Origin of the sequence: Ideonella sp., from assembly GCF_036277275.1 — a bacterium.
Lineage (GTDB): Bacteria > Pseudomonadota > Gammaproteobacteria > Burkholderiales > Burkholderiaceae_C > Ideonella.
Genome location: NZ_DASUNH010000129.1, coordinates 55846 through 113516, shown reverse-complemented (window position 1 = coordinate 113516; position 57671 = coordinate 55846). Strand labels below are relative to the sequence as shown.

50 protein-coding genes (2 of these 50 only partly in view) are annotated in these 57671 nt (G+C 66.3%); 5 read left to right on the top strand and 45 right to left on the bottom strand.

Annotated elements, in window-relative coordinates; all coding sequences use genetic code 11:
- The 36 genes from fcl to VFY73_RS22075 all read right to left on the bottom strand — a co-directional run.
- Positions 1-873, bottom strand: partial view of a GDP-L-fucose synthase gene (gene fcl, locus VFY73_RS22250; protein WP_329722881.1) — the 5' portion only. Its footprint begins 111 nt before the window's first position; the window shows 873 of its 984 coding nt (coding positions 1-873); its start codon is at positions 871-873; its stop codon lies off the left edge, out of view.
- Positions 870-2003: a GDP-mannose 4,6-dehydratase gene (gmd, locus tag VFY73_RS22245; RefSeq protein WP_329722879.1), complete on the bottom strand. Its 1134-nt coding sequence runs from the start codon at positions 2001-2003 to the stop codon at positions 870-872. Before gmd ends, fcl begins: the two co-directional genes overlap by 4 nt.
- A 103-nt stretch (positions 2004-2106) precedes the next feature.
- Entirely contained in the window at positions 2107-2292 is a 186-nt protein-coding gene (locus VFY73_RS22240) for a hypothetical protein (RefSeq protein ID WP_329722877.1), read from the bottom strand.
- 195 nt (positions 2293-2487) lie between these two features.
- Positions 2488-3237, bottom strand: a complete 750-nt coding sequence (locus VFY73_RS22235; protein WP_329722875.1) for an FkbM family methyltransferase — start codon at positions 3235-3237, stop codon at positions 2488-2490.
- 46 nt (positions 3238-3283) lie between these two features.
- On the bottom strand, positions 3284-4561 hold the full coding sequence (locus VFY73_RS22230; protein ID WP_329722873.1) for a hypothetical protein: 1278 nt from the start codon (positions 4559-4561) through the stop codon (positions 3284-3286).
- 12 nt (positions 4562-4573) lie between these two features.
- Complete coding sequence (locus VFY73_RS22225) at positions 4574-5755, bottom strand: hypothetical protein (protein ID WP_329722871.1); 1182 nt, start codon at positions 5753-5755, stop codon at positions 4574-4576.
- A 44-nt stretch (positions 5756-5799) separates the two neighbouring features.
- A complete protein-coding gene (locus VFY73_RS22220; RefSeq protein WP_329722869.1) occupies positions 5800-6711 on the bottom strand; it encodes a sulfotransferase in 912 nt (303 codons plus the stop codon).
- An 82-nt stretch (positions 6712-6793) separates the two neighbouring features.
- Positions 6794-8131: a hypothetical protein gene (locus VFY73_RS22215; RefSeq protein WP_329722867.1), complete on the bottom strand. Its 1338-nt coding sequence runs from the start codon at positions 8129-8131 to the stop codon at positions 6794-6796.
- Between the two features lie 20 nt (positions 8132-8151).
- A complete protein-coding gene (locus VFY73_RS22210; protein ID WP_329722865.1) occupies positions 8152-10464 on the bottom strand; it encodes a hypothetical protein in 2313 nt (770 codons plus the stop codon).
- A 229-nt stretch (positions 10465-10693) separates the two neighbouring features.
- Positions 10694-12457 carry a putative glycoside hydrolase gene (locus VFY73_RS22205; RefSeq protein WP_329722863.1) on the bottom strand — a complete coding sequence of 588 codons (1764 nt, stop codon included), beginning with the start codon at positions 12455-12457 and terminating at the stop codon, positions 10694-10696.
- Positions 12450-16826 carry a glycosyltransferase gene (locus VFY73_RS22200; protein WP_329722861.1) on the bottom strand — a complete coding sequence of 1459 codons (4377 nt, stop codon included), beginning with the start codon at positions 16824-16826 and terminating at the stop codon, positions 12450-12452. The genes VFY73_RS22205 and VFY73_RS22200 overlap by 8 nt, the downstream gene beginning before the upstream one ends.
- 98 nt (positions 16827-16924) lie before the next feature.
- A complete protein-coding gene (locus tag VFY73_RS22195; protein WP_329722859.1) occupies positions 16925-17854 on the bottom strand; it encodes an NAD-dependent epimerase/dehydratase family protein in 930 nt (309 codons plus the stop codon).
- A 1-nt stretch (position 17855) separates the two neighbouring features.
- Positions 17856-19049, bottom strand: coding sequence for an NAD-dependent epimerase/dehydratase family protein (locus VFY73_RS22190; protein ID WP_329722857.1), 1194 nt, complete (start codon positions 19047-19049; stop codon positions 17856-17858).
- A 498-nt stretch (positions 19050-19547) separates the two neighbouring features.
- Positions 19548-21017, bottom strand: coding sequence for a glycosyltransferase family 1 protein (locus VFY73_RS22185; RefSeq protein WP_329722855.1), 1470 nt, complete (start codon positions 21015-21017; stop codon positions 19548-19550).
- A gap of 1 nt (position 21018) precedes the next feature.
- Positions 21019-21702 (bottom strand): ABC transporter ATP-binding protein, encoded by a 684-nt coding sequence (locus VFY73_RS22180; protein ID WP_329722854.1) that lies wholly within the window; start codon positions 21700-21702, stop codon positions 21019-21021.
- Positions 21699-22511, bottom strand: a complete 813-nt coding sequence (locus VFY73_RS22175; protein ID WP_329722852.1) for an ABC transporter permease — start codon at positions 22509-22511, stop codon at positions 21699-21701. Before VFY73_RS22175 ends, VFY73_RS22180 begins: the two co-directional genes overlap by 4 nt.
- A complete protein-coding gene (locus VFY73_RS22170) occupies positions 22501-23640 on the bottom strand; it encodes a hypothetical protein (RefSeq protein ID WP_329722850.1) in 1140 nt (379 codons plus the stop codon). The genes VFY73_RS22175 and VFY73_RS22170 overlap by 11 nt, the downstream gene beginning before the upstream one ends.
- 13 nt (positions 23641-23653) lie before the next feature.
- On the bottom strand, positions 23654-24778 hold the full coding sequence (locus tag VFY73_RS22165; RefSeq protein WP_329722848.1) for a glycosyltransferase: 1125 nt from the start codon (positions 24776-24778) through the stop codon (positions 23654-23656).
- Complete coding sequence (locus VFY73_RS22160) at positions 24775-25161, bottom strand: hypothetical protein (protein ID WP_329722846.1); 387 nt, start codon at positions 25159-25161, stop codon at positions 24775-24777. The genes VFY73_RS22165 and VFY73_RS22160 overlap by 4 nt, the downstream gene beginning before the upstream one ends.
- A gap of 70 nt (positions 25162-25231) precedes the next feature.
- Positions 25232-26080 (bottom strand): glycosyltransferase family 1 protein, encoded by an 849-nt coding sequence (locus VFY73_RS22155; protein ID WP_329722844.1) that lies wholly within the window; start codon positions 26078-26080, stop codon positions 25232-25234.
- 254 nt (positions 26081-26334) lie between these two features.
- Positions 26335-28242: a nucleoside-diphosphate sugar epimerase/dehydratase gene (locus VFY73_RS22150; protein WP_329722842.1), complete on the bottom strand. Its 1908-nt coding sequence runs from the start codon at positions 28240-28242 to the stop codon at positions 26335-26337.
- Complete coding sequence (locus tag VFY73_RS22145) at positions 28239-28835, bottom strand: sugar transferase (protein WP_329722840.1); 597 nt, start codon at positions 28833-28835, stop codon at positions 28239-28241. Before VFY73_RS22145 ends, VFY73_RS22150 begins: the two co-directional genes overlap by 4 nt.
- Positions 28836-28841: 6 nt before the next feature.
- Positions 28842-30002, bottom strand: a complete 1161-nt coding sequence (locus VFY73_RS22140; RefSeq protein ID WP_329722839.1) for a DegT/DnrJ/EryC1/StrS family aminotransferase — start codon at positions 30000-30002, stop codon at positions 28842-28844.
- A complete protein-coding gene (locus tag VFY73_RS22135; RefSeq protein WP_329722837.1) occupies positions 29999-30718 on the bottom strand; it encodes a class I SAM-dependent methyltransferase in 720 nt (239 codons plus the stop codon). The genes VFY73_RS22140 and VFY73_RS22135 overlap by 4 nt, the downstream gene beginning before the upstream one ends.
- An 18-nt stretch (positions 30719-30736) precedes the next feature.
- Positions 30737-31567, bottom strand: a complete 831-nt coding sequence (locus VFY73_RS22130) for a glycosyltransferase family A protein (protein ID WP_329722835.1) — start codon at positions 31565-31567, stop codon at positions 30737-30739.
- 13 nt (positions 31568-31580) lie between these two features.
- Positions 31581-32477, bottom strand: coding sequence for an acyltransferase (locus tag VFY73_RS22125; RefSeq protein WP_329722833.1), 897 nt, complete (start codon positions 32475-32477; stop codon positions 31581-31583).
- A gap of 80 nt (positions 32478-32557) precedes the next feature.
- A complete protein-coding gene (locus tag VFY73_RS22120; RefSeq protein ID WP_329722831.1) occupies positions 32558-33757 on the bottom strand; it encodes a hypothetical protein in 1200 nt (399 codons plus the stop codon).
- A gap of 92 nt (positions 33758-33849) precedes the next feature.
- Positions 33850-34785: a hypothetical protein gene (locus VFY73_RS22115; protein WP_329722829.1), complete on the bottom strand. Its 936-nt coding sequence runs from the start codon at positions 34783-34785 to the stop codon at positions 33850-33852.
- Between the two features lie 16 nt (positions 34786-34801).
- On the bottom strand, positions 34802-36376 hold the full coding sequence (locus tag VFY73_RS22110) for a hypothetical protein (protein WP_329722827.1): 1575 nt from the start codon (positions 36374-36376) through the stop codon (positions 34802-34804).
- Complete coding sequence (gene pseI, locus VFY73_RS22105) at positions 36373-37428, bottom strand: pseudaminic acid synthase (RefSeq protein WP_329722825.1); 1056 nt, start codon at positions 37426-37428, stop codon at positions 36373-36375. The genes VFY73_RS22110 and pseI overlap by 4 nt, the downstream gene beginning before the upstream one ends.
- Positions 37429-37433: 5 nt before the next feature.
- On the bottom strand, positions 37434-37955 hold the full coding sequence (gene pseH / locus VFY73_RS22100; protein WP_329722823.1) for a UDP-4-amino-4,6-dideoxy-N-acetyl-beta-L-altrosamine N-acetyltransferase: 522 nt from the start codon (positions 37953-37955) through the stop codon (positions 37434-37436).
- Entirely contained in the window at positions 37948-39051 is a 1104-nt protein-coding gene (gene pseG, locus VFY73_RS22095; RefSeq protein ID WP_329722820.1) for a UDP-2,4-diacetamido-2,4,6-trideoxy-beta-L-altropyranose hydrolase, read from the bottom strand. The genes pseH and pseG overlap by 8 nt, the downstream gene beginning before the upstream one ends.
- On the bottom strand, positions 39048-39740 hold the full coding sequence (gene pseF / locus VFY73_RS22090) for a pseudaminic acid cytidylyltransferase (RefSeq protein WP_329722818.1): 693 nt from the start codon (positions 39738-39740) through the stop codon (positions 39048-39050). Before pseF ends, pseG begins: the two co-directional genes overlap by 4 nt.
- Positions 39737-40891 (bottom strand): UDP-4-amino-4,6-dideoxy-N-acetyl-beta-L-altrosamine transaminase, encoded by a 1155-nt coding sequence (pseC, locus tag VFY73_RS22085; protein ID WP_329722816.1) that lies wholly within the window; start codon positions 40889-40891, stop codon positions 39737-39739. Before pseC ends, pseF begins: the two co-directional genes overlap by 4 nt.
- Entirely contained in the window at positions 40891-41889 is a 999-nt protein-coding gene (gene pseB, locus VFY73_RS22080; RefSeq protein WP_329722814.1) for a UDP-N-acetylglucosamine 4,6-dehydratase (inverting), read from the bottom strand. Before pseB ends, pseC begins: the two co-directional genes overlap by 1 nt.
- 30 nt (positions 41890-41919) lie before the next feature.
- A complete protein-coding gene (locus VFY73_RS22075) occupies positions 41920-42867 on the bottom strand; it encodes a UDP-glucuronic acid decarboxylase family protein (RefSeq protein WP_329722812.1) in 948 nt (315 codons plus the stop codon).
- A gap of 90 nt (positions 42868-42957) precedes the next feature.
- On the opposite strand from VFY73_RS22075, the gene lysS reads away from it, so the two are divergent.
- The gene (gene lysS / locus VFY73_RS22070; protein ID WP_329722810.1) at positions 42958-44463 is read left to right on the top strand and encodes a lysine--tRNA ligase; all 1506 of its coding nucleotides are present in this window, start codon (positions 42958-42960) and stop codon (positions 44461-44463) included.
- A gap of 62 nt (positions 44464-44525) precedes the next feature.
- Positions 44526-45101, top strand: coding sequence for a pyridoxamine 5'-phosphate oxidase family protein (locus tag VFY73_RS22065; RefSeq protein WP_329722808.1), 576 nt, complete (start codon positions 44526-44528; stop codon positions 45099-45101).
- A 107-nt stretch (positions 45102-45208) separates the two neighbouring features.
- Here VFY73_RS22065 and VFY73_RS22060 read toward each other — a convergent pair whose 3' ends face one another.
- From VFY73_RS22060 to VFY73_RS22035, 6 genes are all read right to left on the bottom strand, one after another.
- Positions 45209-46000 (bottom strand): enoyl-CoA hydratase, encoded by a 792-nt coding sequence (locus tag VFY73_RS22060; RefSeq protein ID WP_329722806.1) that lies wholly within the window; start codon positions 45998-46000, stop codon positions 45209-45211.
- 24 nt (positions 46001-46024) lie between these two features.
- Entirely contained in the window at positions 46025-47206 is a 1182-nt protein-coding gene (locus VFY73_RS22055) for a DUF3108 domain-containing protein (RefSeq protein ID WP_329722804.1), read from the bottom strand.
- A 29-nt stretch (positions 47207-47235) separates the two neighbouring features.
- The gene (locus tag VFY73_RS22050; protein ID WP_329722802.1) at positions 47236-48975 is read right to left on the bottom strand and encodes a M61 family metallopeptidase; all 1740 of its coding nucleotides are present in this window, start codon (positions 48973-48975) and stop codon (positions 47236-47238) included.
- Positions 48975-49442 (bottom strand): DUF3429 domain-containing protein, encoded by a 468-nt coding sequence (locus tag VFY73_RS22045; protein ID WP_329722800.1) that lies wholly within the window; start codon positions 49440-49442, stop codon positions 48975-48977. Before VFY73_RS22045 ends, VFY73_RS22050 begins: the two co-directional genes overlap by 1 nt.
- 55 nt (positions 49443-49497) lie before the next feature.
- Complete coding sequence (locus VFY73_RS22040) at positions 49498-50259, bottom strand: DsbC family protein (protein ID WP_329722798.1); 762 nt, start codon at positions 50257-50259, stop codon at positions 49498-49500.
- A 61-nt stretch (positions 50260-50320) separates the two neighbouring features.
- Positions 50321-51430, bottom strand: a complete 1110-nt coding sequence (locus tag VFY73_RS22035) for an FAD-dependent monooxygenase (RefSeq protein WP_329722796.1) — start codon at positions 51428-51430, stop codon at positions 50321-50323.
- A gap of 108 nt (positions 51431-51538) precedes the next feature.
- Between VFY73_RS22035 and ychF the strand changes: the two genes are divergently transcribed.
- Together ychF and fumC are read left to right on the top strand one after the other, a co-directional pair.
- Positions 51539-52633, top strand: coding sequence for a redox-regulated ATPase YchF (ychF, locus tag VFY73_RS22030; protein ID WP_329722794.1), 1095 nt, complete (start codon positions 51539-51541; stop codon positions 52631-52633).
- 33 nt (positions 52634-52666) lie between these two features.
- Complete coding sequence (fumC, locus tag VFY73_RS22025) at positions 52667-54055, top strand: class II fumarate hydratase (protein WP_329722792.1); 1389 nt, start codon at positions 52667-52669, stop codon at positions 54053-54055.
- Here fumC and VFY73_RS22020 read toward each other — a convergent pair.
- Positions 54052-55359 carry a hypothetical protein gene (locus VFY73_RS22020; RefSeq protein WP_329722790.1) on the bottom strand — a complete coding sequence of 436 codons (1308 nt, stop codon included), beginning with the start codon at positions 55357-55359 and terminating at the stop codon, positions 54052-54054. The two genes, fumC and VFY73_RS22020, sit on opposite strands and share 4 nt — an antisense overlap.
- Before the next feature lie 457 nt (positions 55360-55816).
- Here VFY73_RS22020 and rpoH point away from each other — a divergent pair, with 457 nt between their 5' ends.
- Positions 55817-56740 (top strand): RNA polymerase sigma factor RpoH, encoded by a 924-nt coding sequence (rpoH, locus tag VFY73_RS22015; RefSeq protein ID WP_329722788.1) that lies wholly within the window; start codon positions 55817-55819, stop codon positions 56738-56740.
- Positions 56741-56821: 81 nt separating this feature from the next.
- Here rpoH and VFY73_RS22010 read toward each other — a convergent pair whose 3' ends face one another.
- Both VFY73_RS22010 and cyoE read right to left on the bottom strand, forming a co-directional pair.
- Entirely contained in the window at positions 56822-57436 is a 615-nt protein-coding gene (locus VFY73_RS22010; RefSeq protein ID WP_329722786.1) for an SCO family protein, read from the bottom strand.
- A gap of 13 nt (positions 57437-57449) precedes the next feature.
- On the bottom strand, positions 57450-57671 hold the 3' portion of the coding sequence (gene cyoE, locus VFY73_RS22005) for a heme o synthase (RefSeq protein WP_329722784.1). It continues 699 nt past the right edge of the window; 222 of the gene's 921 nt are visible here — the last part of the coding sequence; its start codon lies off the right edge, out of view; the stop codon is at positions 57450-57452.

Below are 57671 nucleotides of genomic sequence, written 5' to 3'. Positions count from 1 at the left end.
CATCAGCTTGCGCGGGGTGCCGTCGGGCTTGCTGGCATCGAAGCTGAGCCGGCCCTGGAAGCCGCTCACGCGCGCGCAGGTCTCGGCCAGTTCACGGATGCTGCAATCGACGCCGGTGCCGACGTTGATATGCGAGAGCATCGGCTGGGTGTGCCGGCGGTAGACTTCGTCGTCGAGTTCCATCACATGCACGCTGGCCGCCGCCATGTCGTCGACATGCAGGAACTCGCGCAGCGGCTGTCCGCTGCCCCAGATCACCACCTCGTCGGCGCCGCTTTCGACCGCCGCGTGAAAGCGGCGCAGCAGCGCGGGAATCACATGGGAGTTCTCGGGGTGGAAATTGTCGTTCGGGCCGTACAGGTTGGTCGGCATCACGCTGCGGTAGTCGTGCCCGTACTGGCGGTTGTAGCTTTCGCAGAGCTTGATGCCGGCGATCTTGGCGATCGCATACGGTTCGTTGGTGCTTTCGAGCACGCCGGTGAGCAGCGCGTCCTCGCGCATGGGCTGTGGCGCCTGGCGCGGGTAGATGCACGAAGATCCGAGGAACAGCAGGCGGCGGATGCCGGCGCAATGCGCGGCATGGACCACGTTGCACTCGATCATCAGGTTCTCGTAGATGAACTCCGCCGGATAGGTGTTGTTCGCGTGGATGCCGCCGACCTTGGCCGCCGCCAGCACCACGTGCCCGATGCCGCGCGCCGCGAAGAACTCACGCACCTGAGCCTGCGAGCCAAGATCGAGCTCGCTGCGGGCGGCCGTCACGACCTGCGTGTAGCCCAAGGCCTGCAAGCGCCGAACGATGGCTGAGCCGACCATGCCCCGATGACCGGCGACGAACACCGGCGTGCTGCGATCGATGGTGGCCGTCGTCATTTGGCGCCCGCCTCGCGCGCCACGGCGACATCGTGTCCATGCGAGCGCAACAACGCCATGCGCTGCGCGGCGCGAAGGTCCTCGGCCACCATCTCGGCGCACATCTGCCGCGCGCCGATCTCCGGCGTCCACCCGAGCTTAAGCTTTGCGCGCGATGGATCGCCCAGCAGCGTTTCGACCTCGGCCGGGCGGAAGTAGCGCGGATCGATGGCGACGATCGTGTCACCGGGCTTGAGGGCCGGTGCCTTGTCGCCTTGCACGGCTTCGACGACGCCACGCTCGTCCACGCCGTGCCCGTCGAATCGAAGCGTCACCCCGAGGTCGGCCGCGGCCCAGGTGATGAACTCGCGCACAGAATGCTGCACCCCCGTCGCGATGACGAAATCCTCGGCATGATCCTGCTGCAGCATCAGCCACTGCATGCGCACGTAGTCCTTCGCGTGGCCCCAGTCGCGCAGCGCGTCGATGTTGCCCATGTAGAGGCAGCGCTCAAGGCCCTGGGCGATGTTGGCCAGCCCACGAGTGACCTTGCGCGTCACGAAGGTCTCGCCGCGGCGCGGGCTCTCGTGGTTGAACAGGATGCCGTTGCAGGCATACATGCCGTACGCCTCCCGGTAGTTGACCGTGATCCAGTACGCGTAGAGCTTGGCCACCGCATATGGGCTGCGCGGGTGGAACGGCGTGGTTTCGCGCTGCGGGATCTCCTGCACGAGACCGTACAGCTCGCTGGTGCTGGCCTGGTAGAAGCGGGTCCGGTCCTGCAGGCCAAGCAGGCGGATCGCCTCGAGCAGGCGCAAGGTGCCCATGGCATCCACGTCGGCGGTGTACTCCGGCGCTTCAAAGCTCACGGCCACGTGCGATTGCGCACCGAGGTTGTATACCTCATCCGGACGCACCTGCTGCAGGATGCGGGTTAGGTTGGAACTGTCGGTCAGGTCGCCGTAGTGCAGCACGAAGCGCTGGTGCTCAACATGCGGGTCTTCGTAGATGTGGTCGACCCGCTGGGTATTGAACAGCGACGCCCGGCGCTTGATGCCGTGAACTTCGTAACCTTTTGCGAGCAGGAACTCGGCCAGGTAGCTTCCGTCCTGGCCGGTGACGCCGGTGATGAGCGCGGTCTTTCTGGTCATGGCAAGAGTCTACCCGCACCCTAATGCGGAAGCGCCGACGTGACTCGCAGCGCGCCGGAATTCCCATTGATGACCCACCGTACGACGGGTGCAGACGGCGCAGTCACCGCCCTGCCATGCTCAGCGCCCGGGAGGCGGAACCGAATTGCAGCCGTCCGACTTGCTGTCGAGGCGCATCCGTCTCGGCCGACTCGGTGAGCATGATGCCGGCATACCCGACGCTGATGATCCCGTTTCGAGCGATGGTCAACGACTCGAAGCCGCTCGCGCGAATGCCGTTCATGTCCATCCCGAAACGCCGTTGATTCGCCAACTGGCCAATGGCGTCGAAGCGACTGTCCTATTTCTTCGCCCCGGTCACCGGCGCCGAGCCGATCACGAAGACGCAGCCCTTAAGGTCTCCGAGGGTGGCGGAGGGGGGTGCCGGCTGCGCGCCGGCGTGAGTGCGGCGAGACACCACGCCAAAGCGCCGCGCAGAGGGCGCTCAATCCCCCTCGCGCTGCCTGGCTTCCTGCATCTTCTCGTAGTAGGCACGTGCACGGTTCAACGTTTCCTTGCCGCTCATGTAGAGATTGCGCTCGCTGATCGGCGAGCACAGGCTCGCGAAGCACAGGTCGATCGAGTGCAGGCGATCGTCACCCGGCCGACGCAGGGGCTCGACCATGTCGTAGAGGATAAAGCCGTTGGAGAAATAGAACTCCAGGTAGTCCTTCAGCTCCGGACCGCCGCCCCACGGCCCGTACATCGGCGTCTCGGTGATGACGAGGTCGACTCTCTTCAGGGTCTCGACGGCGCCCTTCGCCACGTCGAGGTCGAACCCCTGCGCGTCGGTCTTCAGCAGGACGGGTTGCGGCAACGCCAGACCCTTGGTGAACGAGTCGAGCGTAATCATGTCGATCTCGTGCTTGGTGTCCTCCGGCACCGTGGATCCTTCGAAGCAGACTGTGGCGATCTGGTGCAGGCCTTGATCTCGCGGCACATAGAAGGTCACCTTCTTGGACTGCGAACCAAGCGCGACGCGCACGTGCTCGCCCCGAATCTTCTCGAGAATCTGCGCGATCGCCGGCCCGAACGACTCGACCGGCTCGAACAGATAGAACATCGCATCCGGGAATGCCGAATACAGCCAGGGCGTGCCGTTGGCGACGCCAACATCGAACACGACCTTCGGATAGAAACCCAGCTTCTTCAGGTTCTTCAGCAAGCCATCCTGATTGACGAACGAGACTCTCATGCAAACAACTCCATGGCGGGCTCTGGGCGGTCGCGCGTGACTGCCCTCAAGGTGCGGCGAGCATCGGCGCACCTATGCGGCCGACCAGTGTGCTCGGGAAGAATGGCGAGCGATTACGGGGCTCGCTGCGCGCGAGAATGCGCGCAGCGTATGCGCCGACATCGTTGACCAGGCGGTACTTGCGGCCCTGCACTTCTGCCCGTGCACGGTATTCGCCCATTCTCTCAACCATCCCCGCGAGCTGGTCGACGGCTTCGTCCAGGTGCTCGACCACGCAGCCACCACCTTCGGTGACGAGGCTCGCGCAGAATGTGCCGGCGAAGGTCAACAGGCATTTGTCCGCCGCCACCGCCTCGACGGCAACGCCGGACCCGCGGATGCGGTAGTTCTTGCGGTCGTAGAGCAGCGCGACGATGTCGCATTCGAGCAGATTCGACCGGTACTCTTCTTCGCCGAGCACATCCGGAATCAGCCGCACGTAACTCGATGGCAGTGCCTGCAGCCGCTCGATCGCCTGCCGGATCGCGGGTAGATAGCCGATGATCTGCGGGCTGCACTGCACGACGAAACGTAAGCGGCCCGATCGGCCGAGCGATTCGTACAGGCGCTCTGCGAGCGTCGGCAGGTGCAGGAATCCCTTCTCCTCGCGCGCTGCGCCGAGATAAAGGACCGTGACCGGACGCGTGGCATCGGGTGCCGCTGAAGACTTCGACATCCAAGGCGCCGGCAGCGGCATGGGCCGCATATTGAAGCCATAGGTCGCCGTGTAGTGGCGCGCGAGCTGAGGCGTCTCCGCCCAGAAGAACAGCTTGCGGTCGACGCTGGCAAGGGCACGGAACGAGCGCAGCGCTTCGAGCACGGCGGGCCCTGGATCCTTCCCTGGCATGGTGTCGTGGTCGTAGGGAGTGCACACGTGGACGAACGGACCTTCCGAGGCCTGATCACGCTGCGCATGCAACTGCAGTGCGCGGAAGACGTCGCCGAACCCCGTGTGAAAGTACACATGATCGCGCGCGCTCAAGCCCGCGGCCGCCACGCCGTCGTCGAGTTCGGCGAGCAGGCGCCTGTGGAGGTCCGGCGGAAGGCACCCCTTGGTCTCCGCGCGATAGCGGTCGTACATCGTCGCGGAGAAGACCTTGTGGACAGTGACGCCGTCTGGCGGCTCGGCATTGAAATCCCGGTGCACGAGCCACGTCACGGGAATGCCACGCGCCTGCGCGCCGTGGGTGAGTTGAAGCGTCAGCGCGAAATGGTGCCCTCGGCCATCGGCGAGCGAAGGGTCGGCGAATGCCAGGTGCGGCGCATGGGGGTTCAAGGTCGTCATGGCGAAACGCCGCTAAAAATAGCGCCATACCTCATCGGTGGTGATGAGGTTGTACGGTGGCATGCGGTAGCGCGCGCTGTCGGCGAAATGCGTCGAGTCCTTGCTCATGCCGCAGTTGTAGATGGTGCGCTTGCGCGTCGGCTTGTGCACCTGGCCGTTCATCGCGGTCAGCAGGCACAGCGTTTCGTCCCACGCGAAAAAGCGCTCAAGCGTGTGGGTCGGCTGGCGCGGCGGCGTGACATCGATGCGAGCCCGGATTTCCGCCGTCAGCGCAAGACTGACGAACTGCTGGTAGCGTTCCTCGGTCATCGAGTAGCAGTCGATGAGCTGGCGCAACGCAGGAGCCAGTTTCTCGGTCGTCGTCGCCCAGCCCCATCCCTGGAAACGGGGGCAGGTCGCCCCTTCGCTGTCCGTGAGGAAGTGATGGCCGTAGACCGAGAAGATGCTGGGATCGGACCGCACCGCCTCGATCTCGGCCCTGAACTGCTCTACGGCGTCGCTCGTGGGGAAACAGTCGTCCTCCAGCACGAGGATGTCGCGATAGCGGCCGCACATCTCGGACAACGCAAGGATCAGCAGCTTGCGGAATGCGAACTGCCCGTTCTGCCGGTGGATGCGCTTGACTGGATAGCCTTGCACGAGTTCGAAAGTCTTGGTCACCTTCTGCTTCAGCACCGGATTGCCCTGGTGGCCATCCAGCCAGACCTCGGTGTACTGCAATGCGTCCTGTCGCTTCAGGCTTTCAAGCACGGCCTTCAACTCTTCGAGCCGCGTATGGCCGAACACCGCGATGCCGAACGGCTCGAGCTCGGGGAGCGCGCTCGGCGCCGCCATATCGACAAGGCACAGGGGATCGATGGACGGTAGCGAGACGAGGCGTTTCGACAATTCGTTCTTCTCGGTCTCCAGCCGCTCCACCCGTCGCTGAAGATCCGCGATCTCCGCCGTCTGCGCCTCGGATGAGCGCCCGTCCGCAATCGGCTGTGGCTCCGGCTCGTCGACCACCGATTGCGGATCCACGTACGAGCGCACGCTCTTCAGGTGCCGGTGCCGCTTCGCCAGCATCGCCGCATCCAGCGAGCTGCCCGCCAGCGATGCCTGCCCTTCCGCCAGCAGGCGACGCGCGGCAATGACGTCATTTGCCGCGTACGCCTCGATGGCCTGCTTGCACTGCGACCAGAATCGATCTGACATCTCGGTACGTTTTCCTTGTTGGCTTTCTACGCTGTCCGCCGCCTTCAGCTCAGCGGGTAATCCAAGCGCTTGCAGAGCGCCTGCATGTGTTCAGAGCGCGCGGCCTCGCTCATCAGGGCATCAGCCTCCGGCTGCCGAGAGCGCGCTTCGATGACGCTGCCGCTGCGCCCGCTGTCGCCACTGAGCTCGATGGCGTCGAAAAGGTCGACGAAACTCTCTCGCATCGGCAGATTCAGCACGCCGCAAATGCGGGTGAGTTCACGCGCGGGGTCCTGTACGAAGTCCTCGTAGCGGACGATCGGCACGTCACCATGGTGATCAAGGAACATCTGATAGCGGCGGGCATACTCGTCCACAGTGTCGGGCTGGAAGTGCACCCAGCGGTTGCGACGAAGCGACGCAAAGCTGTCCACCGGATGGCGAACGGTCAGCAACGACAGCGACGGCAGCTCCGGCGGCAGCAACTCACGCAGCGCAGGTCGGCCCTCGATCTTCTCGCCGACACAGAAGTGGCCATGGGCATGGTCGCGCAGCAACAGATACTGCCCGCGAGACACGGTGGCTTCATAGAGCGTCTGCAACGAACTGCGAAACAACTTCACGACCAGCTCATCGTCGCCGCCGCGCGAGCTGTGGCGCAGCAGGCCGATCATGTCGGTCGGCATGAACTTGGCACGCGAAGGACCATGCGCCAGCGGGCTCAACGGGTCGACTTCCGAGAGCAACTGCACATTGGGCAGCGCCGCAATGCACTTGCACATGAGCGTGCCGCCACTGCAGGCAAGATGGTGGACGAGCCGCACCGGCTGCATCTGACGCTGCTTGACCGTATGGCACAGCTCAAGACATTGCTGCAGTAGCGAGGGCGCTGGCAGGACCGGCTCGGCGGCCGCGGGCTCCGGCGACGCACTGGCGCCCAGGAGGTCGACGGCATCGCGCAAGGTGCGCGCCAGCATGCCGGCTGCCACGGCGTGCCGATGCGGCAGCTCGTCGCACCGGTTGGTGAGCGCGGGCGGAGATGGGGCTTGGTTCATCAGCTCAGCGCGCACTCTCTACGGGCGCCGGCACCCTTTCCTGGGCCCTCGGCCTCGTCGCGGGCATCGACTCCTGCCCGGCGGCGAGCGCCAGCTCCTCGTAGTAGCGATTGGCCACGATGAGCCTGTCGGTCAGCTTGGCCAGCAGCTCCTGGGTGCCCCGCTGATCACGCATCAACGCGGAATAGCGTTCCTGCAGCTCGTGCAGATCGCTCTCCCGCAAAGCTTCCGCACGGACCGCGGCGCTCAGCGCCCGCTGGCTGCTGAGCAACTCGCCCTCCAGCACTTGCAGGCGTTGCCGGCTATCGACCAGCGCCGTCCGTGCTTCATCGCGCTCGCGCACAGCCGCCTGCAAATGCTGCTCATCGACCAGCACAGCAGCCATCGCTTCATCGCGCTCGCGCTGAACCTCCCGCAAATGCTGCTCATCGATCAGCGCAGCCATCGCTTCATCACGCTCGCGCTGAGCCGCCTGCAAATGCTGCTCATCGACCAGCGCAGCCATCGCTTCATCGCGCTCGCGCTGAGCCGCCCGCAGCGTCTCGATCGCGGCGGCGCGATCCTCTGCCAGATTCTCCGCGGCAGCCAGTGCCTCCCGCGCGGCGCTCAACGCGGCGTCACGCTCTTGCAGCGCGAGATTGGCCCGCCGCTGCTCCTCCTCGAGCCGGAGAACGCTGGCTCGCAGACGCCTCACTTGCGCGCCGTGGACATCGAATCGCCACGCCGAGACCGGCCACAGCGGATCGGCATCATGGTTGTCTCCCAGCGCCTCGAAGCTGCGCTCGCGCAAGCGCGCCGCCGCGAATGCCGCGGGCATCACGCCCTCACCCACCAACGGTGCGCAGCCTTTGAGCACGACGACTTCGAAGCGCTCCAGCAATGCGTGCGGCAGCGCCTGCAGCAGGACGGCTTCCTGGCCTGGCACGTCCATCACGAGCACATGGCTGTGCTCGTCGTCGAGTTCACCCACGGCCTGCGCCAGCCAGCGATCGAACGCGACGGCCTTCAGCGGCTGCGCGCCGAGCAGGCGCAAGCGTGGATAGAAGCGCACCAGATCGCTACGATCGACCGGCCCGTTCATGCTGGCAAGCGTGTAGCGATACCAGTGCAAGCTCATGTCGCGGCGCGCGACCACGTCACCGAACACTTCGACGACCGCCTCTGCCGCGGCATGCTCGCGCAACGCCGCCGCGGAATCCGGATCGCCTTCAAGGAGAAGCAGGCGCGCGGGATTCAGTGACCGGTAGTCTTCGATGACCGCGCCGGTGCCGGCGCCCACGTGGACGACGGTGCCAGTGGGATGGCGCAACCCGCGCCCAATGCTGTCGAGGAAAGCCTTCATCGGAGTGGCGAGGCGGACGGTCAGGCGGCACGCCGCAGCACGCGGCGCACCAGATGCCGCAGGCGAACCGAGCGCGCACGGCGATGGGCCTCATCGCGCAGCTCCTTTGCCGAGGCAGCGAGGCGCTTGGCGTCCCAGCCGGGAGGCAGCAGCCCGGCGCCGATCGCGGCGGCGCAGGCCGGCAGGGCGTCGAGCAATCCCAACAAAATGCCTTGCTCCTGGGCACTGAAGGCCGCCCACGCGGCACGCTTCGATGCCGTGTCGAGTCCGGTGCCGACTGGAACGATCAGCTCGCTGGACACATGGCCGTTCTTCTGGAGCGGCCAATGCGCAAGTGGGGGTCTTCGCCCGCCACCGGCCGTCAGTAGCCAACGCAATGCCGGTTGCCCCTCCCGAGGGCCTCCCAGCAGCCAACGCAAATGCACGGTGCCCAGGGCCTGGCTGCCGAAGAGTGCATCGTCGACCTGCACGTCGATGGCGAGCCGGCCGTTCACTTCGGGCGCGGAACACATCGCAGCCGTGTCGTAGCGCAGGCGCGGTGGCAGATCGGCCAGCAGCAAACGCAACCTGGTCGCCACAGAACGCCAACGCGGGGCGGTCGCGAAAGGCTTGTTGCCAAGCTCGACTTCCAGCATCTGCACGATGCCGGTCACTGCAATCCAATCGGCGCTGCCCAACAACTGCAGCGTCTGTGCGCCGGCGGCGTCCTGCGGGATCAGCACCATGTAGTTGCGTCCTCGCTCCTGTCCACCGGTCTGCCAACCCGAGATCGGCGTTCGCCCGTCCTCCTCGAACAGCACGAGTCCGGGCAGGCCTCCATGTTCGACCAATCGCACCGTCATCTGTGCCTTCGTGCGTCCAGGCCACTGCGCGCGACGCACCAGAACGTCGACGTGGCAGTGCGGGGGCTGATCGTGCACCGTGCCGAATTCGACAGAACGATACGAGAACGACGACACGCTGCCGCCCCTGCGGATCTTCTCAAGCTCCGCATGATGGCTGCGTAGTTGCACCTGCAATTGCTCCACCTGCGTCTGGAGCAGCGCGCCTTCGGCAGCGCGAGCCTGCGCCTGCGCCTCGGCCTTGGTCAGTTTCTGCTGAACGGCGACCAGCTCCCCTGCCGCTTTGGTCTTCGCAGCGACCAGCTCTCCTGCCGCTTTGGCCTTCGCAGCGACCAGCTCCTCTACCGTTTTGGTCTTCGCAGCGACCTCGCGTTGCAGGGTCTCTTCGCGATGGCGCGCCTGCTTGGCCCGCTCCTCGTGCCTTGCCAGCTCGTTGCGCAGATGCGATTCGCGACCCTGAACGCGCGCGAGCTGCGCCGAGCGCTCGCGGTCGGTCACGGTTTGCGACTCGATGGCTTCCTCGGCCGCGTGCAATTGCAGCAACAACGCGCAGGCATTGGCCCGCTCGCGCTCGTGCGCTTGCCGCCCTTCGCGATACAGGCGGACGACATCTTCGCGCCACGCAACGGACGGCCGCTGGACCGAAACGTCGTCTTGAGACAGCGGCACGCAGGTGGCAAGCAATTCCTCGTAGAGACCGAGGACCCCCAGCCGGCCGGCGACAAGCGCCGATGCAAGTGAGACCGCCATCGGATCATCGCCGGGCATGACGGGCACTTCGCCCAGCGCCATGCCGAAGTGTTCCTGCAGGGGACCGCTCAACGCTTGCGGCCACGCCTCCACTTCGTCGCTCGCGACCATCAGCACGCGCTGAGGATGCCGATGGGCATGGCGAAGCAGCCGCTGCGCGCCGGCACACCACAAATCGAGCGCCTGCTCAACGCCACCCGGGCCGCCGCCGGCAATCCAGCGCGCCAGCGCGCGCACCGGCGTATCCACGAAGACCAGGTACCGTGAATGGGGGAAACACTTGTTGAGAGCTTCGAGCGCCCAGCACAACCGCACATCCACACCGCCGCGCGGCGCATCACCGAAGGCCGCCTTCCAGCGCTGATCGTCGGCCGCCAGCACGCCCCACTGCGTTGCGTCGATGCCCAGGACACGATCGAGCCAGGCGCTCAAGCCGTTGTCCAGCAGGTTCCGACCGCGATCATCGCCGATCAATACGGCGCGCGCGAGTGACTCCCAAGACGCGTGCGGCGTACCGAGCATGAACATCGCCGTCGCAGTCCGTTCGGTACGCGGCGCGGCGAGCGCAGAAGGAGCGATTATCGACATCGGCGCGGCAGGAATGGATAAACGATAAGCATAGCGCACAACGGTTCGACGGCTTGCCATGACCGGCATGGATAACCCCGTGCGACTACGGGCCTCCTTGTAGGCTCCGATATTGGCGCCGGACGACTTCGTCTCGACCGACGAAGCGCGCAATCACGCGGTCGTTCGCTCAATCGCCTCGAACAAGGCGACCCATCGCGGCAGCTCCGCGGCGCCTGCGGACGTCACATGCGCCCAAAGCCGTCTCGCTCAGGTCGAAGGACCGAGCGAGACGCGCGGAAGAACAGGCTCGACTGCAGCCGGCCCGCGTCGAGGCCTCTTCAGTCCGGCCCGCTGCAGGCGGCCGGCGGGACGGTGTGGAGGCCGGGCGATCAAGGTCGCGTCAAGGCTTGTCGACCACGCGCATCGTCGGGTTGTTCAGCTCGATGCGCGAAACAGCGACCGCGCCAACCAAACGCACATGGCTCCAGCGCTTGAACCGATATCTCGTGCCTTCGAGCGCGGCGGCGCCGAAGCCAAAGGTTTCCTGTTTCAGGCTCTTCTTCAGGTGCAATGTCGGCCAGGTGTCGCGGCCGCTCTTGGCCGTAGGGCTGCGGAAGGGTGCGCCGTCCTCGAGCGCCGCGCTTCCGCCCTTGCCGTCGTCGCTGGAAACCTCCAGCACCACCTGGGTGTGCTCGCGCTTCGGGTCGTCGACCTCGGCCACCGCCAGGATGGCCGCCGAGCGGTCGAGCAGCTCGGCATCGATCTCGAGGTGTTCGTAGGGGTTGGCCGAGCGCTCGAAGTCGAGCAGGACGTCGTGCTCGCCCGGCTGCTTCTCGGCGGCCAGACGCAAGACCTCGCGGCCGTCCATCTTGTCCAACTGCGCGCCGCCCCACTTCCAGCTCGCCATGGTGCGCGCGTCGATCTCGCGCTTGGCCGGCTTGGCGGGCCTTTCGCTGTTCAGCAAGATCGCCCCTTCCCCCGCGGACAAGCGCAGCTCGCCCAGCCGGCGGTGGCCTTCCAGGGTGAAGTAGCCCTTGCCGCCCAACGAGAGCGTGCCGCCGCGGCCATCGTCCGGGGCTGCGGCCACGAGGCCGTTGGCGAATTCACGCACCCACAGACCGCCTACCTGGCGGGCTGCCCCGCGCGCCGCACCGAGGTCAGCGCTCCAATCGGCGTAGTAGTCCATGCCACCTGTGCGGCCGCGCTGCGTCGGCACCTGGAAGGTGGCGTGGTACTTGAAGAAGTCGACCGGCCGTGCGACGAGCAGAAAGCACGCGTAGAGATAGCGTTGCCACAGGTAGTCCTGCGCATAGTCGGTGTAGGTCAACGGGCCACGGCCGAAGACCAGCACCGAACGGTTCGCCGGCAGCGTAGGGATGATTTCGAGGAAGGGACGGATGTCCTCCGTGAAACTATGCTTCGGGTTCTTCGGGTCCATGCCGAAGAATTCGATCGCCGCGCCGCTGGTCGAAGCCAGCAGCTTGGCCTGGTCCTTCAACTGGCCGGGCGCGAAGTTGAACAGGCCGTTGTAGACGACGAAGGCATTCGGCCCGAGGCCCTGGCGCAGCTCGCCGAACAGCGCGTCCATGCCGCCGGCGTAGGAGGGGCAGAAGTCTGCCTCCTGCTGGCAGCGCTTGGCCAGCTCGGCTGGACGCGCGTTGGGCGTGCGGGTCGACAGGTCGACCGCGAAGCCGTCGACGCCGAGCCCGTTGCGCGCGCGCAGGAACTGGCTCACCACGCGCTTGCGCACGTCCGGGTTGCGCACGTCGAGGAAGTCCACCTTGGTGTCGTTGTCACCCTTGGTCTCGGCGAGCGCGCGTGCCTTGCCATCGTCGAAGCCGCGCAACAGGTCGGCCTCGCTGCGGCCTGCGTCGGTGTAGCGATTGGCCCACGAGTAGGACAGCACCGGCGCCGTGGTGTCAGCCTTGAAGCGGCCGATCACCGCCTTCAGCGTGTAGTCGGGGTCGGGGTTGTTCCAGCTCGCGCGCAGCACGACCAGGCCGGCACGCTGGCCGATCTCGCGCGTGACCTGCTTGTCGAAGGTGACGTTGGACCGCGGCTCCAGCCAGAAGACGGTCTGGTTGGCGAACGCAGCCGAGGCTGTAAGCGTCGCAGCAGCCAGTGCGAGTGCACGAAGGGAAAACTGGCACAGCAGATCACGCATGGCGCATCGCCTCCTGGTAAACCTCGAGATGCCGATCGGCCGCCACCACCGGGTCGTGGAAAGCAGCCGCTGATTGCCGGCAGCGCAGCGACCGACGCAATGCCGACGTGGCGTCGGCAGCCAGCACCCATTCGATACCGCGCACCAGGTCAGCTGCGTCCTGGTAGCGCGCAATGTAGCCAGTGTCAAGGTGCCGCACGAGGTCGGGCACGTTGCCGACGGGGAATGCCACCACCGGCGTTCCGCACAGCAGGGCCTCGCCGATCGTCAGCGGTGCGTTGTCCTCCGCCGACGGAAACAGAAACGCGTCAGCAGCCGAATAGGCCAGCGCGAGGCGCTCTTCGTCTTCGATATGTCCAAGGCGGTGCGCCGGCAATGGCAGGTCGATCTTGCCCCCGCCAAACAGCACCACCTCGATGTCGCGATTGGCAACCATTCGAAGTGCCCGCTTCAGCCAATCGCTGCCCTTGCGTTTGCTGGTCAAGCTGTCCGCGCCGAACAGCAGCAGCTTCTTGTCCAGCGGCAGGCCGAGTTCGATACGGGCGACCACCTTGTTGGTCGGGGTGAAGCGGTCGGTCGGAAAGGCGTTGGGAATGACGTGGATGGGCCGGTCGCCCAGCAGCGCGCTCTTCGCCACGCGGTCGGCGATCCACTGCGAGGGACAGATGATGTGCAGGTTGCGCAGGCCAGCATAACTGGCCTTCTTGCGCTCGAGGGCACGCTGGGCCATGTCGCTCTGCCCCCCCAGCAGCGGGCAGGCGCGGCACTCGCGCTGGTACTCCTCGCAGCCTTCGGAATAGTGGCAGCCACCGGTGAACGGATTCATGTCGGCCAGGGTCCAGACGACCGGCCGATCGCCCAGCACTTCGGCGGCATGCGCATAGTCGAACATGCCGACCACCCAATGCAGGTGCAGCACGTCCGCGGCGTCGATCTGGCCGCGCAGGCGGCGGAAATCCAGCACCGACTCGGGCAGTGAAAACAACTCCTGCGCGCAGTAACCCGGCACGGCACGCACCGGATCGATGGCGCGCTCGCGCACCATGCGCCAAACCGCCTCTGGATCGTTTGATGGAGCGCCGCCTTGCGGCGACAGTGTCGACACGAAGGGCTTGGCGGAACGTTTGACCAGCGTACCGACTCGAGCGTCCGCGCCGCGTTTTCGCAGGGCCTCGACGCGGCGCATCGTGCCCGTGCCGGCGCCGCCATGGTCGCGCGATATCAACGTCAGCACGCGCACGCCTGCCTTGCCGTCGGGTCGGGCGGCGGCCGGCGCAGACGCCGGTAGTGCGATGGTGGCCACGGACCGTCGGGCCAGCAGGTCGAACAGGGCGCGCTGCGGCGGGCGGTCGCGGTCCAAATCCGTGTGGCTCAGCCCAGCCTCGACGAAAGCTGCGGCCACCCGGTTGGCGAACTCCTGCAGTTGCGCCGGGCCTTCGATGCGCCGCAGCGCAGCGAAGAACGGCTCGCTCCAGTACGCAAGAAGCAGACGCCGCCCGATGGCTTGGTGCCCCGCTGCATCCAGCGCGCGCCAGGCGCGACGACGCCACTCCACCGAGTCGAGGAACTTGCGGTGGGTGAAGCTATTCATCGCGCTGCTCTGGTTGGCGCGGTAGATGTAGGCCAGCTCGCCGGTCAGCGTGACGCTGCGGGCGGCGATCAGAGCGTGCACGATGAAGATGCTGTCCTGGCCCATCTTCAGGTCGGTCGGATAGGGCACACGGCGTGCGAATTCGGTGCGGTACAGGTAGGACCAGTGTCCCTCGGTGTGGTCCAGCAACTGTGGCCGCGCAGCCAAATTCGTGTTGACGACCGGAGGCGCGCCTTCGGACAGGCCCTTGCGAACCGGCTTGGCGGCCTTCTGCCCCATCAACGCCTGTTCGTGAAGGTAAGCACCGCGAACCATGTCGCTGCCATGGCGCCGTGCCGCGGCCACGAGGCGTTCGAGCGCCGTCGGGGGCATCATGTCGTCCGGGTCGAGGTGAAAGACGAACTCGCCCCGGGCGGCCTTGACGCCGGCATTGCGCGAGGCCCCGTGCCCGATGTTGCGATCGTTCGGCAGCAGCACGACACGAGGATCGCGGGCCGCGTAGGCCCGCACGATGGCCGCCGACCCATCGGGGGCCTGGTCGTCCACGCAGACCACCTCGAACTCGCGCAGGCTCTGCGCCAGCACACTGTCGAGCGCCGCGCTGATGGTGGACTCGGCACGGAAGAACGGCAGGATGACGCTGACCTGCGGGCGAGTTCCCGCTGCCGGTACCGAAGCCGGTGCGGGTGTCGAATCTGCCTTTGCTGCCTTTGCTGCCGAGGCGCCCGCCGGTGCCGGCGCCCGCAACAGCTCGCGCTCCGCATCGTCGATCCGTCCCGCCAGCAGGTGCTGCAGGAATCCTCGCTTCTCGGGAGGCACCCGCGGCGGAATCTCGTCGAGACCGGCCTCGCTGAAGGCCTGGCGCATCGCCTTGCCCAGTTGGTCGAGCGAGGCGCGATCGGGGGACTGCGCGTAGTGGCGGCGGAACTGATCGTGCCAGCCGAGCGCCGCGAAGTTGGTCACCAGGCGCACGCCGAATTCACGCAGGCCGTGATCGGTCAGCACATGCAACGCGCGCCGACGCCACTCGAGCACATCGAGGTACTTGCGCATGTTGAACACATTCATCGCCGACTCGGCGTTGGCCAGGTAGTTGTAGACGACGTCCGGGACGATGGTGATCGTCCGGGCCGCCGGCAGGACGCAGCACAGAAAGATGCCGTCCTGGCCCATCTTCAGGTCTTCCGGGTAAGGCACGCGCCGTGCGAGTTCGGCCTTGTAGAGGAAGGCCCAGTGCCCCTCGGGCATCTTCAGCAGCTCGGGCAATGCGGCGACGCCAACGTTGACGATCGTCTGCGGCGTCTTCATCGGATGCATGACGACGGAGCCGGCGGCGTCGGCCCGGGCGTTGTGGAACTGCTCGCGTCGATAGGCGCCGCGGACTAGATCGCTGCCGTGCTGCTGCGCATGGTCGTACAGCAGCTGCAGAGCGTTGTCCGGCAGGGTGTCGTCGGGATCGAGGTGGAAAATGTAGGCACCCCGGGCGCGGCGCACGCCCCGGTTGCGCGTCGCACCGAGCCCCACATTGACCGGATTCGTCATCGAGACGACGCGGCTGTCGCGCGCCGCGTATTCGTCGATGATCGCCTGGGACTCGTCCGGCGTCTGGTCGTTGATACAGATCAGCTCGAATTCGGTGAGCGTCTGCCGCAGCACGCTGTCCAGGCACAGGCGCAGCGTCTGCTGGGCGTTGTAAACAGCGAGGATGACGCTGACCTTGGGGCGCAGCGCGCTGCGGTGGCGCTTCAGCTCGTCGAGCAGTTCGGCCTGACCATCGCGCCACCAGGGCCTGTCCTTGCTTCGGACGTGCAGCACGTTGTCTTCGACATATTCGTGGACCGAGCGGACCAGGTCCGGTTGGTCGGCATGCCGGCTCGCGAGTGCCAGCAATTGCTGCCCGGTGTGGTGGCGACGGTCGCAGAGCAGGTTGACGTCTTCCGCCGACAGGCAGGAAAAGCGGCCAGCGATCACCCGGGCCCGTTCACGCAGCATGCCGGCGTCGTCGACATTCGAGATGCCGTCGTTGCGGAAGTTCAGCAGCGGGCGCGGGATCTCGTAGTGGGTGTAGCCGGCGTCGTACAGACGCATGGTGAGCTCGAAATCGGCGGCGATCCGATAGGACTGGTCGTAGCCGCCCACGGCGTCGTACACCGCCGCCGGGATCAGCATGGTCTCGTGGCGCAGCGGCATGCGCAGCCGGGTGCCGGAGTCGTACGGCATCGACCGCATGATGCTCTTCGACACGCCTTGAGGCGTGATCTCGGCAGCAAGCGCCGAGACGAACGAAGTGCCGGCGCAGCGCCGCGCCTGCAGGAGCTCTTCGACCGCCGTCGGGACATAGCTGTCGTCGGCGTTGAGCAGCAGCACGAAGTCGCCGGTGGCCAGCGACAGGCCCTTGTTCATGGCCTCGTAGAGGCTGGCGTCAGGCTCGCTGACGAAGTAGTCGATGGCGTCGGCGTGGCGGGCGAGCAGGGCCGGCGTCTGGTCGCTGGAGGCGCCATCGACGACGATGTACTCCAGGTTGTCCCAGCTCTGCTGGAACACCGACAGCATGGCGTTCTCGAGCGTGGCCGCGGCATTGCGGCACACGGTGACGATGCTGACCAGAGGTCGGCCCGCCATGGAGGCCTTGTACAGGCCCTTGAGGCGCAGCCCGCCCTCGACAAGCGGGCCGTCGTTGGCATCCAAGCGCAGACGCGCACAAGTGGTGGCGCCCGGGCGCAGTCCAGGGGCGGCGGACACGGTGTTCTGCTGGGTCGCGATGCGGTCGGGGCTCATGCGTCGTGCGGAGGCGGGGCCTGGCGGCCCCTCTGTTGGCGGCCGGCAGCGCCGGCCCTCACCGGACGCGGCGGGAGCATGCCCCCGCCGCGGGTTCGTCAGCGGGGCTGTTCCTGCATCCAGGCCCAGGTGCGGGCCATCGCATCTTCGATCGACACCGACGGGCCAAAGCCGAGTTGCTCGCGAGCCAGGTCGTAGGTCGCGAAATTGCGCTCCACTTCACCGGGACGCTTGAGGTCGTGCACGATCGGATGTTCCGGCCGGCCGCCGACACGGCAGGCGATCTCGGCGAGTTCGCGGACGCTCGTCTCGCGGCCGCTGGCCAGGTGGAACACATTGAAGCGCGGCAGCGCGGCTTCGAGGCCGGCGACGATGCCGCGGCACAGGTCTTCCACGTAGAGGAAATCGCGCGTGGCCGAGCCGTCGCCATAGATGCGGATCGGATCGCCGTTCATGATGGCCTTGAAGAACGCAGTCACCGCGCCCTTTTTGTGCCAGCTGATGGGGCCGATCACGTTGGCAAAGCGCAGGGCGGTCACCGACATGCCATACGCCTCGGCGAAGGCACAGCAGTAGCCCTCGCCGGCCAGCTTGCTGGCGCCATAGGGCGAGATCGGCCGGGGCAGCGCCCCCTCGTTCACCGGCGGCGTGGCATTGCCGATCAGCGCTCCGCCGGTGGAGGCGAACACCACGCGCTGCACGCCCGCCTGGCGAGCGGCGTTGAGCACCTTGAACGTGCCCTCGACATTGATGCTGAAGTTCTCGGAGGGCTCGGCCACCGACTCGACGACCGAGCCATAGGCAGCCAGGTGGACGACCGCGTCGCGGCCGTCGCAAGCAGCGATCACTGCGGACTCGTCGCGGATGTCTGCCTGCACCACCTCGTAGGCGGCACGGTCGTCGAGGAACTCGACGCGGCCGCGCGAGAGGTTGTCGAGGATGCGCACCTCGTGCCCGCGGGCCCGCAACATCGGCGCCAGGTTGGCGCCGATGAAGCCGCAGCCGCCGGTCAGCAGCACTCGCGCCATCTCAACGGCCCTTTTCGGCGGCGTCCTGCTGCGAATGCGTCCAGTACGAAACGCACGGGATGCGGCTGCGGTCGCAGCGCTGCGAGTACTTCTTGGCGATCTCGGTCACCTCGAGCATCAGGCCGTCTTGCAGCGTCGTCGGCTTCAGGCCCAGGTCGATGAAGCACTTGTTCTCGACGTGCAGCTCGTTCTCGTCGGCCTCCTTGCGCGGGTTGGGCAGGTTGGAGACCTTGGCACCCGTGAGACCAGCGACCAGATCGGCCAGCTCGCGCACGCGGTGCGTCTCGGTCATCTGGTTGAAGATCTTGACCTTCTCGCCGCGCTTGGGCGGGTTGGTCAGGGCGAGCTCGATGCACTTGACGGTGTCGCGGATGTGGATGAACGCGCGCGTCTGGCCGCCCGTGCCGTGCACGGTCAGCGGATAGCCGACGGCCGCCTGCATCAGGAAGCGGTTCAGCACGGTGCCGTAGTCGCCGTCGTAGTCGAAGCGGTTGATCAGGCGCTCGTCGCGCATCGTCTCGGGAGTGTGGGTGCCCCAGACGATGCCTTGATGCAGGTCGGTGACGCGCAGGCCGTCGTTCTTGTTGTAGTACGCGAAGAACAGCGCATCCTGGGTCTTCGTCAGGTGGTAGATGCTGCCCGGGTTGGCGGGGTACAGGATCTCCTGCTCGACGACCTTGCCCTCCGGGGTGGTCACCTGGACATTCAGGTAGCCCTCGGGGATCTTCATGCCGGCGGTGCCGTAGCCGTACACGCCCATCGTGCCGAGGTGGACGACGTGGATGTCACGGCCCGATTCGACGACGGCGCACAGCAGGTTGTGCGTGGCGTTCAGGTTGTTGTCGACGGTGTAGCGCTTCTGGCGGGCGCCCTTCATGGAATAGGGCGCGGCGCGCTGTTCGGCGAAGTGGACGACCGCCTCGACCTTCTCGTCGCGCAGCAGGTCCAGCAGTTCCTGGTAGTCCTGGGCGACGTCCAGATAGCGGAATTCGATGGTCTTGCCGGAGACTTCCTTCCAGGCCTGCAGGCGGGTGCTCATCGGCGCGATCGGGGTCAGCGATTCGACCTCGAGTTCAACATCGATCTTGCGACGGGACAGGTTGTCGACGATGACCACGTCGTGTCCGATATTGGACAGATGCAACGCAGTGGGCCAACCGCAGAAACCGTCGCCACCTAGAACCAAGACCTTCATGAAAACCTCACGCAAAAAAAGGGATACGGTTAGACAGGGCTGCTGAAATTGAGATACAGGGATTTCTCAGTCTTCAGGCTGCACTTCCGTCCGTCGGGGAAGAGCCAATCTGCAATCCTAGCAAACCGCATCAGGACGACTCGGTGACCTCTGACAAGGGTGCATGAACTTCTGCTCCGCGAGGTCGCAAAGCGTTTTGATCGGCCGTCGCCACCGGATCTGAAAACTGTAAAAGCAAAGCAAGTTCGTCAGAATACGGCAATTCGAGTGCCGAGCCCATGCGCTTGCATCGTGGCAACCTAAGGCCTGTTAACACTTCGCAGCGAATAACCGGCACGTCCGCGTGTTCATCGAAGAACCGCTGATGGCAAACGCAGCCAGACGCCTGTACCGGCTCCGAGAAGGGCCACCGTGCCCAGCGTGCGCAGTCCGCCCGCCCCGGTGCCTGAACAGGCGCTCGCGCGCTGAAGGCTCTCGCGCTGCTCGGCGCAATGATGTCTATGGCTTGGGCCGAATTTGGGTGAGGAACTCCTGCCACTTCGGCAGGACGCGCTCGGGTACATACTGTGCCGAAATCGGTCCGCCGCGCTCGCGCAGCGCAGCACAACGCATCTCGCCGTGCGGGCTCAGCACCTCGGCGAGCACTGCGGCCATGCCGGTGGCCGAATACGGGTTGAAATAGGCAGCCGCATCGCCGAAGACGTCCCGGTGCACCGGGATCTCGGAAGCGGCGACCACGCCGCCGCAGCGCATGGCCTCGACACCGGAGTAATCGAAACCCTCGCCGAAGCTGGGGCAAACCGTGACGCGGGCATGGCGATAGAGCAGTCGAAGCTCGTCGGCCGGCACGTCTTCGAGCATGTGCAGGCCGCCGCGAGCCAGCCACGGCTGGAAGCGCTTGACGATCGCCTTGTGGTCCCAGCCGAGCGAGCCGACGATCACCAGGTGCAGCCACGGGAATCCCTGGGCGCGCAGTCTTTCCCAGGCGGCCAGCAGCGTCTGGTGGTTCTTGCGTGGCTCGATCGTCGACACCATCAGCAAGTAGGGAAAGGCCTGGGCGTCCGGCCCCATTACCGGGGTGGCCGCGGCGTACTGGAACGCGGCATTTCGGCGAACGCGCAGGATTTCAGGAATGCGTTGCGGCCCCTCCGGCTCTTCATGGTAGTGGTGAGACACCATGTTCGGAATCGTCAGCGTCTTCGACTCAGCCTGCGGGAAGACCGCCAACAAGTCGCGCCGGGTGGCCTCGGAAACACAGGCGAACCAGGCGCCGTCCAGCACATTGCGCCGCAGCGCGTGATAGTGCGTCGCCTGGTGGTAGGACTTGTCCGAGATGGTGTGCGGCATCAGCAGCGGGATCGCGTCGTGGTAGCGAACCACGAGCTGGGTCGACTTGTCGACGCGACCCGGAAAGGGAGTCTCCGCCACCATCACGTCGACACCGCGGGTGTCGACGCGCGGGTACAGTGCGTGGCCGAACGGGCGCGTCAACAGTCCGCTGGCATGCATGGCCGTCCAGGGAGAACGCAGGACCTTGTAGCCCGCCCGCGTGACCAGTTCGAAATCGTCGTCGCGCAGAGTCTTGGCGAACAAGTTGCGCCAGATGAAGTCCCGAAACGGCGAGGCCTCGAAGCTGGTCAGCCGCTGCGGCAGCCCGAGCAGGGTGCGGCCAAGCACCGGCCACGGCGCCACGCCTTGCCGCAATCGCGAGACGATCTGCTGCGGAATGCTGCTGCCGCTGGTATCCAGCGAAACGACGACGCGCGACAAGCGATTGATCTGCTTGTCGCGACTTCGCCGCTCGTCGCTCGGGCGAAGGCCGCCGGCGATCAGACGCGTGCTCGACTGCAACATGCCCTGAACCTCGAGGCCGGGCAAGGTGTTCAGCCCGCGGAACAACAGCCGCGTCTCTTGCGGAATGCCGGCGTGGCCGCCCAATGCGGGCCGCATCTCGAGAAGGATTCTCATGTCAGGACGCCTTCGTGTCGGCCTTCACGGCCGGGACTTCGGCGGACTCGTAGAACTTGTAGGCGGCGTCCACGCTGTCGAAGTTGATCAGGCGGCCCTGGTGCAGGACACTGGCACGGCGGCAGTAGCGCTTGATCGAGTTGGCGTCATGGGAGACCAGGATGAACGAGCGGTCGCGACGTTTGCGAAACAATTCTCGATGGCAACGGTCGTGGAATCGCTTGTCGCCAACCACCAGCACCTCGTCGATGAGGAAGCAGTCGAATTCGATGGCCATTGACAGCGCGAACGCGAGCCGCGTCTTCATCCCCGCCGAGTAGTGATCCACCGGCTCACGAAAGTACAGGCCAAGTTCAGTGAATTCCTCGACGAACGGGCGCAGCGGTCGATAGTCCACGCCATAGATCCGGCAGATGAACTTGAGGTTGTCGAGCCCAGTCAGGTGGCCCTGGAATGCACCACCGAAAGCCAATGGCCACGACACCCGCATCGACCGTTCGATGCGGCCGGAAGTGGGCTCGGTCGCTCCGGCCAGCAAACGGATCAACGTTGACTTGCCGGCACCATTGCGCCCCAGAATGCCGATGTTTTCGCCGCGACGAAGCTCGAAGTTCACCTTGTCCAGCACGGTGCGCTGCCCGAAGCGGGTGCCATAGCGCATCGTCACGTCTTGCACTCGGATCATCGCTGCTCCAGGCGGCTCGCCGCACGACGCATCAGTACCAAGCCCGTTAAGCTCAGCACCAGATTGATGCTGGCCATGTAGCCGAGATCATGATGGGTCTGCACCACGCCGCCAAAGAAGCCCTCGCGTACGTACTCGACACCATGCACCATGGGCAGCGCAAGGGCCAAGTCGCGCTTCGCCCTCGGTAGCCAATCGACCATGTACGCCGCCCCCGAAAGCGGGAACAGCAGATAAGACACGGGATGCCAAAGCCGATCGACGATGTCGCCATAGGCAACCGCCGATCCCAGCGTGAAACCCAGAGAAGCGCCAAACCAAGCCAGCATCAGCCATCCGTAGATGACCTTCAGCGGGTCTTCTGGAGGCTCGATCAGACCAAGCGCAACGGCGCCAAGGGTCAACGCCGCAAACGACATCGTGGCTCCCGCCGCTTCCAGCAAGACGCGGGTGATCATGACATCCAGCACGCGCACATTGCGGTGGTACAGCAGATTGCGGTTCTGCTCGAGCGCAGCAATGCAGTGGCTCGTCGTGTTGCGCCACATCAGCACCGACGAATAGCCAGTGATCGCAAAGGCCACGATAGGCAGCGACGATGTCTGATGAAAGCCCGCCGCGGTCCACAGTGTCGCGACACCGATCGTGAACATCATCGGCTCGGCGACCAGCCAGAGAACGCCAAGGTTGTGCCGACCGAAACGCGTGATCAATTCGCGCATCATCAGCGCGTGAATGACGCGCCCCTGGATGACCAGCGAACGACGCAGCGACGTACCCGCCGGCACGGTGACGGCGTCAGTCGGCATGTTCGCGCACACCCGCGAGCAACAGGCTGAACACACCCCAGGCAACCAGGCCGAGCACGAACACAGTGAAAGCCGAGCGCAAACGACGTGGCTCGACCGCCGTATCGGGCAGGTTGGGCTGCACCAGCCGCTCAAGATAGAGCTGCTTGCGCGCCGCCTCGCTGCGTGCGGCATCAAGTGAGGCGATGGCCGCCGCGAGCTGCTTGTCGGCGATGTCCTTCTCGAGCGCAAGGCGGTAGAAGACCGGCGACTTCGCACTCAGCGAACCGGCCCCCTTGCCCACGACGCGTGAACTCTCGTCGGCAATGCTGGCGCGCAACCTCGAGGCCTGAGCCTGCAGCGTCGCCACCTGCGGGTTCGACGGCGCAACTTGCCGCAGATTGCCGAGCTGCGACTCGACGATGCGCAATTCTTCGCGCAATCGTGTCACGGTATCCAATTGCAGAGCTGATTCGCGATCAGGGTCGTACACGCCACCCTTGGCACGATAGGTCGCCAGTTCCACCCCGGCCTGCTTGTTGCGCGCCTCGGCCTTCGCCACTTCGCGTTCGGCCACCTCAACCAGGTCGAGCCGGCTGCGCTCGTTGAGCTGGTTGACCAGCTTCTCGCTCATCTGCAGCAACCGTTCGTTGACATCGCGCGCAAGTTCGGGCGTGAAAGCACGCACTTGCATCATCGTGATCGCCGACGTGCTGTCATAGTCGATCGCCACGTGATCGACGTAGTAGAGGAAGAAGGCCTCGAAACTGCGATCCCAGTCCAGGCCCGGAAAGCGATTGATGAGGTCGACTGAGCTGGCGCTGTAAGCCTTTTGCAGGCCCAGGTCGCTGTCGAGCTGGCGCAGTGCATCGCGCGACAGTGCGTAGTCGTGGACCGAATAGGTGTCGTCCTGCGAACGCCCCAGGCCCGTGCCCGAAAGCAACGAGCCGAGCGCGCTGGGCTCGCTGTGATCCGGCCGTCGCACGACAAAGCGGGACTCGCTGACGTACACGTCCGACGCGACGACACCGTAGTACACCGTCGCCAGCAATGTCGGCAACAGCACGGTGAGAACAAACAGGATGGGCAGCCGTGCGATGCGGCGCGTCAGCGCCCGCCAGCCGGCACGGTTAGGGAATTGGTCGTCCAAGATTCTCAGGTCCTCAGCGCAGGCCGACCGTCAACTGCCGGTACAGGTCGTCGAATCGATTGTTCATCGCAGCCGCCGTGAAGAGCTCCATGTAGCGGAGCCTTGCGTCACGCCCCATGCGCTCGGCCAAGGTGCGATCGTCGAGCACTCGGCGGAGTGCAGCTGCAAGCGCGGGGGCATCACGCGGCGGCACGCCGAGACCACAAGCATTGACCCACCCCACCCCCGAGCCTGGGATGTCGCTCGCGACCACGGCCTTGCCGGCGGCCATTGCCTCAACCAGCGCGACACCGAAAGCCTCGGCGCGCGAGGTGGAAGGCAGGCAAAACACGTCTGCGATGGCGAACAGTGCATCTCGGTCAACAGTTGAAAGCGGCCCAGTGAACCAGACCTTGGCACCCCGCGTTGCGGCAGCCGCCCGGCGGGTCAGGCTGTCGAGAAGCGCGCCGCCGCCGACGATCACGACGGTAACGTCTTCGGACAGCTCTCGCGCTGCATCAATGAGCACGTCGAAGCCCTTGTAGCCGGTCATCCTGCCGAGGGCCAGGACGATACGACCTGCCGGAACTCGTGCGCGCCAGGCGCGTACCCGCTGCGCATCAACGGGCTCGGCGGCATTATCACCGATACCCAACGGCACCACGGTCGCCTTGGCGCGAAACGGGGCGAGCTGCTCAGAGGCCTCCAGGTACGCCTGAGATGTCGCGACGATCAGGTCGGCTCGCCTCAGAAGCCAACGTTCCAGCGGCCCGAGCAGGCGCCGCGCGGTGCTCTGGGTGACGACATCGCTGTGCCAATGCAGCAGCATCCGGCGAGGCCGCGGTGCCAGCAACAGTGCCAGTGCCGCCATCGGATTGGGCAAGTGCACATGCACCACATCCGCGTCCGCCACTCGCCTTCTGGTCTCCTGCACCAATGCCGGCGAGATCGGCGTGGACAGCAGCATGCCAAGCTGCCCCGCACGCACCACCAGGCCCTCGCCGGGACCTGCGTCCACACATGTCCGCCAGTGCCGGCGCGTGCATAACACGTCCGCGCTCCAGCCGCGCGCCACCGCTCCTTCGGCCAGCGTGGCGACGATCGATTCCATGCCGCCGTGATCGGGCGGATAGAACTTCGCAAGATGCAGGACTTTCAAGCCTGAAGCGTCGCAAGCAGGCGCGCCACCGCCTGGGACGGCGCGCCCTCGCCGCGTCGATCGACCTGCGAAGCGGCACCGCCGCAGGTTTCGGGCCGCGCAGCAATATCGCAAGCGTGCACCGAGCAATCCCGGACCATGGCCTCGACCGGTGACGGGCCAACGCCCCCACACAAAGATGGGACGATCAAGCCGCGGGCTCCTTGCAGCCCCTTGACGCTGTCATTGTCGGCCGCTCCGCGCCGCACGAGCGCACGTCTCAGCGCTCGCGACCATTCACGCCCAAGCCGCGGCATGCCGGTGACCGGCCATGACAAGAACTTGCCGTCGATGGACCTGGTTCCTTGACCCGAGATGGTGCTGAGCTGACATTCGGTGAACACGGTGGGCGCAAGAACCGAGGCGGGGAATCACGAGGCGTGCGAGTTTACTGGACGGCCCCGCGTGTAGTTCTCAGTCGCTGGTCGTCGATGCCGCGGCCTCCACCAGTTCGAGCAATTGCCGCCCCGCCTCCTGCCAACCGAATTGCGCCACCCGCCGGCGGCCAGCCACGCGCAGGTCGTTGCGTATGCCAGAGTCGGCAGCGAGCCTGGCCATCGCCTCGGCCAGTTGATCGCTGGAAAGTGGGTCGACATACAGCGCCGCCTCACCGCAGATCTCGGGCAGCGCTGCGGCCTGAGCAGCTATCACTGGACAACCACAGGACATGGCCTCCAACGCGGGCAGGCCGAATCCTTCATAGACCGAGGGAAGAACGAGGCCCAGCGCTTGCTCGTAAAGGGCCTTGAGGCGGGCGTCGTCGACTGCCCCGGCTTGGACCAACCCAGGGGTGCTGAGCGCCCCGCCAGCACTGGCAAACACCCGGCGGTTGATCCCCCCTACCAGCACCAAACGCAAGTCAATGGCCGAACTCGACAATTGGCCAAAGGCACTCACCAGGCGCGCCAGATTCTTGGTCGGGTTGGCACTGGCCACAGCCAAAAGGTAGGGCTGGCCAGCCAACCCCAGTTCGCTCAGCACCCGCCGATCGGCAACGAGCCGTTCGAAATGGTCACCACCATTGGGCACCACTTCCAGGCGCCCGGCCGGCACGCCCAGCGCCGAAGCCAGGCGCTGGCGCGAGAACTCCGACACCGTCAACAACCGACCCGACCCTCTTGCCAAATGGCGGAAGAGGCTGCGATACCACCAACGGAAGGCTCGCGTGTAAGCCTGCGGCTGGTCGAACACCGCCGCGTCATGTAGCGTTGCAATTTGCGCACGAGCGAACCATGGCGCTGAACCCGCGAGGTTGAGCAGCAAGCCATCGCGCGCCGCGCGCGGCAGCGCCCATTGCTCCCATGCGTGCAACGGCCATCCCGCACGGCCGACAGTGCGTGCCTCGATCGCTCGCCAGCGCGGCGGTCGCACGCCAGGCGGGTGCAGCAAGACCCACGAACTCCGACCACGGCCCTGATCGAGCCAGGCGTCAACAGCCTCAAGCCACTGCCTGGCCGAGCGTTGCACGCCAGTCCCGCGTTGCGCAAGGAACTTGCCGTTGACGTAGACGCGGCCCATCAACCAACAGTTGATGCAGGGCGGAATTCGGGCACCAGATGGCGCAGGTGGCACCGCGCGCCGTCGTCGTCTGGGGAAGCGTCAAACGCCTGGGCCGCCTCACCGAGCTCGGCCAGCCAGACGACGATGTCAGGCGCCTCGATGCCGCTGCGCAGACGCGCCACCCGCAACCGCGGCACTGCTGTCGGCACCGAAGCATCGGCATCGGCCAGTAGTTCCTCGTACAGCTTTTCACCCGCCCTCAGGCCGGTGAAGACAATGCCTATTTCCTTCTCGCTGCGCCCCGCCAACCGGATCATGGTCTTGGCCAGCTCAACGATCTTCACCGGCTCGCCCATATCGAGCACCAGCACCTGCCCCGACTCACCGATGGCCGCCGCCTGCAGCACGAGTCGAGTCGCCTCGGGTATGGTCATGAAGTAACGGATGATCTCCGGATGGGTCACCGTGACCGGCCCACCCTTGGCAATCTGCTCTTTGAACTTCGGGATCACGCTGCCCGACGAACCGAGAACGTTACCGAAGCGCACTGCCATGAACTTTGTGCCAGGTTGTGCCACAGTCATGGCCGAAACAACCATCTCGGCGGCCCGCTTGGTGGCACCCATCACGTTGGTCGGGTTGACCGCCTTGTCGGTGCTGATCAACACGAAGCGCTCGGTGCCGACTTCGGCTGCGGCCAGCGCAGCGTGGTAGGTGCCCAACGTGTTGTTGCGCAGCGCGGCCCAGGCGTTGTGCTCTTCCATGAGTGGCACGTGTTTGAATGCCGCAGCGTGAAACACGACCTGCGGTCGCCATTGACCGAACACGCTGCGCAGGTGGGCCAGATCCTTCACATCGCCGATCAGCCGAACCAGCTCGATGCTGGGGAAGCGCTCGCTCAGGTCCTGCTCGATCGTGTAGAGGTTGAACTCCGACAGCTCGTACAGCACCAGCCGCGCCGGGCCGAAACGGGCCACCTGGCGGCACAGCTCGCTGCCGATGCTGCCGCCGGCACCGGTGATCAGCACGGTCTTGCCGGACAGCGTTTCCGCGATGCCGGCTTCGTCCAGCTGCACCGGTTCGCGGCCCAGCAGGTCTTCGGGCTCGATGTCGCGCACGCGATCGCCGCCGATATTGCCGCTGAGCAACTCTTCGGTCGAGGGCACGGTCAGCACCGGCAGGTGAGCCGAGCCCGCCAGCTCCACGGCTCGGCGGCGCTGCGCTGCCGTCGCGCCGGGCATGGCAATGATGAGGTGGGTCGCCGCGCCGCGCACACCTTTGTCGCGCACCGCTTCCAGAGGCCCCAGCACCGGCACGCCGGCGATGCGCGTCCCCTGTTTCATCGGGTCGTCGTCGAGCAGACCCAGGACGATCCAGCCTTGGTGATGAATACCCGCCAACAGGCGACGCGCTGCATCCCCCGCGCCCAGCACGAGCGCGCGTTTGACCTCGACGTCGCCGCCGGTGATGCGCGCGCGCGAATGCTCGTACAGCATCCGGTAGGCGATGCGCACCATGCACACTGCCATCAGCGCCACGATGGGATGCAGCGCCAGCACGGCTCGCGGCACCTCCACGAGCCGCAGGCCCATCACGACCACCGCGCAACCGAGCCCTGCGCTCAGACAAGCCAGTGTCAGCCGTCGCACCTCCGTGAAGCCCGAGAAGCGCCACATGCTTTGCGGCACCTTCGCGATCCTGAAGGCGACGAGGTAGACCAGCACCACGCCGAGCATCACCCATGGGTCGTAGCTCGGCCGAGCGGACCACCAGCGCTCGAAGCCCAGGCGAAACAGGTACGTCGCATTCCAGGCGAAGGCGACCATCAGCGCATCCACCATCAGCGACAGCGGTTGCCGGTGCGGGCGCAGTCGCGCCAGGAATCTGTCCAGCCGATGCCAGATCGTGGGGAACGGGACGCTCATCTCGTCCACAGGACACGCAGGGTCTGCAGCACCAGACCCAGGTCGGTCAGCAGATTCGCATGGTCGGCATAGTCAGCGGCCAGCGCCAGCTTCCTCGGCATGATGACCTCGACGTACTCTCGCTCGGGGTCAGGCGCAGCTGCCAGTTGCGCCGATTCACTGCGGAAGGCGAGCGAAGCCGGGTCGGTGATCCCGGGCCGGACGGCCAGCACACGATCTCGCATCGCATCGGGATACATCGCTACGTAACGAGGCACCTCGGGTCGAGGGCCGACGAAGCTCATGTCTCCCTTGAGGACATCGATCAACTGAGGCAACTCGTCGAGCTTGTGGCGCCGCAGCCAGCGGCCGGCGCGCGTGATGCGCGCATCCTCACCGACCGTGATCAGCGGCCCCTGCGGCGCCTGGGCGTAGACCATGGTCCGGAACTTGTGGATGCGAAACGGCACGCCGAATCGTCCGACACGCTGTTGGCGAAAGATCACCGGCCCGGGCGAATCGAGCTTGATCCACACCGCCAACGCCGGCAGCAGCGGCGCCAGCAGCAGCAAGCCCAGCGCCGCGCAAACCAGATCGAACATCCGCTTGGCCATGGCCTTTCAGGCGGCCAGCGCCGAACGTACTGCGGCGATGACGCGTTGAACGTCGGCATCGGTCATGCGCGTGTACAGCGGCAAGCTCAGCATCGACTCATAGGCCCGCTGCGAATGCGGGAAATCGGACGCCTGCAGGCCGTAGCGGTCGCGCCAGTAGGGCTGCAGGTGGAGCGGAATGTAGTGCACGCTGCATCCGATGCCCGCAGCAAACAGGCGCTCGATCAGCGCATCGCGCCCGATCGACGCACCTTCGGCCAGGCGCAGTACGTACAGGTGCCAGGCATGCACGTCGCCGGGCGCAGCGTCGGGCGGCAGGATGACCGGCAGCTCACGCAGGCCCGCATGGAACCGCGCCGCGATCTGCTCGCGCCGCTGTTGAAAGGCCGGCAAGCGCTTCAGCTGGTGCAACCCGAGTGCCGAGGCGATGTCGGTCAGGTTGTACTTGTACCCCGGCGCGACGATCTCGTAGTACCAGCTTGGCACCTTGGCGGTGAACCGATCGAAGGCATCGCGGCTCATGCCATGCAAGCGCATCACGCGCATGCGCTCGGCCAGCCCGGTGTCGCGCGTAACCACCATGCCGCCTTCGCCGGTGGTGATGGTCTTGTTGGCGTAGAAGCTGAACACGCAGGCATCCGACGCCAGCGTGCCAATCAGCTTGCCATCACAGGTGGTGGGCAGCGCATGGGCTGCGTCTTCGACCACCTTCAGGCCACGCCGGGCCGCCATGGCCAGCAAGCGTTGCATGTCGGCCGCGCGGCCGGCGTAGTGCACCGGCACGACAGCCTTGGTGCGCGGCGTGATGGCTACCTCGACAGCGTCGACGTCGATGCACAGCGTGGCCGGATCGATGTCGACCAGCTTGACATCGGCGCCGAGGTAGCGCGCCACCTCGGCCGTCGCGGTGAAGGTGTGGGTGGTGGTGATGACCTCGTCGCCCGGGCCGACGCCGACGGCCTCCAGCGCCAGGTGCAGGCCGGCGGTGGCCGAGTTCACCGCCAGAGACTGGATCGACGGATCGCCCAGGAAGGCGGTGAAAGCCTCCTCGAAGCGCCGGGTCTTCGGGCCGGTCGTGACCCAACCCGAACGCAGGGTGTCCACCACCTCGGCGATCTCGTCCTCGCCGATCTCCGGCAGAGCGAACGGAAGGAACGGCTGGCTCATGACTTGTGGATCCAACAAAGAACGTGGGTGCGCAGGAACGGCATCCGATTGAACAGGTGATAGGCCGCGGGGTGGATGCGGCAAACGCGCCGGCTGATCGGCGGTGCGAGGGTCAGGCGCCTGACCGTCATCCGCCCGTCCGGGAACAGGGCACGAATGCGCCGCGCGGGGACGCCGCGGACATCGGGGTTCGAGGGGTTGCCGTAGACGAAGTCGTACCAGAGCACGCCCCCGCCGGGCTTCACCCAGGACCACATCTGCTGTGCCAGCTCCTTCTGGAAGTCGTCGTCCAGCAATGACGAGAAGACCACGGACTGGAACACGATGTCCTGGCTGGCCGGCTGCAGGCCTGCCGAACTGGCGTCCCCCTCGTGAATCCACACGTCGGCCGGCAATCTGGTGCGCGCGGCGGCCGCGCGGTCCGGCAGCAGTTCGATGCCGCGCAGCTTAGCGGGCGCGAACCCGAAACGCAGGAAATCGAGCAGGTGCCCGCCGTAGCCGCAACCGACGTCGACCAGATCGAGCTCCCGCAGGTCGACATCGGTGTAGCCGCACACCGACCCGAGCATGACCAGGATCTGGCGCTGCAGCTCCTGCGTGGACAGCATGACCTCCGGACGCAGGATGCTGTAGAGGCTGCCGGACTGCCGCCGCGCATAGCGCTCGACGACCGCGTCGACTTCTCGCTTGGTCTGCGGTTGCGACTGGCTTGACATCGTCTTCACGCCGCCTTGCTACAGCTTGTGCCGGATCATACGGATGTAGATCGACGCCAGAAAGTGCGTGGCCGTGTAGACATAGGCCATCAGCCCCAGCCCCTCGCCGGTCTTCATCCGGTACTTGCGCAGCATCGCGAAATGCCGCGACACCATCTTCCACTTGTCGCCTGAGATCTGGTTGGCCTGCAGGCGATAGAACACCAGCGGATGCTGGATCTTGATGCTGTGCTCCATGTACTCGTGCAGCCGGATGAAGCAGTCGGTGTCCTCGCGAGCCTTGTAGCTGAGGTCCTCGTTGAACGGGTGCGCCAACATCAGCTGGCGATCGACGACGATGCTGGAGGTCGGCGTGCGGTACTTGAGCAACTGTTGTGTCAACGTGATCCGAGCGACGCGCGGGTCGAGCGGCTCGGTCACCACGATCTCCGCCTCGTCGCGGAAGTCTTTCATCTGCGTGCTGCACAGCGTCGCGCGGTGGTCGCGCAAGGCCTGCATCTGCAGCCGCAGCTTGTCCGGATGCCAGATGTCGTCGGCATCCAGGAACGCCACCCACCGCCCCTGTGCGGCCGCGACGCCGGTATTGCGCGGAGCAGCCGGCGCGCCGGCGTTCTGGGCCCTCTCGATGAGGCGAATCCGTCCATCCCGCAGGGCATAGCTTCGAATCAGGTCGACCGAGTTGTCGGTCGACCGGTCGTCGACGACGATCAATTCGAGCTGGACGTAGGTCTGCGCCAGCACCGATTCGATCGTCCGCCCGATGAATCGCGCGGCGTTGTAGCAAGGGACGACGACCGTCACCAGATCGTTCGGGCCGGACACGGACGGGGTCTGTTGGGGATCCGGCATGGAAGGCACATGGTCAGGCACGGGCAATCTCGAAAATCAACAGTCTCGCGGCGCGGCCTGCGCCCGGCATGATCAGCTCGACCCTGGCAGCAGGGCCGCCATCCGCATGTGCCCGAACCGGAAACTCTAACACTCCACCGCCTGCCGCCAGTGTGACCCGGTCGCCGCCCGCCACGACTTCAACTGGCGCCGAGGCCTCGTATCGGACGCGGGCAGGTCCGACGGCCGCTGCCAGGACAGCCAGAAGCGGCTCTTCGGGCAAGACCTCGACCGCCCAGGACTTTGGACCGCGCCTGATCGGCTTGCCCGACAGAACGTACACCAGGTCCTCGTCCCGATCCATCTTCAACGTGGGCGGCGGCCGCCAGTCCAAGCGCCGCCCGATGGGCCGCGCCGGCGCCCCGGCCACGACCGAATACGGTGCCACGTTCTGCGTCACGACGGCGTTCGCCCCCACCACACTGCCCTTGCCGACGATGACCCCGGGCAGCACCACCGCATTGACGCCGAGCCAGCAATCGTCCTGGATCCAGGCCGGTTGATCAGCCAGGGGCTGTTGACTGGATAGCGCGCGCAGGCGCCGCTCCTGCTCCCGAATCGGGAGGTGCGACATGGTGTCGGTCCGGAACGGATGTGTGCCCGACGAAATGAAGACGTTGGGAGCCAGGATGCAACCGCGGCCGATGCGGACACTGCCGTTGAGACTGCAACGGCGCTGGATCGTGCTGCCGTCGCCGATCGCCACCGACGTGCTGGTCTCGATCTCGGTTTCATGGGCCAGCCACGCCCCAAGACCCAATGTCAATCGGCCTGTTGCGGCCAAGTCCACCCTCACACGGGCATCGACAACGCTCGCCCTGCCGAGTGAAAAGCGATCAGCCGAACCGATGAACACCGCGGAAGGATGCACCCTGGCTCCGCGAAACAACGCCAGCGCGCTTCGCCACCATCGACAAGGCAAACTCGCCCACAAGAGCCGACGCAAGCGCATCACGCCCTCCTGGCGCGCCACGCCGCTGCAGCGACAGCGGCATAGGCACCGAGCGTCAACAGGACAGCCAGCCCGGCCACCTCGTACGAGCTGACAGGCGCGCCCCGCCAGGGTTGTATCAGGATGACCCACATCGCCACGGCAAAAACCGTGGCCACCAGGTTGGCTCGCAAAAGTCTGCCTTCCTGGCCGACGATCAGCAGGAAGCTGGACCAGAAGTCTGACATCCGGAATGCGGCGATCGCCAGAAACAGTGGAAGAAGCGGTGTCGCATCGACGTACGGCGGGTACCAGCGGCGGATGACGTACTCGATCAGGTAGTACGCCGGCAGCGTCACGACGATGCTGAGAGCGAATGCGGCTGCCGACACCCGCACGCACACCGAGAACGCCACATGGCGCCCGAAGGCCGCAAAGCGACGTGCCAGCAAAGGATAGATGGAAGCATTGATGACTGACTGAGCCGATTGCGCGATGGTCAGTACCAGCCAGGCAAATGAATACTGGGCGAAGGTTCCCACTGAGAGCTGATCGGCGGCAACCCACCGATCAGCATTGAGCACACCAAAGGTGACGATCATGGCGGCCATCAACGTGAGCGCCGAGCGCCATCGAACGTCCGGCAGGCGCCGCATCGCGAGCAGGAAGATCGTCGTCCAGCGAAGGTGGGTCCGGCCAAGCGAACGGGAGAAGTAGGCGATCGACAACAACAAGGTCAGCGCGGCGTCGACAACAAGGGTGACAGACGGCGAGCCCGTCCAGGCGGCGACGACGGCGCTTAGCATGAGACCGCCCATCGTGCGGACGATCGTCTGCCAGGCAAAGCGCAATGCATCTCCGCGGCTGCGGCTTTCGGTGGTGCAGACGAGGAAGATCTGCTGCGTCAGGCCGTGGAGGAGTCCAATGGTCAGCAGGGGCGCCGACATGCCCGCGGGAACCGCTCCGGCCGCGCCCGCGAGCACCCCGACTGCACAGCATGCGAGGGCCACGAGGTGACACTGCGCGGCCCGCACCAGACCATGCCGCTCCTGTCGCCGCACGAGGTGCACCGGCCATTCACGCTGCAACATGGATTGCAGACCCACGCAACCCAGCATGCAGAACGTGGCCGAAACCAGGATGCCTGCGCTGAACTGCCCAAACGCGTCGACATCCAGAATGCGTGCGAGAACCAGCGAACGCACGAGCATCAGGCCCATGGCCAGCGTCAGGAGCGGTGCGTACCAGAGCTGCCGCGCTCGACGCGGCGACAGGACAAATCCACGTGGCGGCCTCGGGCTGGACATGCGCGTCACGCCAGCATCGCAAGGGTCGAAAGACTCCTGCGATCGTGCATGACGCCGTAGTCGAACAACGCGTACTGCAACTGCAGGAGCAATCGGGGAGCACGCGTCGGCGTCATGCCCTTGTGCACGCACAAGGTGTTTTCGGCAAATCCTGTCCCGGCCCCGCCGCAGATCTCGACGATGTCGTCGACGCCGTAGCGTTCCGCTATCTCGTCATCGGAGTAGCGCCGAAGGTTCCAGCGGTCCGCGATGCCCAGCACCGGCGGCTTCCGGTGCGACGCGAGCACGCACACATGCGCCCCGTCACCGGGCTCGACATCGGTCAGATAGAAGAAGAACTTGAAGAACCTGAAGTCATCGACGTCACGATGAAACAGGTGCGCATGGCGGTCACGATCCTCTGCAAGCGCCTGGACCGGGAAGGTCCACCAGAGATTGCCACCGACGAAGGTCGGAACGGATTGAAGGTACGCCCCGGCGATCCACTGAAGCAACGGATCGCGGGCCAGTCGACCGATGGCGCCGCACTCGGCGACAGCGTTGAAATACTGGGCGACCAAGATCGGCTTGCCCAGTTCGGCCTCCGCGGCAGCTCGTGAGTCGAGCCTGAAACCACGGCCAACCTGGCGATCCGCATAGCAGGCGTTGCCCTTGGCGAACGCCAGGATGTCGGCCACCATGGACTGCGGCAGCTTCAGACCAAATGCGACACCATCGCGACGCAGGCGTCCTACGAAGCCCAGGCGATCCAGGGGCGCGAACACACTGTCCTGAAGCTGCGCCTCGCATTGAAGAAGATATGCCTCCAGGCGGCGACGCTGGATCAGGCGACGCGACTGACCGACGAGCTGGCGGACGGTGCCGAAGCGCGCAGCGCCACGCATCAAGGTGTATCCCGGCTGCGTACGAAGTGACTGCAGGATCTGGCTGAATCGATTCATCCGTCTCGAGCCCCACCTATCGATCGCCCAGCGGCATCCACTGCCGCACCCGGTCGATCGGCTGGAACACCAGGCGTCGCTTGACCGGCACATAGGTGCGGGTGTCCGGCGGCAGTGCATCGAGGATGCCCTGCCAGTCGCGCGCCGCAATGCGCGCCAACACATCGTCCTCGCCAATGGTGTCGTCGGCGGACGATTCGTCATCGGCGCGCAGGTCTCCGCCGCACATCAGATCGACGAATCGCTGCGGATCTGCCGACATGTCGTACTTGTAGCGCGTGGTCGCCTCGGCGCGGACGAAGTTGGTGTATTGCGGAATGCGGTGCACCATCGTGTAGGCGAAGCGCAGCGTCAACCGCGGGATGTCGCTCAGGCGGCGCGCCAGATCTTGCGCGTCCAGGTCAGCGTGCAGCCGCAGGCTGTCCAGTTCGCCCGGACCTTCGACGGCATCACGAAAACCCGCCTGCCGATAGATCGAAGGGGCAATGCCAATGACCTGCTTGCCGAGGATGCCGGCTTCCAGTGCGGCGCTGCCATTGGCAACGACGATGGCGTCGCACTGCTCGATCAAGCCCAGGGTGCTCGCGGTGTCGCCACTGGCGATGGTGTGGATGCCGCGCTGCCGTGCCCAATCGGCGTAGTGGCGTTCGGAGTAGCCGCCCCCCTGCCGCCCGATCGTCTCGCTCCAGTTCGGATGGCAACGCAGTACGAGATCGCTGGGTTGCAGCCCGAGTCGTTCGATGATCGCGTCGTAGGCCACCAGGGGATCGGACCACTCGGCGACCCAGTCCGGGTGACCCCAGACCTCGTTGCGGCTGCTCGGGATCAGCAGAATCTTGCGCCGGCTGCCCTGAACGGGCCAGGTCGCGGCCTGGGCGTTCAGGTTGTAGGCACGCCATTCGGTGAAGTTCTGCCTCAGAAAACGCCGCGCGACATGGGATGCCGCCAGCAGCGCCTGCGAGCGCGTGAGTGGCCTTTCGCGCCAGGTCTCCACCAAGCGGTGCACGCTGTGCAGCCCGAGGCAGGACTCGTCAGGATAGAGCTGCAGGCCGTCGCCGAACCAGGTGCGCTCAAGCGTCACCACCCGCACGCCCAACGACTTCGCCGCCTCGAAGATGGCGCGTGTCGTGTCCATGCGTCCGTTGAAGACGCACACGGCGTCCAGCCGCTGATCGCGTATCCACGCACGCGCCGCCTGATAGGTCTTCTGCACGGTGGGTTGCAGCCGGCTGACCAGCGACGCGAAATCGGCGCTGCCGTAGTCCGCATCCGACTCGAAGCGCCCCAGGGTGCTGGCACTCGACCAGGCCCACTCCGGCCGGGCTGCCGCAGCGTCGCGTGGGGCGCACTCACCGATCGATGCCACGTTGTGGCGGGTATACGAGCGGACACCGCCAACGCGGCATTGCAGGCATTCACGCCAGGCCGGGCGATCGCGCATTTCGCGCGTGTAGCAGGTCGGCAGGTCGGCATCGCAGGTGAGGAAAAAGGCTTCGTGGCCGGCCCCTTCGACAAGCCTGGCCAAAAAGGAAAGGTGTTCGACGTGCGGGCGCCATGAGTAGATGGTGGCGAAGCCAATCCGAAGCGTCACGCGAGCAGCTCCCACGAGACCGGCGTGGCGTAGACAACGTCCTGCCGCAGCACGCGCCCAACCACCTGGTCCATGAAGTTTGGGGCGAGGCCGTAGCCGGGCCGCACGCTGCGCACGGCGTCGGGCGTGATCAACTCGCCCGCCTTCAGATCCTTGACGAAGTACAGCGATCGCCGGAACTTGACATTGCCCTGCTCGCTCGACGTGCAGCTGTAGTTGACCGCGCCGAGCGCCTGCCACGCGGTATGGCTGTCGCGGCACAGGGCCTGCAGTTCCGCCGGCTCCAGCGAGAAGCTGTCGTCAGGCCCGCCGCCGCGGCGATCCAGGGTGAAGTGCTTCTCGATGATCGCCGCCCCCAGCGCCACCGACGCCACGGCGGTCGCGTTGTCCAGGGTGTGGTCCGACAGGCCGATGACGACGCCGAAGCGCTCGCGCATATCGGTGATCGTGCGCAAGTGGTACTCACCTGCGGGTGCCGGATAGCCGCTGACGCAATGCAGCAGCGCGAGTTCGCGACAGCCGCCGTCGCGTGCAGCCTGGACGGCCTCCCCGATCTCGTCCACGTCGGCCATGCCCGTGGAGATGATCATCGGCTTGCCCGTGCGCGCAACATAGCGGATCAGCGGCAGGTCGATCGCCTCGAAAGAGGCGATCTTGTAGGCCGGTGCGCCCAGGCTCTCGAGCAGGTCGACCGCCGTGTTGTCGAAAGGCGAACTGAAGATCGTGATGCCGCGCCGGCGCGCATGCTCGAACAGCTCGGCATGCCACTCCCAGGGCATGTGCGCTTCCTGGTACAGGTCGAACAAGGTCCGACCGTCCCACAGCCCACCACGGATGCGGAATGGCTCGGCATCGCTGTCCAGCGTGATCGTGTCCGGCCGGTAGGTCTGCAGCTTGATCGCCGCCGCACCAGCGGCCTGCGCGGCGTCCACGATCCGCAGAGCCGTCTCGAGGCTGCCATTGTGGTTGGCCGAGAGTTCGGCGATCACGTAGGGCGGCTCATCGACCGCGATGCGCCGCCCTGCAATGGTGATGGCTGGATGCTGGGACATGGAACTCAGGCCGCCGGCGGCCATTCGTGTTGAAGCAGGCCGAAGCAGGCCACCCCGTGGTAGCGCTCGCCGTCGAAGTGCTGGTCTCGCAGGAATCCTTCCTGGCGAAAGCCCAGGGCCAGATGAAACCCGATGGACCGGCGATTGAACTCGATCGCCTGCCCGCACACCTTGTGAAGACCGAGCCGGACAAAGGCATGCTCGAGCGCACAGCGGCCCATGGCCCGTCCCGTTCCCTTCGGGGCACCGGGCGCCGTGTAGAAGCCCCAATCGGCGACCTGCCCGCGCGCAGCCTGCGTCAACGCCACGAAACCCATCGGCGCATCGGCTTGCTCGTAGATGAGCAGGTGCCGGCGTGGATCCTGGGATTGGGTGTCGAACCAGCGCCGATGTTCTTCGATGCCGATCTCGTGTTGCGAGAACATGCTGCGGCGAATGTCCGGGTGATTGCGCCACGCGAACACCGTCATCACGTCATCGGCGCTCATCGCCCGAACGCGACCCAGGGCGCTGTCGTTGTCAGGCATCGAGATCCACCATGCGTTGAGCGACCCGGTCCGCACCCAGCCCATCGGTGACCTGAGCGGCAGCCTCGGCCATGCGGGTGAGCATCGCGGGCGCAGAGGCCCTTGCCAAAGCCGGAACCAGCTCCCGCTCGACCGCAGCTGCATCTCCGATCAACATGGCAGCACCGGCAGCTTCGAGCGCGCGCGCACCGTGCAGCTGATTATCCGCCAGCACGACCAGCAAGACAGGCAGGCCCAGGCAACACCGCTCCCAGGCGGTCCCCCCGGCGGCGCCGATCGCGAGATCGCTGCGCGCCATCTGCTGCGCCATGTCCTCGACACGGACCAGAACCTCCGTCGGGCGCGGCATGAGGGCCGCCAGCGATCGCACCTGATCGAGCCACGGGGCGGCGGCGCCCATGACCACGCTCAGCCGGCAGTCGGGTGGAAGCTCACACGCCCTCAGTGCTTGCAGCACCGCGCCGGTTGCGTTGGGCAGGTCGATACCGCCCATCGTGATCAGCAGCCGCCGCAGCGACGGCGAGTGGCGGCGCTGCAGGCTGCGCTCCCGCCACTGTGCGAATTCGCGGCGCAGCAACGCAAACGTCGCGCCCGCGAGTACGGTGCAGCCAGCCGGCACCAGGCCCGCATAGTCGGCCGCGTCGCGGCCAAGGTTCTGGTCGACCAGCAGGTCGGCGTCGTGCGGGCGGTCCGCCAGATCGTCGATCGCCAAGACGCGGCCTGCATGCGGCCGCAGAGCCGACTCCCATGCCGCATCGAGCGCGTAGTGGTCGACGACGATCCAGTCCGGCCTGTGCGATCCCAATGCGGCGATCGTCTGCTGCGCGTCGGTCAGCCAATCCGCGCCCAGCCAGTGCGCATGGGACGTCGTGCCGGCGCCCGCATGCGCAGCGCCGACAGGAAGTGTCTCGATCGAATGGCCCTGCTGCTTGATGGCTCCGATCAGGTGACCGTCATGGGCCCGGCACACGAAGGTGCAGCGCGCGCCGCGCCGGCGCAGCGCATCGGCCAGCGTCAGGCAGCGCATCACGTGGCCGGTACCGATCTGCAACGACGCGTCGGCCCGGACAAGCACCGTCCACGAGGCTGCGGTCACGGTGTCGCCTGCAGGGCCCGGAACATCAGCTCCGCACGCACCCAGTCGTCGACGGTGTCGATGTCCTGCACGCGATGCAATGGCAGCACGATGGCCGTCGAACTCGGGCCGAAGAGCGTGACCGCAGACTGCCAAGCCGCCGCGGTGCCCCAGTAGAACTGGCCGGCATCGTGATAGGCCTCTTCGAGATCCTGCGACCGGACGTTGAACTGGCTGGGGCTGAACATCGTCACCCGACCGGCCGCATCGACACGAAGCGCGCGCTGGATCGGATAGGAGAAGCGTGCCACCGAGAACGCGAAATCACCTCCACTGCGCTGTAGCGTCTGCAGCCCGTGGCGCAGGTCATCTGCGCCGACAAACGGGGCCGTCGCATAGAGGCAGCACACCAGGCTCGGCGCTTCGCCCGCAGCGGCTTGCCAATCGATGGCATGGCGCACGACGGGGATCGTGCCGGCGTGGTCGTCGGACAGCGCGGCGGGGCGAACGAACGGCACCTCGGCACCGGCCTCGCGGGCGACCTGGGCGATTTCGGCATCGTCGGTGGAGACGATCACGCGATCAAAGCAGCGGCTCGCCAGCGCCGCCTCGATCGACCAGGCGATGATGGGCTTGCCGCAGAACGGCTTGATGTTCTTGCGCGGGATGCGTTTGCTGCCGCCGCGCGCCGGGATGACCGCCAGCTTCACGCCGTAACGGCCTTGCGCAAGGCCTCGATGACGCGGTCTTGCTCGGCTTCGCCCAAGGTGGGATACATCGGCAGGCTGATGGCCTCGGCGTAGTAGCGTTCGCTTTCGGGGTAGGTGCCACTGACCGTGCCGAGCTGGCGGTAGTAAGGCTGGCGATACACCGGGATGTAGTGCAGGTTGACGCCGATATTGGCGGCGCGCATCGCGTCGAACACGGCCCGGTGCCGCTGCGCCTCGACACGCACGACATACAGATGCAGCCCGGAGTGGCTGTCGGGGTGCTGCCACAGACCCGTCACCGGCAGGCTGGCCAGCCGCTCGTCATAGCGCCGGGCGAGTTCATGGCGACGCTGCACGTAGGCTTCCAGTCGGTTCAGCTGGCTGAGCCCCAGCGCCGCCTGAACGTCGGTCATGCGGTAGTTGAAGCCGAGGTCAATCTGCTCGTAGTACCACGGACCATCGGGCTCGTAGTCCATCAGCGCCGCGTCGCGCGTCATCCCGTGGCTGCGCAGCAGGGCCATGCGCTGCGCCAGTTGCTCGTCGTTGGTGAGCGCCATGCCCCCTTCCGCGCTGGTGATGACTTTCACCGGGTGGAAGCTGAACACCGTGATGTCGCTGTAGCGGCAACCCCCGACGGGATCGCCCCGGTATCGACCGCCCACGGCGTGCGAGGCATCTTCGATGACACGAAAGCCATACTCGACACTCAGCGCGTGGATCGCCTCCATCTCGCAGCTCTGGCCTGCCAGATGCACGGGAACCACGACCTTCGGCAGGCGTTTGTCCGCCTGCGCCTGCTTCAATTTGCGGTCAAGGGCTTCGACCGACATGTTGCCGGTGCGGCCGTCGATGTCGACGAAGTCGACGCTCGCACCGCAGTAGCGGCCGCAATTGGCGGAGGCGAGGAAGGTGATGGGGCTGGTCCACAGCCAGTCGCCCGGCCCGAGGCCAACGGCCAGGCACGCGATGTGAAGCGCCGAGGTGGCGCTATTCACCGCCACGGCATGGCGGGCGCCGCAGGCTTGCGCCAACGCCTGCTCGAAGCGTGGTACCACGGGGCCTTGCGTCAGCCAGTCCGACTGCAGGACTTCGGTCACGGCCGCGATGTCTGCCACGGTCACGTCCTGCCGTCCGTAAGGGATGTGCGACATCACAAGGTCCCGATCTTGTTCAGATTCGCGGCAATCCACTGCTGCAGGGCCTCGACGCTCATCCACTCCGGGTTGCTGTCGCTCGCGTAGACGAACCCTTCGGCCACCCGGGCGCCATCCTTGATGCGATGCGGGTCGGCACTCCAGTTGTGGATGGCCGGCAAGATCTTGAAGTGTGCCGGGTACTCGTAGGTGTGCGGCGCGTCTTCGGGTCCGATCATCTGCTCGTGCAGCTTCTCGCCCGGACGGATGCCGACGAGCTTGGTCTTGACGCCGGGCGCGACGGCTTCGGCGATCTCGGTGATGCGCATCGACGGAATCTTCTTGACGTAGATCTCGCCGCCTTGCATGTCAGAGAACGCATGCCACACCAGCTCGACGCCCTGCTCCAGCGAAATCATGAAGCGCGTCATTCGCTCGTCGGTGATCGGCAGCTCACCCTGGTCACGGATCGACAGGAAGAACGGGATCACCGAGCCCCGCGAGCCCATGACGTTGCCGTAGCGAACGACCGAGAACCGGGTGTCGTGTCCGCCCGCGTACGAGTTGCCGGCCACGAACAGCTTGTCGGACGCGAGCTTGGTCGCACCGTACAGGTTGATCGGGCTGCTCGCCTTGTCGGTCGACAGCGCGACCACCCGCTTGACGCCCTTGTCGATGCAGGCGTCGATGAGGTTCATCGCGCCGATGATGTTGGTCTTGACGCACTCGAACGGGTTGTACTCGGCGGTGGGCACGATCTTCGTCGCCGCGGCGTGGACGACGTAGTCGACGCCATCCAGCGCCCGGTACATCCGCTCGCGGTCACGCACGTCGCCGATGAAGAAGCGCACACGCGGGTCGCCGACGAATTTCTTGGCCATCTCCCACTGCTTCATCTCGTCGCGGGAGTAAACAATGATGCGCCGCGGGTTGTACTTCGCGAGCGTCATCGGGACGAACGTGTTCCCGAAGGAACCCGTTCCGCCGGTAACCAGGATGGACTTGTTGGACAGCATGAACGGCTCGATTGACGCGCCAGGACCAGTCTAGCGGTCCGTTGCCAGCACGGTGCGGAAGTAGTCGATGGTCCGGGTCAGGCCGTCATCGAGCGCGATGGTGGGCTCCCAGCCTTTGAGTGCCTGGCGGGCCAGGCTGATGTCCGGTTGGCGCTGGCGCGGATCGTCCGAGGGCAGGGGCTTGAAGACCAGCTGGCTGCGCGAGCCGGTCAGCGCCACCACTTTCTGAGCCAGTTCGAGCATCGTGAACTCGCTGGGGTTGCCCACGTTTACCGGGCCGGTGAACCCGTCGTCCGTGGCCATCATGCGCACCATCGCCTCGATCAGGTCGTCGACATAGCAGAAGCTCCGGGTCTGCGACCCGTCGCCATAGATCGTGATGTCTTCGCCACGCAGTGCCTGCACGATGAAGTTGGACACGACGCGGCCATCGCGCTCGTACATGCGCGGACCGTAGGTGTTGAAGATGCGCACGACCTTGATCTGGAGCCGATGCTGCCGCCAATAGTCGAAGAACAGCGTCTCGGCGCAGCGCTTGCCCTCGTCGTAGCAGCTGCGAACGCCGATCGGGTTGACACGGCCCCAATACGACTCCGTCTGCGGATGCACCTCCGGGTCGCCGTACACCTCGCTCGTCGAGGCCTGGAGAATGCGCGCGCCCAGGCGCCGCGCCAGCCCCAGCATGTTGATCGCCCCGTGCACGCTCGTCTTGGTCGTCTGGACGGGATCGAACTGGTAGTGCACCGGGGAAGCCGGGCACGCCAGGTTGTAGATCTCGTCGACTTCGACGTACAAGGGAAAGGTGACGTCGTGCCGCATCGCCTCGAAGCGAGGGTGCCCACGCAAATGCGCGATGTTGGCCTTGGTGCCCGTGAAGTAGTTGTCAACGCACAGGACATCGTGACCGTCTTGCAGCAGGCGGTCGCACAGATGCGACCCGAGGAAGCCGGCACCGCCTGTGACCAGCACCTTTTTCATCGTCTGGTCTCCAGTGAAAAGGGCATGGATATTATCGGATGGGTTCGTGTACCCGGGGGATTGGTCGGCACGCCACTAGAATTCCGAACTATGGATACCCTTGCTACCGACGACAACCAGCTCATCGCTGAACGCCGCGAGAAACTCGCCGCGATCCGCGTTCAGGCCAAAGCCAGCGGCGCGGCAGCGTTCCCGAACGACTTCAAGCCGACCCACCACGCGCTGGACCTGCACCACCGCCACGGCCAGGTGCCGAACGAGGAGCTGGAGCCGCAGGGCGTGAAGGTGGTCGTGGCCGGCCGCATGATGCTCAAGCGCGTGATGGGCAAGGCCTGTTTCGCGACGCTGCAGGACTCTTCCGGCCGCATCCAGCTGTATGTGACGCAGGACGCCGTCGGCGCCGAGGCGCTGGCCGTCTTCAAGCACTGGGACCTGGGTGACATCCTTGGCTGCGAAGGCACCCTGTTCCGCACCAAGACCGGCGAGCTGTCGGTCAAGGCCACGTCGGTGCGTCTGCTGACCAAGAGCCTGCGCCCATTGCCGGACAAGTTCCACGGCATGACCGACCAGGAGCAGAAGTACCGTCAGCGCTACGTCGACCTGATCACCGACGACTCGGCACGCGCTCGCTTCGTGGCCCGCAGCAAGGCCGTCAGCTCAATCCGCAGCTTCATGGTCGAGCACGGTTTCCTCGAGGTCGAGACGCCGATGCTGCACCCGATCCCGGGTGGCGCGAATGCCAAGCCCTTCGTCACACACCACAACGCGCTCGACCAGGAAATGTTCCTGCGCATCGCGCCAGAGCTGTACCTGAAGCGGCTGATCGTCGGCGGCTTCGAGCGGGTGTTCGAGATCAACCGCAACTTCCGCAACGAAGGCATCTCGGTTCGGCACAACCCCGAATTCACCATGATGGAGTTCTACGCGGCCTACTGGAACCATCACGACCTGATGGACTTCACCGAGGCCGTGCTGCGCCACGCCGCGCGCGCGGCCACCGGCTCGGCAGCGCTGACCTACAACGGCAAGCCAGTCGAGCTGGACAAGCCGTTCGCGCGCCTGTCGGTGCGTGAATCGCTGGTGGTGCATGCCGGTGTCAGCGAAGCCGAATCGATCGACCCAGTCGCCCTGCACGGGAAGCTCAAGGCGCTGGGCGAAGAGCCGCCGGCGCACTGGAAGCTGGCCGAGCTGCAGTTCGGGCTGTTCGAAGCGGCGGTCGAAGAAAAGCTCTGGCAGCCGACCTTCATCATCGACTATCCCGTCGAGGTCAGCCCGCTGGCCCGTGCGTCGGACACGAACCCGGCAATCACCGAACGCTTCGAGCTGTTCATCACCGGCCGCGAATACGCCAACGGCTTCTCGGAGCTGAACGACGCCGAGGACCAGGCGGCGCGCTTCCAGGCCCAGGTGGCGAACAAGGATGCCGGCGACGAAGAGGCGATGTTCTTCGATGCCGACTTCATCCGCGCGCTCGAATACGGCATGCCGCCCACAGGCGGCTGCGGCATCGGCATCGACCGGCTGATGATGTTGCTGACCGACAGCCCGAGCATCCGCGACATCATCCTGTTCCCGGCGCTGCGTCGGGAGAGCTGAGGCGCGCCAGCGCTGCGCCACGAGTCTTGATACGCCACAACCCGGGCCGATCCGGACCGGCGATGATGTCGGGCACCATGGTGACAGCGTTGCCGACCGACGATCTCGGCGCCCTTGAGGTGCAGCTTTGGGCCGAGTTGGTCGCCGCGGCCCACGCGCGGGGCCATGCATGGCGTACGCCCGTGCTGGCGACGGCCGGTGGCGCGGCGGGTGTGGATGCACGCGTGGTGGTGCTGCGCGAGGTCGACGCACCGGCACGCGAGTTGGTCTTCTTCACCGATGCCCGATCGCCGAAGGCCGCCCAGATCGACGCCCATCCGCAGGCCACGATGGTCATGTGGTCAGCCGAGCTGGGCTGGCAGCTGCGCCTGACCGTGCATCTGGTGCTGGAGACCAGCGGCCTCGCCGTGTCGTCGCGCTGGGCGACGCTGAAGATGACACCGGCGGCGCAGGACTATCTGTCGCCGCTGCCACCCGGCGCTCCACTGCGCGCCCACCCAGCCCCCGAGCGAGGCTCACGCGAACATTTCGCAGTGGTCACGGCGCAGGTGCGGGTGATGGACTGGCTGGCGCTGGACCCGGCCGGCCACCGTCGCGCCGTCTTCGATGGCCACGGCGCGCGCTGGGTGCAACCTTGAGCCCCCACGCTCCCTCCGGTCGCTGCCCCCCAAGGGGGCTCGCGCAGCGGACCGGCAAAGCCGGATCCGCGCACGCCACTTGGTGAGCGGCGGCTCCGGCGGAGCGCCTACTTGTTGCGTTCGAATTTCGGGGGCCGCTTGTCGAGGAACGCGGCCATGCCCTCGCGCTGGTCGGCGGTGCCGAACATCGCGTGGAACAGGCGGCGCTCGTACCACAGGCCGTCGGTCAGTGACGATTCGAAGGCGCGGTTGACCGCCTCTTTCGCGGCCATCACCGAGATCTGGCCGAAACCATTGATCTGCGCAGCGACCGTGAACGCCTCGTCCATCAGCTTGTCCAACGGCACCACACGCGAAACCAGGCCCCAGGCCTCGGCCTGCTGCGCGTTGATCCAGCGGTTGGTCAGCACCATGTCCATCGCCTTGGCCTTGCCGATCGCACGCGGCAGGCGCTGGGTGCCACCGGCACCGGGCACGACGCCGATCGTGATCTCGGGCTGGCCGAACTTGGCGTTGTCGGCGGCGATGACGATGTCGCACATCATCGCGACCTCGCAACCACCACCGAGCGCCACGCCACCGACCGCGGCGATCACCGGCTTGCGCACACGGCGCATCGTCTCCCAATTTCGGCTGATGTACTCGGTGCGGTAGGTGTGCTCGAAGTCGTAGTCCTTCATCGCCGCGATGTCGGCACCGGCGGCAAAAGCCTTCTCGCTGCCGGTGACGATGATGCAGCCGATGCCCGGGTCGGCATCGAAGGCCAGCAGCGCCTGGCCCAGCTCGTCCATCAGCTGGTCGTTCAGCGCATTCATCTGCTTGGGACGGTTCAGGCGGATCACGCCGGTCTGCAACGCCGCGTCACCGTGGCGTTCGGTCAGGATGCATTCGTAGGCCATCGTGGCACTCCTCGTCTGGACAGTTCAATGGACTATACGTTCCGACGCCCGCGGCGCCGCGGGCGTGGGCGCGGGGCCGGACTGCAGCGGGCGGCTGTTGAGGATCAGTTCGCCATAGCTCTCGGCGTCCTGGCGCAGCAGGATCCGCGCCGGCAGGTACTGCAGGCTCGGCGCGATCCACATGTCCACCAGCCATTCCTTGCCGCGCTTGCTCATCGGCCGCGGCTCCAGGTGGAAGGCGTTGACCTCGCCGAAAGGCAGGTACAGCGTCACCTGTTCGCGCACGTCGTAAGTCCAGCGCCCGACGCGGCGCGGCAATGCCAGAGGAAACTCGATCGTGCGGCCGACCTGCAACAGCTCAGGCTGGGTCAGGAACATCCAGGTCATCTGCACGAATTGGCTGGCCGTGTCCTGCACGCCGGGCACCCAGTCGTTGACCTTCTGGTTGGCCAGCACGATGCGATCGGCTTCGAACCGCACAGTCTGGTTCACCGTGTCCGCAAAGAGGCGATCGGTCACCTCGTCATAGCGGCGCGGCATCAGCCCGTTCGGGCCCAGTTGGCCATCGCTGAGCATCTTGCGGCCGCCCAGCATCGGTACCCGTACTTCGAGACGCACCTGGTAGTGGCTGCCGTCACGCAGCCACTCGACCTTGGCGTTTCCCAGCACCGGGCCGCGGTAATAGCCGTTGAAGTCGTAGTTCAGACGAGTCGATGGGGGCCAATCGAAGCTGGTGACGGCACTCGACGCCGGGGCCGCCACAACCGCTGCCGCACTGGCGGGCGCCGACGCAGCAGCCACCACCGGCGGAAGATCCAGCGGCGCCGAGGCCGGCATCACCGGGGCACTGGCCGTGGCGCTGGCGGGGAGCGCGGTCACTGCCGCCACTTCGGCGGTGGGCTCGCTGGCTGGTGGCGACGCGGCCGACGCGGCAGGCTCGGGCCTGCGCGGGGCCCGGGTCAGTTTGACAGGCGGCGACGGCGCCGCGGCATACACCGGCGGCGCCGCGGGCTGCAATTCACGCACGAACGCGACCTCGATCGCGCTCGGCGCGTCGTCGGCATCTCCTTCACCGAGGCGGCTGTCGGGCAGCTGAGCGGCCAGCCACCAGTGACCGATCGACACGGTGATCAGCAGCACGAACCAGCCCGCACGGCGTGCGGCGCGGGCCCGGCTCGAACGGCCACCGGGCAGCGCGGCGCTCATGTCAGCAGCCGGCCTGCATCGACGCCGGCTCAGTCACCCAACCAGGCCCGGCGCAGTGCCAACGCGGCGGCAGGCGCCTGAGGGTCCGGCGCCAGGCTGAGGGTGCGCTCCAGCGCCGGCGCGGCCAATGGCTTGACCGTCAGCGTGCGCAGGCGCTGCTGACGCACCAGCACCAGTTCGAACGGCTGGCCCTCGGCGACCCATTGCTGCGCATCGTCGAAGCGGCGAATGCGCCAGCCGTCGATGGCCAGCAACTCGTCGCCGGGCGAGACGCCGGCGGCAGCTGCAGCGCTGCCGCTCAGCACCGACTTCACCTGCACCCCGGTCACCGGGCCTTCGGACAGCTTCAGGCCCAGCGCTGCGCTCCACGGCGCCTTGTCTTCGCTGCGCTTGATGCCGGCCGCAGCCAGCGCCGCATCGAGAGGCAGGTCGTCGCGGCCGTGCACCCAGGCTTTCAGCGATTCGGCCAGCGCGGCCCCGCCGAGCTCGGCGACTTCGCTCAGCACACGCTCTTCGGTCAACGCGCCGCTGGGGCAAGCTTTCCACAGGCGCCGCATCAACGCATCCAGCGACTCGCCGGCGCGGCGCAGGTGCAGATCGAGCAGCAGCGCCACCAAGGACCCCTTGGTGTAGTAGCTGATGGTCGAGTTCGGGGTGTTCTCGTCGCTGCGGTAGTACTTGACCCAGGCATCGAAGCTCGCCTCGGCCACGCTTTGCACCTTCTGGCCCGGCGTGCTGCGCACCCCGCTGACCGTGCGGCCGATCAGCTTCAGGTAGCGCGCGCTGTCGATCAGGCCAGCGCGGCGCAGCATCAGGTCGTCGTAGTACGACGTGAAGCCCTCGAAGAACCAGAGCAGCCGGGTGTAGTTCTCCTGGCCGTAGTCCAGCTCGATGAACTCGGCCGGTTTCAGCCGTTTGACGTTCCAGGTGTGGAAGTACTCATGGCTGATCAGCCCGAGCAGCGTGACATAGCCATCGCTGGCGGCCGCCTGGCCACGGCGCGGCAGATCGCGCCGATTGGCCAGCAAAGCGGTGCTGGCACGGTGCTCGAGCCCGCCGTAGCCGTCTTCCGCCGTGTTCAGCATGAACACATACCGTTCGAATGGTGGCTTGCCGCGGCCGTGCCAGAAATGGATCTGCGCGGCGCAGATGCGCTTGGCATCGGCCAGCAGGCGCTCGCCGTCGAAGCTGGGCCAGGCACCGGCGACGACGAATTCGTGCGGCACGCCGCCGGCTTCGAACTCACCGCGCCAGAAGCGACCCAGCTCAAACGGGTGGTCGACCAACTCGTCGTAGTCAGCGCTGACGAAGCCGTTGCGCGTTTCCGCCAATGCGGGCATCGCCGTGGCCACGTCCCAGCCACTGGGCAGGCTGGCCAGACGGACCTCGTGCGGCACGCCCTCCTGGCCATGCACGCGCAGGCACAGGCTGGTCGGGTTGAAGAAGCCACGGCTGTCGTCGAGGAACGCGGTGCGCACCGAGTTGTCGAAAGCGTAGGCGTCGTAACTCAGCGTCAGCGCGCCGCGGCCGGTGGTGTCGACACGCCAGGTGGTCTTGTCGAGCTGGGTCAGGACCACATCGGCACGGCCTTGCTGCGCACGCAACCCGCTGAGGTGGCGACCGAACTCGCGCACCATGTAGCTGCCCGGGATCCATACCGGCAGGCTGAACAGCTGCACGCGTGCCGGTGCCGGCACCGTCAGCGTCACCCGGTAGCGGTGATTGGCGGCGTCCGCCAGATCGATGCGGTAGCGGATGGCGGCCGTCATCAGGTGCCCGCCGCGCCGATGAAGCAGCTCAGGCCAGCCACCGCGCTCAAGCGAAAGCGCAGCGTCAACCAGGCATTCAACCCCTGCTCGGCCAGCAGCTTGCGATCGACCGCGTAGCACACCAGGAGCATCGCGCCGAGCAGCACCAGCCCGGCATAGGGCGGCATCATCACGCCCAGTGCCGCCACCAGCGGCGGCACGACGGACCAGCCGAAATGGGCCGGCTCGTTGTGGCCGGCACGCATCGCCAGGCCCCAGTGGATGCCACCGAGGAAGGCAACGATGCAGCCGGCGTACCCGGCCGTCGCTGCGGTCACATAGGGCTGTGCCTCGGGATAGACCAGCCAGATCAGCGCGGCGCCGAGCACGAATGGAATCAGCCCCGCGGCGCCCAGCTGGCGCGCAAGGCGGGGTGGTTCGGCCGCCAGCGCGGCCGGGTGCGAAAGATGGGTGGTTGCGACACTCATGGCGCGCATTGTCGCTGCAGCCCCACCGATTTGTTTGCGTTTGAAACGAGTCCGTTCAGGACTTCTTGCTGGCTTCCTTCATGCGCTCTTCGATCACGTTGGCCGGCAACGCACCAGGCGAACGGGTGCCGTCTTCGAACACCACCGCCGGCGTGCCGGTGATCTTGTACTTGCGGCTGATCTCGAGGTTGCGCTCCAGCACCGCGACATCGCACTTGTCAGTCTGCTGCTTGGCAGGGGTCACGTTGTCGATCATCCAGGCGCGCCAGGCCTTGCCGTTGTCTTTCGCACACCAGATGTCGCGCGACTTGGCGGTCGAATCCGGGCCGAGGATCGGCAGCAGGTAGGTGTAGATCGTGACGTCCTTCAGCGCCAACAAGTCGCGCTCGATGCGCTTGCAGTAGCCGCAGTTCGGATCGGCAAAGACGATCAGCTTGCGCATTCCGGTGCCCTGCTTGAACACCAACGCATCCTTCAGCGGCAACGAGGCGACATCGATCATCGTCAGCTTGTCGATGCGGGCCTTGGTCAGGTCGGTCTGGGTTTTGGTGTCCAGGATCGCGCCTTCGATCAGGTGCGACCCCGTCTCGTCGGCGTAGAGGATGTCGGTGCCGATGCGCAGCTCATAGACGCCCGGGATCGGCGTCTTGCTGATCTCGTCGATCTTCGGCAGCTTGGGCATGCGGTCGGCCAGCGTCTTGCGAATCGCGGCTTCGTCGGCCTGGGCCAACTGCGTGGCCACGGCCAGCGTACCAATCAGCGCCATACCGGGCAGCAAACGGGCGAAGCGTGCCGCGCGGGTGAACAGGAGGGTCATCGAATGTCCTTCAGAAGCGGAAACGGTATGTCTCACGTTGGAATGGGCGCCGACCGCCGGATCAGGTGTCAATCGCCTGGCCCACGAGCCAGCGCTTGACGGGTGTGATGTGATTGACCAGACCCAGCCCGCGGTTGCGAAGTTCCCGCAGCCAGGGCTGTTGGCCGGCAAAAAGCTGCCACAGGCCATCGGTGGCCTGGGCCATCGCCCAGGTGCCGGTGGCACGGCGGCGAGCATAGCGGCGCAACAGCTCGGCGTCGCCGGGTGAACGCCAGCTCTCGCGTCGCTTCACCACATCGGCCAGCGCAGCCACGTCGGCCAGGCCCAGGTTGAGTCCCTGCCCAGCCAGCGGGTGTACCACGTGGGCGGCATCGCCGACCAGTGCCCAACCCGCGCCACTGACCGCCGACGCCCGGCCCAGCATCAGCGGCCAGGCAGTGCGCTCGCTGGCCAGTGCCAGGCGGCCGGCGCCACCGCCGGTGGCGCCGTTCAGCGCGGCGTCGAAGTCGGCTGCAGGCAGCGCCAGCAGGCGTTCGGCTTCGGCCTCGGGCAGCGACCAGACCAGGCCGTAGCCGTGGCCGACCTGCGGCCGGTCAAACGGCAACAGGGCCAGGATGTCGGGGCTGCGGAACCACTGGTGCGCCACGCCGCTGTGCGGTCGGTCGGCCACCAGCCGGGCCGCGATCGCGCGTTGGCCATAGCTGTGCTGTTCGAACTGCACCCCCAGCTGCTGGCGCAGCAGCGAGGCCTTGCCTTCGGCCACCACCGTCAAGGCAGCCGCCGGCGGTTCGGCGAACAGATGAACCTGCGGACTGAAGCCGATGGCCGTTTCCAGCACGGCCTCGAGCGCTGCGGCATCGACGATCCACGCCAGCGCCGGCACCGCCTGCGCGAAGGCCGAGAACGCCAGCTGGGCGCCCGGTGCGTCGCCTGCCACGCGCATGTCGTGCACGGCCGTGCGGGCGTCGGCCGGCAAGGTATCCCAGGCGCGCAGGTCGGCCAGCAGCGCCACCGAAGCCGGGTTCAGCGCGTAGGCACGCACATCCGGGCTGGCATGGGCGGCGCCCGGCCGGGTCTGCAGGGCCACGCGCAGCCCCTGGCGGGCCAGCGCCAGCGCGAGACTGCGGCTGACGATGCCCGAGCCGAGAATGCGCACGTCGAAGGCGGTCATGCGGGGAATTGTAGGGAGGCCGCCTAAAATGTCGGGTTCCGCGCCCGGGATGCCCATGACATTCTTGATCTTCCCGGCGACGCCCTCTTTTCTCCCCCGGAAGCCCCCATGAGCCTGAAGTGCGGCATCGTCGGCCTGCCCAACGTCGGCAAATCCACCCTGTTCAATGCCTTGACGAAGGCCGGCATCGCCGCCGAGAACTACCCCTTCTGCACGATCGAGCCGAACGTCGGCGTGGTCGAGCTGCCGGACTCACGCCTGCAGGCGCTGGCCGCCATCGTCAAGCCCGAGCGCATCCTGCCGGCGATCGTCGAGTTCGTCGACATCGCGGGCCTGGTGGCCGGCGCCAGCAAGGGTGAAGGCCTGGGCAACCAGTTTTTGTCGCACATCCGCGAGACCGACGCGATCGTCAACGTGGTGCGCTGCTTCGAAGACGAGAACGTCATCCACGTCGCCGGCAAGGTCGACCCGATCTCCGACATCGAAGTGATCCAGACCGAGCTGTGCCTGGCTGACCTGGCCACGGTCGAGAAGAGCTTGCAGCGTTACAGCAAAGTGGCCAAGGCCGGCGGCGACAAGGAAGCCGCCCGCCTGGTCGAGGTGCTGAAGAAGTGCGACGCCGCGCTGAACGAGGGCCGCCCGGTGCGCTCGATCGATTTCAGCAAGGAAGAGCAGGCCGTGCTGAAACCGCTGTGCCTGATCACCGCCAAGCCGGCGATGTTCGTCGGCAACGTGTCCGAGTCCGGCTTCGAGAACAACCCGTTCCTGGACCGGCTGCGCGAATACGCCGCCAAGCAGAAGGCCCCGGTCGTCGCGATCTGCGCCAAGACCGAGAGCGAACTGTCCGACATGTCCGATGAGGACAAAGCGATGTTCCTGGCCGAGATGGGCCAGGACGAGCCGGGGCTGAACCGCCTGATCCGCTCGGCGTTCAGCCTGCTGGGCCTGCAGACCTACTTCACCGCCGGTGTGAAGGAAGTGCGCGCCTGGACGATCCACATCGGCGACACCGCGCCGCAGGCGGCCGGCGCGATCCACACCGACTTCGAACGCGGCTTCATCCGCGCGCAAACCATTGCCTACGACGACTTCATCAAGTTCGGCGGTGAGCAAGGCGCCAAGGATGCCGGCAAGATGCGGGCCGAAGGCAAGGAATACGTCGTCAAGGACGGCGACGTGCTGCACTTCCTGTTCAACGTCTGATGCGGCTTCCCGGCGAGGCCGCCGGGAGCCTGCATGAAAAAAGACGCCACGCGCACCGAGCGCGACACCTTCGGCCCCATCGAGGTGCCCGCCGACGCCCTGTGGGGCGCGCAAACCCAGCGCTCGCTCGAGTACTTCCACATCTCCAGCGAGCGCATGCCCGACGCGCTGCTGATGGCGCTGGCGCGGGTCAAGCGCGCGGCAGCTGGCGTCAACGCGGGCTTGGGCCTGCTCGACGAGCGCCTGGCCGAGGCGATCATCCAGGCGGCCGACGAGGTGCTGGCCGGCAGCCACGCCAATGCCTTCCCGTTGTCGGTCTGGCAGACCGGCTCGGGCACGCAGACCAACATGAACATGAACGAGGTGCTGGCCAATCGCGCCTCGGAGCTGCTGGGCGGCCAGCGCGGCCAGGAACGGCAGGTGCACCCGAACGACCACGTCAACCTCGGGCAGTCGTCGAACGATATCTTCCCGACCGCGATGCATGTGGCCGCGGCGCTGGCGGTCGCCAACGATCTGCTGCCGGCATTGCGAGCGCTGCGCGGCACGCTGGCCGCCAAGGCCAACGCGTTCGCCGACATCGTCAAGATCGGCCGCACCCACCTGCAGGACGCGACCCCGCTGACGCTGGGGCAGGAGATGTCGGGTTGGGTGGCTCAGCTGGACCACGCCGCGCAGGCCGTTACCGCGGCGCTGGGGCCGTTGCACGAGTTGGCGGTCGGCGGCACGGCGGTGGGCACCGGGTTGAACACCCACCCGCAGTTCGCAGACGGGGTGACCCTGCAGCTGAGCCGCGACACCGGCGCGCCGTTTCTTGCCGCGCCGAACCGCTTTGCTGCGCTGGCCGGCCACGACGCGTTGGTCAGCGCCCACGGCGCATTGAAGACCCTGGCCGTCGCCTTGATGAAGATCGCCAACGATGTGCGCTGGCTGGCCTCGGGGCCGCGCTGCGGCCTGGGCGAGCTGCGCATCCCGGAGAACGAACCTGGCAGCTCGATCATGCCCGGCAAGGTCAACCCGACGCAGTGTGAGGCATTGACGATGGCCTGCTGCCAGGTGATGGGCAACGACGTGGCGCTCGGCATCGGCGGGGCGTCTGGCAACTTCGAGCTGAACGTGTTCAAGCCGCTGATCGCCCACAACTTCCTGCAAAGCGTGCGCTTGCTGGGTGACGGCATGGCCAGTTTCGACGCCCACTGCGCCCAGGGCATCGAGCCCGATCGGGACCGCATCACCGAATTGCTGGAACGCTCGCTGATGCTGGTGACGGCACTGAACCCGCACATCGGCTACGACCGCGCGGCCAAGATCGCCAAGCATGCGCATGCGCAAGGGCTGTCGCTGCGCGAAGCCGCACTCGCCGTGGGCGGCATCACCGCCGAGCAGTTCGACGCCTGGGTCCGGCCGGAGAAGATGGTCTAGCTGGGGCCGCCGGCCGCCCCCTCGCGGTGGCCGGCAAAGCGAAAGCCCAGCTGCATCTCGACCAGCGGCACCGGGTAAGGCGTCTGGCAGCGCCAGCCGCGAAAGTGCAACTCCCCCAGGCCGGCACGCCGCAGCACCGCCCCCAGCACGCTGGCGTGGTCGGCGACGCCGGTCAATGGCGATATCGCCGGCCCGGCAGGCAGTTGTTCGATCGGCGCGCTCAGGTGCAGCCGACGGTAGTGCGGCACCCCGGGCGGTGGTGGCGGCAGCGCGATGCCGGAAGGCCCGGGCAGATAGAAGCCGATGTGCGGCAGTGCATCGGGCCACAGCCCGTCGGCGAGGTAGATCTCGCGTACCAGCCGCTGGCAAGGCGTGTGCAGCATGTAGTTGCGCACGGTCAGATAGGGTGCATCGGGCTGCAGCGGTTGGACGTTGGTGATGCGCAGCGCCGTGGTCAAGCGTGCCGGCAACGGGTCGGGTGACTGCGCACCGAGCAGGAAGGTGCTGCTGCCGCCCTCCTGCTCGACGTCCAGCGCCGGCAGCGGCAGGCTGCAGCCTTCGGCGATGAAGAAACGCTGGGCATCCGCGGCGGTTTGGGTGTCGGCCGAGACGCCGTCGATCGGGGTCAGCCGCCGGGCGCGCTCGACCGCCGGCGCGGGACCCGATGGCGCGTGCAGACTCAACAGCGGCAGCGCCGTGCCCGGCGTGATGCGACGCAGGCCGAGGCGGCGGTGGACCTCGACCGCGTCGACCCACCGGCCGGCGGCCGACGGGAACAGGAACAGCGCCGTCGACAGCGTCTCGCAGTAGTGGCCGAAGAGGAATGACACCGCCTTGAACGATGCCTGGCGAGCCATGTGCTCACGTCGCTCGCGGATCGACGAGAGGTCTTCGCCCAGGCGCGCATCCAGCGCCTGGCGGCCGCCCGGCAAGGCGTCCAGCAGCGCCGCGAAAGCGTCGACCGCCCGCTCGACCGCTGGCAACCAGTCGGCCGCGGCCGGTTCGTTGCGGCTGCGTTCGATCAGGATGCGCAGCCCCGTCGGCGAGGGCAGCAGGTGCAGGAACTGCGAGTCGGACTCGGCCCGCACCGCCTGCACCAGCCGGCTGGCCAGGCTCTTGTCGAGCCCGATGCGCCGCATCAGCCGCACCGGCCGGGGCGGCTGCCCAGCGAGCGCATCGAGCAGCGGCGCCAAGGCCTCGCGCAACACGGCCGCCACCGTCGCTTCACGGGGCTCGGGCGCCTCGCTGACGATCTCGGCGGCGGCGTCGTGGCGGTCAGGCAGCAGGTCGGTCAGCGTAGGCACGTCTGTCGTCGTTCCTCTCGGGTCCCCGTGGGCGGCGCGCAGTATCGGCGAAGGCCGGGCGCCACCTTCTCAGCGTTTTCAGCGGGCTGCGAGCAGTTTTCGTACCGCAGGCAGCCAGGCAGCGGCATATGCCATGCCACCAGGCAAGTGCGTCGGCCACCACGCCGGTTTTCTTCAACCCAGGACTCCCGTCCAGGCCAAGCACGTGAGGCGGGCGAGGCGGCGAGGTTTCATGGGTGGAGAAGCATTGCCCCAATAGGCTGGACAGCACCTTTCATAACCTCTCTGAGAGAAATGTGATGGCCGCCCTCTTTTTCCGGGGGCCATTCCTGCGGGCCAACAAGGTTGGTCCACCGAGGGCTGGATTGCGCGGCGTCAACCCGGGCTTTAGCACTCGCCGGTCAGGAGTGCTAATATTCAACGGAACCACGGCCCCTGCCGCGAGTCCGAAAGACCGATGAACACGACTGCCACCTCCAACACCCTGGCCCTGCGCGACCCGTGGGCGATGGTGCCGGCCATCGCCAACCTCGATGCATACATCACAGCGGTCAACCGCATTCCGCTGCTGACGCCCGAGGAAGAGAGCCAGTTTGCCAGCCGCCTGCGTGAACAAGGCGACCTGGAGGCTGCCGGGCGGCTGGTGCTGTCGCACCTGCGCCTGGTCGTCTCGGTGTCGCGGCAATACCTGGGCTACGGCCTGCCGCACGGCGACTTGATCCAGGAGGGCAATGTCGGCCTGATGAAGGCCGTCAAGCGCTTCGACCCGGACCAAGGCGTGCGTCTGGTCAGCTATGCGCTGCACTGGATCAAGGCCGAGATCCACGAATACATCTTGAAGAACTGGCGCATGGTCAAGGTCGCGACGACCAAGGCTCAGCGCAAGTTGTTCTTCAACCTGCGCTCGATGAAGCAGGGCCTCAAGGGCCAGGCGCTCGAGGGGCAGACCCACCGCGCGACCCTGACACCGGACGAAGTCAGTCTCGTGGCGCGCGAGCTGAACGTGAAGCCGGAAGAAGTCATCGAGATGGAGACCCGGCTGTCGGGCGGCGACGTGGCGCTGGAGCCCCAGACCGACGACGGCGAAGAAAGCTACGCGCCGATCGCCTACTTGGCCGACGAAAGCCAGGAACCGACCCACGTGCTCGAAGCCCGCGGCCGGGACTCCCTTTCCGGCGACGGCATCGCGCGCGCGCTGGAGCATCTCGATTCGCGCAGCCGCCGCATCGTCGAAGAGCGCTGGCTGAAGGTCAACGACGATTCCAGCGGCGGCATGACGCTGCACGAGCTGGCTGCCGAGTACGGCGTCAGCGCCGAGCGCATCCGGCAGATCGAGTCGGCCGCGCTGAAGAAGATGCGCAAGGCGCTCGAGACGGCTTGACGCGACGCGTCGACCGCCCACAAAAAGGGCTCCCGCGGGAGCCTTTTTTTTGTGCCAGTGCCTGCCGAGGCTGGTGGCGACTCATGCGCCATCGAGCAGCGCCCTGACATCCTTGGCCAGGGCATCGGGCCCTGAGCCGTAGCGTTCGGCCAGCCGCACACGGCCCTGCGGGTCGAACACATAGGAGTTGGCGGTGTGGTCCATCGTGTAGCTGCCATCGGTGGTGCCCGGCACCTTGGCGTAGAACACCTTGAACTCGCGCGCGACGGCCTTGATCTCCTCGACGCTGCCGCGCAGCGCGACAAAGTCCTTGCCGAAGCTTTCGACGTAGGCCTTCAGTACCGGCGCCGTGTCGCGCTCGGGATCGACGCTGACGAACACGCCGACGAGCTTGTCACCATCGGCGCCGAGCTGCTTCTTCACGGCAGCGATCTCGGCGAGGGTCGTCGGGCACACGTCCGGGCATTGGGTGTAGCCGAAGAAGACCACGGCGACCTTGCCCTTGAAGTCGGCCAAGGTGCGGGCCTTGCCGTCGGCATCGGTCAGGTTCAGCTGGCGCGCGTAGTCGGCGCCCGTGATGTCGATGCCCTGGAAGGCCACCGGCTTCTTGGTGCAACCCGCCAGGCCGGTCAAACCGATGGCCAGGGCCATGGCGGCGAGGTGAAGCGTCGAGCGCCGCGTCGGATTCAATTGCATGGGTGGGCTTTCTTCAAGTGGTGGCCGCGGCCAGCCAGGGGCTCACGTAGTGGTCGACCAGCAGCGCCGCGAACAGTAGCGACAGGTGCAGGATCGAGAAGCGGAAGGTGCGGCGGGCCAAGGTGTCCGAGTAGTCGCGCCAGAGGCGGAAGCCATACGCCATGAAGCCGACACCCAGCGCCACTGCAGCGGCCAGGTAGATCCAGCCGCTCATGCCATAGACGAACGGCAGCAA

What these genes read in the sequence shown, in the direction of transcription:
- VFY73_RS22205 (WP_329722863.1), bottom strand. Translation starts at nt 12,457, where the DNA reads ATGCGTGATCTGCTGTGCCAGTTTTCCCTTCGTGCACTCGCACTGGCT.
- VFY73_RS22200 (WP_329722861.1), bottom strand. Translation starts at nt 16,826, where the DNA reads ATGAGCCCCGACCGCATCGCGACCCAGCAGAACACCGTGTCCGCCGCC.
- gmd (WP_329722879.1), bottom strand. Translation starts at nt 2,003, where the DNA reads ATGACCAGAAAGACCGCGCTCATCACCGGCGTCACCGGCCAGGACGGA.
- VFY73_RS22185 (WP_329722855.1), bottom strand. Translation starts at nt 21,017, where the DNA reads ATGAGAATCCTTCTCGAGATGCGGCCCGCATTGGGCGGCCACGCCGGC.
- VFY73_RS22135 (WP_329722837.1), bottom strand. Translation starts at nt 30,718, where the DNA reads ATGTCAAGCCAGTCGCAACCGCAGACCAAGCGAGAAGTCGACGCGGTC.
- pseC (WP_329722816.1), bottom strand. Translation starts at nt 40,891, where the DNA reads ATGTCGCACATCCCTTACGGACGGCAGGACGTGACCGTGGCAGACATC.
- lysS (WP_329722810.1), top strand. Translation starts at nt 42,958, where the DNA reads ATGGATACCCTTGCTACCGACGACAACCAGCTCATCGCTGAACGCCGC.
- VFY73_RS22130 (WP_329722835.1), bottom strand. Translation starts at nt 31,567, where the DNA reads ATGCCGGATCCCCAACAGACCCCGTCCGTGTCCGGCCCGAACGATCTG.
- pseI (WP_329722825.1), bottom strand. Translation starts at nt 37,428, where the DNA reads ATGTCCCAGCATCCAGCCATCACCATTGCAGGGCGGCGCATCGCGGTC.
- VFY73_RS22235 (WP_329722875.1), bottom strand. Translation starts at nt 3,237, where the DNA reads ATGAGAGTCTCGTTCGTCAATCAGGATGGCTTGCTGAAGAACCTGAAG.
- VFY73_RS22195 (WP_329722859.1), bottom strand. Translation starts at nt 17,854, where the DNA reads ATGGCGCGAGTGCTGCTGACCGGCGGCTGCGGCTTCATCGGCGCCAAC.
- rpoH (WP_329722788.1), top strand. Translation starts at nt 55,817, where the DNA reads ATGAACACGACTGCCACCTCCAACACCCTGGCCCTGCGCGACCCGTGG.
- VFY73_RS22215 (WP_329722867.1), bottom strand. Translation starts at nt 8,131, where the DNA reads ATGAAGGCTTTCCTCGACAGCATTGGGCGCGGGTTGCGCCATCCCACT.
- VFY73_RS22045 (WP_329722800.1), bottom strand. Translation starts at nt 49,442, where the DNA reads ATGAGTGTCGCAACCACCCATCTTTCGCACCCGGCCGCGCTGGCGGCC.
- VFY73_RS22220 (WP_329722869.1), bottom strand. Translation starts at nt 6,711, where the DNA reads ATGCTGGCGCGCACCTTGCGCGATGCCGTCGACCTCCTGGGCGCCAGT.
- VFY73_RS22060 (WP_329722806.1), bottom strand. Translation starts at nt 46,000, where the DNA reads ATGGCCTACGAATGCATCCTGACCGAACGCCACGGTGACGCGGCGTTG.
- VFY73_RS22230 (WP_329722873.1), bottom strand. Translation starts at nt 4,561, where the DNA reads ATGACGACCTTGAACCCCCATGCGCCGCACCTGGCATTCGCCGACCCT.
- VFY73_RS22065 (WP_329722808.1), top strand. Translation starts at nt 44,526, where the DNA reads ATGATGTCGGGCACCATGGTGACAGCGTTGCCGACCGACGATCTCGGC.
- pseB (WP_329722814.1), bottom strand. Translation starts at nt 41,889, where the DNA reads ATGCTGTCCAACAAGTCCATCCTGGTTACCGGCGGAACGGGTTCCTTC.
- VFY73_RS22145 (WP_329722840.1), bottom strand. Translation starts at nt 28,835, where the DNA reads ATGGCCAAGCGGATGTTCGATCTGGTTTGCGCGGCGCTGGGCTTGCTG.
- VFY73_RS22050 (WP_329722802.1), bottom strand. Translation starts at nt 48,975, where the DNA reads ATGACGGCCGCCATCCGCTACCGCATCGATCTGGCGGACGCCGCCAAT.
- VFY73_RS22010 (WP_329722786.1), bottom strand. Translation starts at nt 57,436, where the DNA reads ATGCAATTGAATCCGACGCGGCGCTCGACGCTTCACCTCGCCGCCATG.
- VFY73_RS22140 (WP_329722839.1), bottom strand. Translation starts at nt 30,002, where the DNA reads ATGAGCCAGCCGTTCCTTCCGTTCGCTCTGCCGGAGATCGGCGAGGAC.
- VFY73_RS22225 (WP_329722871.1), bottom strand. Translation starts at nt 5,755, where the DNA reads ATGTCAGATCGATTCTGGTCGCAGTGCAAGCAGGCCATCGAGGCGTAC.
- VFY73_RS22175 (WP_329722852.1), bottom strand. Translation starts at nt 22,511, where the DNA reads ATGCCGACTGACGCCGTCACCGTGCCGGCGGGTACGTCGCTGCGTCGT.
- ychF (WP_329722794.1), top strand. Translation starts at nt 51,539, where the DNA reads ATGAGCCTGAAGTGCGGCATCGTCGGCCTGCCCAACGTCGGCAAATCC.
- VFY73_RS22055 (WP_329722804.1), bottom strand. Translation starts at nt 47,206, where the DNA reads ATGAGCGCCGCGCTGCCCGGTGGCCGTTCGAGCCGGGCCCGCGCCGCA.
- fumC (WP_329722792.1), top strand. Translation starts at nt 52,667, where the DNA reads ATGAAAAAAGACGCCACGCGCACCGAGCGCGACACCTTCGGCCCCATC.
- VFY73_RS22180 (WP_329722854.1), bottom strand. Translation starts at nt 21,702, where the DNA reads ATGATCCGAGTGCAAGACGTGACGATGCGCTATGGCACCCGCTTCGGG.
- VFY73_RS22040 (WP_329722798.1), bottom strand. Translation starts at nt 50,259, where the DNA reads ATGACCCTCCTGTTCACCCGCGCGGCACGCTTCGCCCGTTTGCTGCCC.
- VFY73_RS22150 (WP_329722842.1), bottom strand. Translation starts at nt 28,242, where the DNA reads ATGAGCGTCCCGTTCCCCACGATCTGGCATCGGCTGGACAGATTCCTG.
- pseH (WP_329722823.1), bottom strand. Translation starts at nt 37,955, where the DNA reads ATGCCTGACAACGACAGCGCCCTGGGTCGCGTTCGGGCGATGAGCGCC.
- VFY73_RS22240 (WP_329722877.1), bottom strand. Translation starts at nt 2,292, where the DNA reads ATGGACATGAACGGCATTCGCGCGAGCGGCTTCGAGTCGTTGACCATC.
- VFY73_RS22075 (WP_329722812.1), bottom strand. Translation starts at nt 42,867, where the DNA reads ATGAAAAAGGTGCTGGTCACAGGCGGTGCCGGCTTCCTCGGGTCGCAT.
- VFY73_RS22115 (WP_329722829.1), bottom strand. Translation starts at nt 34,785, where the DNA reads ATGAATCGATTCAGCCAGATCCTGCAGTCACTTCGTACGCAGCCGGGA.
- VFY73_RS22035 (WP_329722796.1), bottom strand. Translation starts at nt 51,430, where the DNA reads ATGACCGCCTTCGACGTGCGCATTCTCGGCTCGGGCATCGTCAGCCGC.
- VFY73_RS22190 (WP_329722857.1), bottom strand. Translation starts at nt 19,049, where the DNA reads ATGAAGGTCTTGGTTCTAGGTGGCGACGGTTTCTGCGGTTGGCCCACT.
- VFY73_RS22120 (WP_329722831.1), bottom strand. Translation starts at nt 33,757, where the DNA reads ATGGGCCTGATGCTCGTGCGTTCGCTGGTTCTCGCACGCATTCTGGAT.